This window comes from Ruegeria sp. BHSB196, assembly GCF_059613135.1.
Genome location: NZ_JBXWRY010000009.1, coordinates 56746 through 104180, shown reverse-complemented (window position 1 = coordinate 104180; position 47435 = coordinate 56746). Strand labels below are relative to the sequence as shown.

General features: G+C 64.3%; 44 protein-coding genes and 2 tRNA genes (1 of these 46 running past the window's edge). 25 read left to right on the top strand and 21 right to left on the bottom strand.

Annotated features, from left to right (window positions below; all coding sequences use genetic code 11):
• A partial coding sequence (locus tag AC2FNJ_RS07525; protein ID WP_496763600.1) for an FtsX-like permease family protein occupies nt 1-1394 on the top strand: 1394 nt, incomplete at its 5' end.
• Nucleotides 1384-2421: a lipocalin-like domain-containing protein gene (locus AC2FNJ_RS07520; RefSeq protein ID WP_496763599.1), complete on the top strand. Its 1038-nt coding sequence runs from the start codon at nt 1384-1386 to the stop codon at nt 2419-2421. The genes AC2FNJ_RS07525 and AC2FNJ_RS07520, both read left to right, overlap by 11 nt.
• A 12-nt stretch (nt 2422-2433) precedes the next feature.
• On the opposite strand, the gene AC2FNJ_RS07515 is transcribed toward AC2FNJ_RS07520, so the two are convergent.
• The 4 genes from AC2FNJ_RS07515 to AC2FNJ_RS07500 form a co-directional block, all read right to left on the bottom strand.
• The gene (locus AC2FNJ_RS07515) at nt 2434-2865 is read right to left on the bottom strand and encodes a universal stress protein (protein WP_496763598.1); all 432 of its coding nucleotides are present in this window, start codon (nt 2863-2865) and stop codon (nt 2434-2436) included.
• Nucleotides 2862-5471 (bottom strand): TRAP transporter permease, encoded by a 2610-nt coding sequence (locus AC2FNJ_RS07510; protein WP_496763597.1) that lies wholly within the window; start codon nt 5469-5471, stop codon nt 2862-2864. The genes AC2FNJ_RS07515 and AC2FNJ_RS07510 overlap by 4 nt, the downstream gene beginning before the upstream one ends.
• A gap of 97 nt (nt 5472-5568) precedes the next feature.
• Nucleotides 5569-6537 (bottom strand): TAXI family TRAP transporter solute-binding subunit, encoded by a 969-nt coding sequence (locus AC2FNJ_RS07505; RefSeq protein ID WP_496763596.1) that lies wholly within the window; start codon nt 6535-6537, stop codon nt 5569-5571.
• Nucleotides 6538-6912: 375 nt separating this feature from the next.
• Nucleotides 6913-6998 (bottom strand) — tRNA-Leu (locus tag AC2FNJ_RS07500).
• Nucleotides 6999-7145: 147 nt separating this feature from the next.
• Between AC2FNJ_RS07500 and AC2FNJ_RS07495 the strand changes: the two genes are divergently transcribed.
• Both AC2FNJ_RS07495 and AC2FNJ_RS07490 read left to right on the top strand, forming a co-directional pair.
• Nucleotides 7146-7724 (top strand): YqaA family protein, encoded by a 579-nt coding sequence (locus tag AC2FNJ_RS07495; RefSeq protein WP_496763595.1) that lies wholly within the window; start codon nt 7146-7148, stop codon nt 7722-7724.
• A complete protein-coding gene (locus AC2FNJ_RS07490) occupies nt 7724-8185 on the top strand; it encodes a disulfide bond formation protein B (protein ID WP_496763594.1) in 462 nt (153 codons plus the stop codon). The genes AC2FNJ_RS07495 and AC2FNJ_RS07490 overlap by 1 nt, the downstream gene beginning before the upstream one ends.
• A 9-nt stretch (nt 8186-8194) precedes the next feature.
• Here the strand turns inward: AC2FNJ_RS07490 and AC2FNJ_RS07485 are convergent, their stop codons facing one another.
• A complete protein-coding gene (locus AC2FNJ_RS07485; protein WP_496763593.1) occupies nt 8195-8779 on the bottom strand; it encodes an HNH endonuclease in 585 nt (194 codons plus the stop codon).
• A 216-nt stretch (nt 8780-8995) separates the two neighbouring features.
• On the opposite strand from AC2FNJ_RS07485, the gene AC2FNJ_RS07480 reads away from it, so the two are divergent.
• From AC2FNJ_RS07480 to AC2FNJ_RS07470, 3 genes are read left to right on the top strand one after another with little or no spacing between them, the layout of a single operon-like run.
• Nucleotides 8996-9586 (top strand): pseudouridine synthase, encoded by a 591-nt coding sequence (locus tag AC2FNJ_RS07480; RefSeq protein ID WP_496763592.1) that lies wholly within the window; start codon nt 8996-8998, stop codon nt 9584-9586.
• A gap of 32 nt (nt 9587-9618) precedes the next feature.
• On the top strand, nt 9619-10044 hold the full coding sequence (locus tag AC2FNJ_RS07475; RefSeq protein ID WP_496763591.1) for a VOC family protein: 426 nt from the start codon (nt 9619-9621) through the stop codon (nt 10042-10044).
• A 58-nt stretch (nt 10045-10102) separates the two neighbouring features.
• Complete coding sequence (locus AC2FNJ_RS07470) at nt 10103-10849, top strand: class I SAM-dependent methyltransferase (RefSeq protein WP_496763590.1); 747 nt, start codon at nt 10103-10105, stop codon at nt 10847-10849.
• A gap of 25 nt (nt 10850-10874) precedes the next feature.
• Here AC2FNJ_RS07470 and AC2FNJ_RS07465 read toward each other — a convergent pair whose 3' ends face one another.
• Together AC2FNJ_RS07465 and AC2FNJ_RS07460 are read right to left on the bottom strand one after the other, a co-directional pair.
• On the bottom strand, nt 10875-11540 hold the full coding sequence (locus tag AC2FNJ_RS07465; protein ID WP_496763589.1) for an alpha/beta hydrolase: 666 nt from the start codon (nt 11538-11540) through the stop codon (nt 10875-10877).
• Nucleotides 11537-12169, bottom strand: a complete 633-nt coding sequence (locus tag AC2FNJ_RS07460; RefSeq protein WP_496763588.1) for a DNA-3-methyladenine glycosylase family protein — start codon at nt 12167-12169, stop codon at nt 11537-11539. The genes AC2FNJ_RS07465 and AC2FNJ_RS07460 overlap by 4 nt, the downstream gene beginning before the upstream one ends.
• A gap of 104 nt (nt 12170-12273) precedes the next feature.
• On the opposite strand from AC2FNJ_RS07460, the gene AC2FNJ_RS07455 reads away from it, so the two are divergent.
• Nucleotides 12274-13500: an MFS transporter gene (locus AC2FNJ_RS07455; protein ID WP_496763604.1), complete on the top strand. Its 1227-nt coding sequence runs from the start codon at nt 12274-12276 to the stop codon at nt 13498-13500.
• A 2-nt stretch (nt 13501-13502) separates the two neighbouring features.
• On the opposite strand, the gene AC2FNJ_RS07450 is transcribed toward AC2FNJ_RS07455, so the two are convergent.
• From AC2FNJ_RS07450 to cysS, 4 genes are read right to left on the bottom strand one after another with little or no spacing between them, the layout of a single operon-like run.
• Nucleotides 13503-14279 carry a squalene/phytoene synthase family protein gene (locus AC2FNJ_RS07450; protein WP_496763587.1) on the bottom strand — a complete coding sequence of 259 codons (777 nt, stop codon included), beginning with the start codon at nt 14277-14279 and terminating at the stop codon, nt 13503-13505.
• Nucleotides 14276-14995, bottom strand: a complete 720-nt coding sequence (locus AC2FNJ_RS07445) for a class I SAM-dependent methyltransferase (protein ID WP_496763603.1) — start codon at nt 14993-14995, stop codon at nt 14276-14278. The genes AC2FNJ_RS07450 and AC2FNJ_RS07445 overlap by 4 nt, the downstream gene beginning before the upstream one ends.
• On the bottom strand, nt 14995-16623 hold the full coding sequence (gene cimA, locus AC2FNJ_RS07440) for a citramalate synthase (RefSeq protein ID WP_496763586.1): 1629 nt from the start codon (nt 16621-16623) through the stop codon (nt 14995-14997). The genes AC2FNJ_RS07445 and cimA overlap by 1 nt, the downstream gene beginning before the upstream one ends.
• A complete protein-coding gene (cysS, locus tag AC2FNJ_RS07435; RefSeq protein ID WP_496763585.1) occupies nt 16623-17993 on the bottom strand; it encodes a cysteine--tRNA ligase in 1371 nt (456 codons plus the stop codon). The genes cimA and cysS overlap by 1 nt, the downstream gene beginning before the upstream one ends.
• A gap of 214 nt (nt 17994-18207) precedes the next feature.
• Between cysS and AC2FNJ_RS07430 the strand changes: the two genes are divergently transcribed.
• The gene (locus AC2FNJ_RS07430) at nt 18208-18552 is read left to right on the top strand and encodes an MmcQ/YjbR family DNA-binding protein (protein WP_496763584.1); all 345 of its coding nucleotides are present in this window, start codon (nt 18208-18210) and stop codon (nt 18550-18552) included.
• Between the two features lie 59 nt (nt 18553-18611).
• Nucleotides 18612-19799 carry a pyridoxal phosphate-dependent aminotransferase gene (locus tag AC2FNJ_RS07425; RefSeq protein WP_496763583.1) on the top strand — a complete coding sequence of 396 codons (1188 nt, stop codon included), beginning with the start codon at nt 18612-18614 and terminating at the stop codon, nt 19797-19799.
• A 19-nt stretch (nt 19800-19818) separates the two neighbouring features.
• Here AC2FNJ_RS07425 and AC2FNJ_RS07420 read toward each other — a convergent pair whose 3' ends face one another.
• On the bottom strand, nt 19819-20337 hold the full coding sequence (locus tag AC2FNJ_RS07420; RefSeq protein WP_496763582.1) for an outer membrane protein: 519 nt from the start codon (nt 20335-20337) through the stop codon (nt 19819-19821).
• A 386-nt stretch (nt 20338-20723) separates the two neighbouring features.
• Between AC2FNJ_RS07420 and AC2FNJ_RS07415 the strand changes: the two genes are divergently transcribed.
• Complete coding sequence (locus tag AC2FNJ_RS07415; protein WP_496763581.1) at nt 20724-22268, top strand: trimethylamine methyltransferase family protein; 1545 nt, start codon at nt 20724-20726, stop codon at nt 22266-22268.
• A gap of 64 nt (nt 22269-22332) precedes the next feature.
• On the opposite strand, the gene AC2FNJ_RS07410 is transcribed toward AC2FNJ_RS07415, so the two are convergent.
• A complete protein-coding gene (locus AC2FNJ_RS07410) occupies nt 22333-22578 on the bottom strand; it encodes an EF-hand domain-containing protein (protein WP_496763580.1) in 246 nt (81 codons plus the stop codon).
• A gap of 548 nt (nt 22579-23126) precedes the next feature.
• Nucleotides 23127-26765: a vitamin B12-dependent ribonucleotide reductase gene (locus tag AC2FNJ_RS07405; RefSeq protein WP_496763579.1), complete on the bottom strand. Its 3639-nt coding sequence runs from the start codon at nt 26763-26765 to the stop codon at nt 23127-23129.
• A gap of 552 nt (nt 26766-27317) precedes the next feature.
• On the opposite strand from AC2FNJ_RS07405, the gene AC2FNJ_RS07400 reads away from it, so the two are divergent.
• Nucleotides 27318-27752: a hypothetical protein gene (locus AC2FNJ_RS07400; protein WP_496763578.1), complete on the top strand. Its 435-nt coding sequence runs from the start codon at nt 27318-27320 to the stop codon at nt 27750-27752.
• Nucleotides 27753-27760: 8 nt separating this feature from the next.
• Here the strand turns inward: AC2FNJ_RS07400 and AC2FNJ_RS07395 are convergent.
• From AC2FNJ_RS07395 to pdxH, 4 genes are all read right to left on the bottom strand, one after another.
• Nucleotides 27761-27837: transfer RNA gene (locus AC2FNJ_RS07395), tRNA-Pro, on the bottom strand.
• A 43-nt stretch (nt 27838-27880) separates the two neighbouring features.
• Nucleotides 27881-28348 (bottom strand): DUF192 domain-containing protein, encoded by a 468-nt coding sequence (locus AC2FNJ_RS07390; protein ID WP_496763577.1) that lies wholly within the window; start codon nt 28346-28348, stop codon nt 27881-27883.
• 8 nt (nt 28349-28356) lie between these two features.
• Nucleotides 28357-28884 carry a cold-shock protein gene (locus AC2FNJ_RS07385; RefSeq protein WP_496763576.1) on the bottom strand — a complete coding sequence of 176 codons (528 nt, stop codon included), beginning with the start codon at nt 28882-28884 and terminating at the stop codon, nt 28357-28359.
• A 121-nt stretch (nt 28885-29005) separates the two neighbouring features.
• Complete coding sequence (pdxH, locus tag AC2FNJ_RS07380; protein WP_496763575.1) at nt 29006-29611, bottom strand: pyridoxamine 5'-phosphate oxidase; 606 nt, start codon at nt 29609-29611, stop codon at nt 29006-29008.
• 135 nt (nt 29612-29746) lie between these two features.
• Here pdxH and fabI point away from each other — a divergent pair, with 135 nt between their 5' ends.
• The 5 genes from fabI to trpE all read left to right on the top strand — a co-directional run bounded on the left by fabI (nt 29747) and on the right by trpE (nt 35805).
• The gene (fabI, locus tag AC2FNJ_RS07375; protein WP_496763574.1) at nt 29747-30553 is read left to right on the top strand and encodes an enoyl-ACP reductase FabI; all 807 of its coding nucleotides are present in this window, start codon (nt 29747-29749) and stop codon (nt 30551-30553) included.
• Nucleotides 30554-30558: 5 nt separating this feature from the next.
• Nucleotides 30559-31068 carry a xanthine phosphoribosyltransferase gene (gene gpt, locus AC2FNJ_RS07370; RefSeq protein WP_496763573.1) on the top strand — a complete coding sequence of 170 codons (510 nt, stop codon included), beginning with the start codon at nt 30559-30561 and terminating at the stop codon, nt 31066-31068.
• 116 nt (nt 31069-31184) lie between these two features.
• Nucleotides 31185-32360, top strand: coding sequence for an aminotransferase (locus AC2FNJ_RS07365; RefSeq protein ID WP_496763572.1), 1176 nt, complete (start codon nt 31185-31187; stop codon nt 32358-32360).
• A gap of 79 nt (nt 32361-32439) precedes the next feature.
• Nucleotides 32440-34284 (top strand): peptidylprolyl isomerase, encoded by a 1845-nt coding sequence (locus AC2FNJ_RS07360; RefSeq protein ID WP_496763571.1) that lies wholly within the window; start codon nt 32440-32442, stop codon nt 34282-34284.
• Between the two features lie 9 nt (nt 34285-34293).
• Nucleotides 34294-35805 (top strand): anthranilate synthase component I, encoded by a 1512-nt coding sequence (trpE, locus tag AC2FNJ_RS07355; RefSeq protein WP_496763570.1) that lies wholly within the window; start codon nt 34294-34296, stop codon nt 35803-35805.
• A 56-nt stretch (nt 35806-35861) separates the two neighbouring features.
• Here the strand turns inward: trpE and AC2FNJ_RS07350 are convergent, their stop codons facing one another.
• Nucleotides 35862-37286 carry a divergent polysaccharide deacetylase family protein gene (locus tag AC2FNJ_RS07350; RefSeq protein ID WP_496763569.1) on the bottom strand — a complete coding sequence of 475 codons (1425 nt, stop codon included), beginning with the start codon at nt 37284-37286 and terminating at the stop codon, nt 35862-35864.
• Between the two features lie 191 nt (nt 37287-37477).
• On the opposite strand from AC2FNJ_RS07350, the gene AC2FNJ_RS07345 reads away from it, so the two are divergent.
• From AC2FNJ_RS07345 to lexA, 6 genes are all read left to right on the top strand, one after another.
• Nucleotides 37478-38059, top strand: coding sequence for an anthranilate synthase component II (locus AC2FNJ_RS07345; RefSeq protein ID WP_496763568.1), 582 nt, complete (start codon nt 37478-37480; stop codon nt 38057-38059).
• Nucleotides 38056-39075 (top strand): anthranilate phosphoribosyltransferase, encoded by a 1020-nt coding sequence (trpD, locus tag AC2FNJ_RS07340; protein WP_496763567.1) that lies wholly within the window; start codon nt 38056-38058, stop codon nt 39073-39075. Before AC2FNJ_RS07345 ends, trpD begins: the two co-directional genes overlap by 4 nt.
• Nucleotides 39072-39884, top strand: coding sequence for an indole-3-glycerol phosphate synthase TrpC (gene trpC, locus AC2FNJ_RS07335; RefSeq protein ID WP_496763566.1), 813 nt, complete (start codon nt 39072-39074; stop codon nt 39882-39884). The genes trpD and trpC overlap by 4 nt, the downstream gene beginning before the upstream one ends.
• A complete protein-coding gene (gene moaC, locus AC2FNJ_RS07330; RefSeq protein WP_496763565.1) occupies nt 39884-40357 on the top strand; it encodes a cyclic pyranopterin monophosphate synthase MoaC in 474 nt (157 codons plus the stop codon). The genes trpC and moaC overlap by 1 nt, the downstream gene beginning before the upstream one ends.
• Nucleotides 40354-41526: a molybdopterin molybdotransferase MoeA gene (locus AC2FNJ_RS07325; protein ID WP_496763564.1), complete on the top strand. Its 1173-nt coding sequence runs from the start codon at nt 40354-40356 to the stop codon at nt 41524-41526. Before moaC ends, AC2FNJ_RS07325 begins: the two co-directional genes overlap by 4 nt.
• 78 nt (nt 41527-41604) lie before the next feature.
• Entirely contained in the window at nt 41605-42303 is a 699-nt protein-coding gene (gene lexA, locus AC2FNJ_RS07320; RefSeq protein WP_496763563.1) for a transcriptional repressor LexA, read from the top strand.
• Here lexA and AC2FNJ_RS07315 read toward each other — a convergent pair.
• Nucleotides 42297-44348, bottom strand: a complete 2052-nt coding sequence (locus AC2FNJ_RS07315; RefSeq protein ID WP_496763562.1) for a ComEC/Rec2 family competence protein — start codon at nt 44346-44348, stop codon at nt 42297-42299. The two genes, lexA and AC2FNJ_RS07315, sit on opposite strands and share 7 nt — an antisense overlap.
• 77 nt (nt 44349-44425) lie before the next feature.
• On the opposite strand from AC2FNJ_RS07315, the gene gltX reads away from it, so the two are divergent.
• On the top strand, nt 44426-45826 hold the full coding sequence (gltX, locus tag AC2FNJ_RS07310; RefSeq protein ID WP_496763561.1) for a glutamate--tRNA ligase: 1401 nt from the start codon (nt 44426-44428) through the stop codon (nt 45824-45826).
• A gap of 120 nt (nt 45827-45946) precedes the next feature.
• Nucleotides 45947-47242, top strand: a complete 1296-nt coding sequence (locus AC2FNJ_RS07305) for a citrate synthase (RefSeq protein ID WP_496763560.1) — start codon at nt 45947-45949, stop codon at nt 47240-47242.
• Nucleotides 47243-47306: 64 nt separating this feature from the next.
• Here the strand turns inward: AC2FNJ_RS07305 and AC2FNJ_RS07300 are convergent, their stop codons facing one another.
• Nucleotides 47307-47435, bottom strand: partial view of a PA0069 family radical SAM protein gene (locus AC2FNJ_RS07300; protein ID WP_496763559.1) — the 3' end only. The gene runs 960 nt beyond the window's last position; the window shows 129 of its 1089 coding nt (coding positions 961-1089); the start codon falls outside the window, past its right edge; its stop codon occupies nt 47307-47309.

Here is a 47435-nt window from a genome sequence, read left to right as displayed (position 1 = left end):
CCCTTGTGGCTGGCAGTCAGGGCCTTTGGAAGCTTGCGCACATGCCGCTGCTGGCAGCCCCCGGCCTGCGGGCCTGGCAAGGCAGCGGTCGGTCTCACCGTATGGCGGCCCTCTCCGGGCTTGTCCTGATCGGTCTTGGCCTGGCATCCGTGGCCGCTTTCGATGGGTTGATCGCAGGATTTGTCATGCTGGCCGGTTTGCTGATGGGTGCGGCATTGCTGCTTCCGGCCATCCTGTCGCGCTTGCTTGGATTCTGCGGCCGGCGGGCGCGAACACCCCTCGCCCAATGGGTTTGGGCCGACATGCAGGCCCAGTTGCCGGGTCTGTCGCTTGCGCTGATGGCGCTGCTGCTGGCGCTGGCGGCCAATATCGGCGTGGGGACCATGGTGTCGAGTTTTCGCCTGACCTTCCTTGGTTGGCTGGATCAACGTCTGGCTTCCGAACTCTACGTGACGGCGCAGGACGATCGGCAGGGTCGCGCCATTGCGGCCTGGCTGGACCCGCAGGTGGATGCCGTCCTGCCCATTCGCTGGGTCGAGCTTCGGCACGAAACCGGACCTCTGTTTCTGTACGGTATCATCGATCACGCCACCTATCGCGACAGCTGGCCTCTGATCGCAGCCGCGCCAGGGGCGTGGGACCGTCTGGCGGCCGGGACCGGCATTTTGATCAACGAACAGCTGGCCCGGCGCGCCGATCTGTGGCCGGGAGATTCCGTGGCTTTGTCGCAGGATTGGAATTTCAATATCGTCGGCGTCTATTCGGACTATGGCAACCCCACCGGGCAGGCGATCGTTTCCGAGGCGCAGTTGGTGACACGGTTCCCCGATGTTCCGAACCGGCGTTTCGGCATCCGGGTTGCGCCGGATCAGGCCACGAGGCTGGCGCAGGAGATTCGTCAACGCTTTGATCTGCCCGAGGGTGCCGTGGTCCACCAAGCCGCGGTGAAGGCGCAATCCCGAACGATCTTTGAAAAGACCTTTGTGGTCACGGCGGCGCTGAATGCCCTGACTCTGGGCGTTGCCGCCATCGCGATCCTGACCAGCCTGTTGACCCTGTGGAGCCAACGCCTGCCGCAGCTTGCGCCGGTCTGGGCCCTGGGCCTTCCGCGGATGCGGCTGGCGCAGCTGGAAGTCCTGCGGAGCATGATTCTTGCCGGCTTCACCGCTATTCTGGCGCTTCCGCTTGGCCTGTTACTCGCCTGGATCCTTCTGGCCGTCATCAATGTCGAAGCGTTCGGATGGAGACTGCCGATGCATGTGTTCCCGTTGGACTGGCTGCAACTGGGCGCGCTGGCTCTGCTGGCGGGGGCCGTCGCTGCCGTGATCCCTGCCCTCCGGCTGTATCGGTTGCCGCCGTCGGATCTGCTCAGGGTGTTCGCGAATGAACGTTAAAGTCCTCATGTTTCTTCTCTTCCTTCCCGCCGCGGCACTGGCGCAGGGCTTTGCCGGACTCGGCACCGAGGCGGAGGGGTTCGACATCCCCAGACGCGGCTACGTGTTCGACTTTCCCGCGGATCATGGCCCGCACCCCGCGTTCCGCATCGAGTGGTGGTACGTCACCGCCACGCTGACCGGGAATGACGGCCGGGACTATGGAATTCAATGGACGCTGTTCCGATCCGCTCTCAAGCCCTGGGATCAGGACGGGTGGCAGAGCCCGCAGCTCTGGATGGGTCACGCTGCGATCACGACACCCGACAGTCACATGTTCGCCGAACGCCTGTCGCGCGGCGGCATCGGGCAGGCGGGCGTCACGGCCAGCCCGTTCGAGGCCTGGATCGACGACTGGAAAATGGCCGGGCCCGACATGGACAGACTGACGCTGAGTGCACGCGGAGCGGACTTCCATTACACCCTGGATCTACATGCGAATGGGCCATTGGTGTTTCATGGCGATCGGGGCTATTCGGTGAAATCCGCCGACGGGCAGGCCAGCTATTACTATTCCCAGCCGTCCTATTCCGTGACCGGTACGCTGTATCTGCCCCAAGGCGACGTTCGGGTTCAAGGCTCGGCCTGGCTGGACCGAGAGTGGTCCTCTCAACCGCTGTCCGAGGATCAGACGGGTTGGGACTGGTTTTCCCTGAGTTTCGACAGCGGTGACAGGCTGATGGCGTTTCGTCTGCGCGGCGCGCGCGGCGATTTCACCTCGGCCACGTGGATCGCACCGGATGGATCGGCCGATCCCCTGCCCCACGGCGCGCTTGTCGCCACTCCGCTGGGCGAGACCACGGTCGCAGACCGGCAGATTCCGACCCAATGGCGGCTGCAACTGCCTGCACGAGGGTTGGATGTCGAAGTGACGCCGCTCTATCCCGGTGCATGGATGGGAACCTCGTTCCCCTATTGGGAAGGACCGGTCTATGTGACCGGCAGCCATAGAGGCCGGGGATACCTTGAAATGACCGGCTACGAATGACGGGCAGACGGCTCAGCGCACCACATAGACCGATACGCTGGAATGCCGCACGACCCGGCCGGCATTCGGCCCCAGCAGGTAATCCTTGAGATCCGGCTTGTGGGCGCCGATCACGATCAGGTCGCTGCCCGCATTCTGCGCCGTTTTCAGGATTTCCTGATAGGCCGTGCCCGTGGCGACGACATGCCGGACAGAGGCATTCCGTTCCTGGTCGAGCGCGCCTTCGCACAGGGCGACCAGCTTGTCGTGGGCCTCCTGCACCGCCTTTTCGTGAAAGCCGGATTCAAAGAAGTTCGACACCCAGCTTTCGCCGAAATCCGGCAGGACCGTCACGACATCCAGTTGCGCGCCGTCCAGATCGGCCAGCCTTGCCGCCTGCTGCAACACCGGAAGATCGGTATCGCCATTGCTTATGTCCACGGCGCAGAGTACGGATTTGGTCATGCGAGGACTCCTTGTCTGGCGGCGCGGCCGCGTTGCAGGAAGGCGATCAGCCCAAGCAGGATCAGTGCCGGAATGAACATCAGCTCCTTTGGCGGCTGTCTGGCGGGCGCAAGAACGCTGTCGATGCGAACAGGCTCGTCGGCGTAGAAGTCGAAATTGTCCAGATCCGAGGAGACCGGCGTTCCGAACATCGGTTCGTCCAGCTTCACCAACCCGTCCTCTTCCAGAAGCATGAGGCCAAAAGCATCCACGCGCGCTTCGCCGCCCTCTTCATCGCCGACATTCAGGACCACGGTCGTTTCGGTCATCTCGCCCGTGTCGAAATCCGGACCGACGACGTTCAGACGCAGTTCTGAACCGGGCGCGGCATCGCCGACGGCCTGAACAAAGCCGGCCGGTTCGATGATCTCATAAGGCGGCGACACGCGGTTCATGAAGAAATCCGGCCGGAACAGCGCAAAGGCCACCAGGATCAGCGCCACGCTTTCGTAGATTCGGCTGCGTGTCAGGAAATAGCCCATGGTGCCGGCGGTGAAGATCAGGATCGCTACGGTCGCCGAGATGGCGACGATGATCCCCTGCAACCACGTCACGTCGATCAGCAGCAGATCGGTGTTGAAGATGAACACGAACGGTAGCGCGACGGTGCGCAGCGAGTAGAAAAAGGCCGTGAACCCGGTGCGAATGGCATCGCCGCCCGACACCGCCGCCGCGGCAAAACTCGCCAGCCCCACAGGGGGCGTGACATCTGCCATGATCCCGAAATAGAAGACGAACAGGTGCACCGCGATCAGCGGCACGATCAATCCGTCCTGAGCGCCAAGCTCGACGACCACGCCGGCCATCAGAGAGCTGACCACGATGTAATTCGCCGTCGTCGGCAGGCCCATGCCCAGGATCAGACTCAGCAGACCCACCATCACCAGCATCAGGATCAGGTTGCCGCCCGACAGGAACTCGACCAGATCGGCCATCACCTGCCCCACACCGGTCAGCGTCACCGTGCCCACGATCACGCCGGCCGTGGCCGTGGCAAGCGCGATGCCGATCATGTTGCGGGCGCCGTCGATCAGGCCCTGCCAAAGGTCGTGGACTCCGTCCATGAAGGTCACGACCATGTTGGTCTGACCGCGAAACAGCGCCTTGAGCGGTTTCTGGGTGACGAGGATCACGAACAACAGCGCCGTCGCCCAGAATGCGGACAGGCCCGGCGACTTCTGCTCGATCATCAGGAAATAGACCAGCACGATGATCGGCAGCAGATAGTGCAGACCCGCCCTGTAGATGTCCTTGATGACCGGCAGCGTGACCTCGGTCGCGTTGGGATCGTCCGGTTCCAGGTCCGGCACCTGCGCCGCCAGATAGACCAGGGCGACATAGATCACCCCGACGATCGCGCTCAGGATCAGGCCGGACTGCGTCGGCGCCCAGGAGGTGATGGCCTCGACCGGGAATTGCGAGCCATAGCACAGCCCCGCGAAGACCAGGAAGAACGACAGCATACCGACGATCGTGCGGGCCAGGTGCACTTCGCGGTCGCCCAGCGTGGGCATGTTCTGTTTCACCGCCTCAAGGTGCACGATGTACACCAGCGCGATGTAGGAAATCGCGGCGGGCAGGAAGGCGTGGGTGATCACCTCGACATAGGAAATGCCCACATATTCCACCATCAGGAAGGCAGCTGCGCCCATCACTGGCGGCATGATCTGGCCGTTGACGGAAGAGGCGACCTCGACCGAGCCGGCCTGTTCCGAGGTAAAGCCCACGCGCTTCATCAGCGGAATGGTGAACGTGCCGGTTGTCACGACGTTTGCGATCGAAGATCCGGAAATCAGGCCCGTCGCCGCCGAGCCTACGACCGCCGCCTTGGCCGGACCGCCGCGCAGGTGCCCGAGTGCGCCAAACGCCATCTTGATGAAGTAGTTTCCGGCGCCCGCCTTGTCGAGCAGCGCGCCGAACAGGACGAACAGAAACACGAACTTGGTGGAAACGCCAAGCGCGATGCCGAACACGCCCTCGGAGGTGATCCACATGTGGCTCATGGCCTTTTGCAGGCTCGCCCCCTTCCAGCGGATGACCTCGGGCACCCATTCGGAGGCACCGAAGAAGACATAGACCAGAAAGATCGTCGCGATGATCGCCATGGCCGGGCCAAGCGCGCGGCGCGCGGCCTCGAACAGCAGCAGCAGACCGACGAGAGCGAACCACTTGTCTGTATCGTCGGCCAGACCGCCCGCATCGACGATCTTTTGATAGAAGATGTACCCATACAGTGCGATTCCAGCGCCCACGACCCCCATGATCCAGTCCTGGATCGGGATGTGGTCGCGCGGGCTGGACTTCAGCGCGGGATATGCCGCATAGGCCAGGAAGATCGCAAAGGCCAGATGGATCTGGCGCGAATTGTTGACGACGCTGCCCGGCAGAATGACGTTGGACAGGGGCGACGCCAGCACCACCTGAAACACCGACCAGATCACGGCCACGATGGCCAGGAACAGCCCGACTGCGCCAACGGGATCGCGGGCGCCCGCATCCGTGGAGGCGACAAGTTCCTGAAGTTCTTCTTCGGATAGCGGACGGTTGCCCTGCGGATCGGAGGTCATCGTCATGTCTCCCCTGACAGCCGCCTTTGGCGGCGGCTTTTCGTTCTGACAATCGACGCGAGGCGCCGGTCCGGCGCCTCGCTCCGGTGATGGCGGATCAGTTCAGCCACCCCTTTTCTTTGTAGTACTTCTCTGCGCCCGGATGCAGCGGAGCCGAAAGCCCGTCCTTGATCATCTCTTCCGGGGTCAGGTTGGCAAAGGCCGGGTGCAGTTTCTTGAAGTCGTCGAAATTCTCGAACACCGAAGATACGAGGGTGTAAACCGCATCATCCGACACGTTGGCCGAGGTGACGAGCGTCGCGCCGACGCCAAAGGTCTGAACGTCGTCCGGGTTGCCGCGATAGGTGCCGCCCACGATGGTCGCCTTGCGGTAGAAGGTGTTTTCATCCACCAGCCGGTCGATGCCCGGCCCCTCGACGCTGACGAGAACCGAGTCGCAGGCCGTGGTCGCTTCCTGAATCGAACCCGAGGGGTGCCCGACGGTATAGACCATCGCGTCGATCTGGTTGTCGCAGAGCGCGGCGGACTGTTCGGCCGCTTTCAACTCGGTGGCCAGCTCAAAATCCTGCATGCCCCATTCCTTGGCGGCCATGACCACTTCCATGGTGCCACGCTGTCCCGAACCGGGATTGCCCACGTTCACACGTTTGCCCTTGAGATCGTCGAAGGTCTTGATGCCCGAATCCGCGCGGGCAACCACAGTGAACGGTTCGGGATGGATCGAGAACACGGCGCGCAGGTCTTCGAACTTGCCGGCATCCTGGAACTTGGACGACCCGTTGTAGGCGTGGAACTGCCAGTCGGACTGCGCCACGCCGAATTCCAGTTCGCCCTCGCGGATCGTGTTGATGTTGTAGACGGATCCGCCGGTCGACTCGACCGAGCAGCGTACGCCATGTTCCTTGCGACCCTTGTTCACCAGACGGCAGATTGCACCACCGGTCGGATAATAGACGCCGGTCACGCCGCCGGTGCCGATGGTGATGAACTCCTCGGCGAAGGCCGCCGGAGCCATCAAGGCCGCGGTGACAAGAGCGCCAAGGCTGAGTTTGCTGGCATTTTTCATCAGAGAACTCCCAAGTTTCTTGTTCTGTTTACGAGAGATGAGCGCGCGCTTCTCATCAGAATGAGCACGCAAGGTCAACGATGGACCACGCCTGTCGGCAGGCGCAAATTGTTGAATTTTCAGTCTCTCCCGATGGCCCCGAGGGTTTCACCCGGATCACGAAGTTGTCAAGAGCACAGCGCAGAACGATTGTTCCGCGGCCGCAAATGTGCTGCCGGATCCGGAAAATTCCCCGCAAAGCGCCAGGTTTCCGGTTCCGGATCTTGGCCGGATCATCCTCTGCACGGTCCATGAGACAGGCAAAGAAAGCCGCTCTGGGCCTGATCGCACGATCTGATTGGGAGCCTTACGCCGCAAGGATGCCGCCGGTGACTGTGGTGCCCAAGGTGAGACTCGAACTCACACGCCCGTGAAGGCGGGGGATTTTGAATCCCCTGCGTCTACCATTCCGCCACTTGGGCCACGATCTTTGGATTAGCGCCCGATTTCGGGAAGGTCCAGAGGCAAATGCCGATATCCCGGCCGCCTTTTCAAGCGACAGCGGTTGACGCTGTGCCATGCGCGTGATTTGCCATGCACCCAAGTCTGATCGCTGGATACCGCACACGATGCTGCAATCGCTCTATGACCGGACCATCCGTCTGGCCGAACATCCCCATGCCTTGTGGGCGCTGGCCATCGTCGCGTTCGTGGAAAGCTCGTTCTTTCCGATCCCTCCGGATGTACTGATGATCCCGATGATTCTGGCGCGGCCGTCCAGGGCGTGGCTGATCGCCACGGTCGCGCTGGTGTCTTCGGTTCTCGGCGGGCTTCTCGGCTATGCCATCGGTGCATTCTTCTACGACAGCATCGGTCAGCCCATCCTGCAATCCATGGGCAAGGACGCGGCGATGGAGGAATTCAACACGCGCTTCAACGATTTCGGGTTCTGGGCGGTGCTGACGGCCGGGGTGACGCCGTTTCCCTACAAGGTCATCACCATCATGTCCGGCTGGACCGGCATGCCGCTGGGCACCTTCATCGCTACCTCGATTCTGGCGCGTGCCCTGCGGTTCTACGTGGTTGCCGGTTTGCTTTGGGGATTTGGCGAGCCGATCCGCGAGTTCATCGAAAAGCGCCTTGGATTGATGTTCACCTTGTTCATCGTGCTTCTGATCGGAGGCTTCATGCTGGTACGGTATCTGTGATGTCGAGAAACAGCCTGATCCTCGTGGCCCTGCTCGGGTCCGCGGCCATGCTTCTGGGGGCCTGGGGCTTTCAGCATCTGGGCGGCATGGCCCCGTGCAAGCTGTGCATCTGGCAGCGGTACCCGCATGGCGCGGCGGTTTTGATCGGCCTTGCCGCGCTGGCCCTGCCCGCGTTGCGTCTCCTGCCTTGGGCCGGTGCACTCGCGGCACTGACGACGGCCGCCATTGGGCTGTATCATACAGGGGTCGAACGCGGTTGGTGGGAAGGGCCGGCCACCTGCTCGGCCGGAGATATCGGCGGGCTGACCGCGCAGGAATTGATGGATCAGATCATGACCGCGCCGCTGGTGCGCTGTGACGAGGTTCCGTGGGAGATGTTCGGATTGTCGATGGCGAGCTGGAACGCGGTGGTCTCGCTGGGACTTGCCTTTGTCTGGATCGCCGCGGCCCGCGCCCGGTAGCGTCGTGGGTCACGCCTCCAGTTCGGCATCCCAATAGAGAAAGTCCATCCAGCTGTCATGCAGGTGGTTGGGCGGGAACTTGCGGCCGATATTGCGCAGTTCTTCCGCATGGGGCTGCCGTGGCGGTTTGCGCAAGGTCATGCCGGCCTGGCGCAGCGACTTGGAGCCCTTGCGCAGATTGCAGGTGCTGCACGCGGCGACGACGTTCTGCCAACTGGTCACGCCGCCGGCCGCCCTCGGCACGACATGATCGAAGGTCAGGTCGCCGCGCGCTCCGCAATACTGGCAGCGGAATTCGTCCCTCAGAAACAAATTGAAGCGCGTGAAGGCCACGCGCTTCTGGGGTTTCACATAGTCCTTGAGCACAACGACCGATGGTATTCGGATGACGGTACTCGGGCTGCGGACGACCTCGTCATATTCGGCCACGATGTCCACCCTGTCCAGCCAGGCCGCCTTGATCGCTTCCTGCCAGGGCCAGAGCGACAGGGGATAGTAGGAGAGCGGCCGGTAATCCGCGTTCAGGACCAAGGCGGGATGGTGTTTCAGCGCGCCTGGCTCCCTGACAAATTCGGTCCTGAAATCTCCATCCATGAGAGAATCGCTCCTCGCTCCGTACTGCCCGTTCGTGACACCAGAGCGGGGAGCACCCGCCCCAGCCTTAGTATGACTATATATCGTGTCAAAACTCTGACAAGCCCCGAGTTTTGCACAACATGTCGCTGATCGGATACGGCGAATCCGTAACAGCGGCATGACAGTTATCCACAGGTTGCCACATCCGGGTGCGGCGGGCTATGCCATGCCCCCATGTCCTGGTTCCTTCGCTTCAACAAACCTTACGATGTCCTGCCCCAATTCACCGACCGAGGCGGCATGGCCAGCCCCAGAAAAACGCTGGCGGATTTCATCGACCTGCCCGGCGTATACCCCGCCGGACGGCTGGATCGCGACAGCGAAGGCTTGATGCTGCTGACCGACGACGGGGCGTTGCAGGCCCGGATCTCTGATCCGAAACACAAGATGGCCAAGACCTATTGGGTTCAGGTCGAGGGCATTCCCGACGCCAAGGCGCTGAACGCCCTGCGCACGGGTGTCACTTTGAAGGACGGACCCACAAAGCCGGCCAAGGCGCGTCGAATCGAAGAGCCCGAAGGACTGTGGCCGCGCACGCCGCCGATCCGGGTCCGAAAATCGATTCCGGATTGCTGGATCGAACTGACGCTTCGCGAGGGCCGAAACCGTCAGGTGCGGCGGATGACGGCGGCCGTGGGGCATCCAACATTGCGTCTGATCCGCTGCCGGATCGGCGACTGGACCCTGGACGGTCTCGCTCCGGGAAGCTGGGAAAGCCTGCCGCGCCCAAAGGCCGGTGGTTCGTTGCCGAAACGAGGGCGGTGACGCGATCCGCGCCGGTCTGCTAGAGTGCCGTCATGAACGATCTGCCCCCGGCCCCTGCCCCATCCGCCATCCTCGAGGCGGCGCTTTATGCCGACGATCTCGAGGCCGCCGAAGCGTTCTATGGCACGCTCCTGGGGCTGGACCGAATTCAACGCATCGAAGGGCGGCATGTTTTCTACAGGGTCGGTGCCTCGGTCCTCTTGATCTTCAATCCCGAGCGGACAGAATTGCCGCCAGTAAATCCGCGGCTTCCGGTTCCGCCGCACGGCGCGCGCGGACCGGGGCATGTGTGCTTCACCCTGGCACGGGAGCATTTCCAGGCGATGCGCGCCCGGTTGACTGCGGCAGGTGTCGAGATCGACACGGAATTCGACTGGCCCAATGGGGCCCGGTCGCTCTATGTGCGTGACCCGGCCGGAAACTCCGTGGAGTTCGCGGAAAGCTGGCTTTGGGATTGACTGCAAGCGTCCAGACCACCGGAGAACTGGCGATTGCCGCTGACAGAGACCGGACCCCATGCTACCAAGCACCATGGATGCCCTCTACGACAGGATCGGTCTCAACTACGCGCATTTGAGGCGACCAGACCCGCGCATCGCGGCCCGGATCGATACCGCCCTTGGCGACGCCCCGACCGTCCTGAATGTCGGAGCCGGGTCCGGTTCGTATGAACCGGCCGGACGGCGGATCACGGCGGTCGAACCATCGGCGGAAATGATCGAACAACGTCCGGCTTCGGACGCGACGGTCATCCAAGGCCACGCGGAAACCCTGCCCTTCGACGACAAGGTCTTTGACGCGGCCATGGCCGTTCTGACCATTCACCACTGGACAGACAAGGTCAGGGGCGTCCGCGAAATGCGCCGTGTGACCCGCGGCAACCTTGTATTCCTGACCTACGACCCCGCATTCCGGGAATTCTGGCTGTTGGACTATTTTCCAGGCCTCGCGGCGCTGGACGACGGCCAGATGCCAAGGATGACGGATTTCGAGACTTGGCTGGGGCCGGTCGAGATCTCCCCCGTGCCGATCCCGCATGATTGCACCGACGGGTTTCTTGCGGCCTACTGGCGACGTCCGGCAGCCTATCTCGACAAAAAGGTGCGCGCCGCGATTTCGTCCTTTTGGAAACTCGACGACATATCCGAGGGCCTCGGACGGCTGGATGCGGATCTGAGCAGCGGTGCCTGGGCGCGGCGGCATTCTGACCTGATGAACCGTGACGAGCTCGACTGCGGCTACCGGTTGGTCGTGGCGCGGTGACGGCGGCTGCTGACCGGTCCTCGGCTCAAAGGCTCAGCTTGTCGCGCATGAAAGCCAGCGCCACGCTCAGCCCGTCAGGCGCGATACCGTGGCCGGTGCCCTTCATGACATGGGCATAGACTTCCTTGAACCCGGCCTTCTGCAGCGCCTCGGCGGCTTCCGGCAGCGATTGCGGCGGCACGACATCGTCGGAATCGCCATGCACCAACAGGACGGGCATCCGGCTGACCACCTCATCCGCCAGCAGATCGGGCTCCAGCAAACGACCGGAAAAGGCGACGATCCCGGCAACCGGATCGGGGCGGCGCGGCGCGACATGCAGGCTCATCATCGTGCCCTGGCTGAACCCGAACAGAACCACCTGTTCGGGCAACAGATCCTCATCGACCATCAGCGCGTCGAGAAAGGCGTTGAGATCCTCGACCGCCCGCTCCATGCCCAGCCGGGCCTCTTCCTGCGACGAGCCGTCGATCCACGGAATCGGGAACCACTGAAAGCCAAAGGGCATTCCCGGTATGGTCTCGGGCGCATCGGGCGCGACGAACAGCGTGTCGGGCAGATGCTCGCCCAGCACGTCGGCCAGCCCCAGCAGATCGGCGCCATTCGCGCCGTAGCCGTGCACAAACACGACCGCCGAGCGCGTCGTCCCCGAAACCGGCCCCTTGCGGCCCGCATTCAATACCCGAGTCATCTGATCCCTTCCCTGTCCTTCGCAACGCGGTAATAGGCCCAGAGCACACGGGCCGCAACCGAGCGCCAGGGCGACCAAGCTTCGGCCATTTGCCGCAGTTCCCTGTCCGTTGGCCTGTCCGGCAGGTCGTAGAGGATCCGGGCCGCCTCCTGCAACGCCAGATCACCCGGCGCGATCACATCGGCCCGGCCCAGCGAGAACATGGCATAGATCTCGGCGGTCCAGACGCCGATCCCCGGCACTTCCGTCAGGATCGCGACGACTTCCTGATCCGGCATCGCACGCAGCGCCTTGTAGTCGATGCGCGCTGCGGCCAACGCCCGGGCATAGCGGATCTTTTGCCGGCTCAGCCCGACCTCCCTGAGATCGTCGTCTGAGGCCCACCTGATCTTGCGCGGTCCGGTCAGACCCGCCGCCCGCATCCGGTTCCAGATCGCATTGGCCGAGGCGACGCTCACCTGCTGGCTTACGATCGCGCTGAGAAGCTGTGCGAATCCGTCGGGGCGACGGCGCAGCGGCAAGGGACCGGTTCGGGTCATCGCATGGGCCATGCGCGGGCACTGGTCGGCCAACCACGCCGCCCCTTCTGCCACGCAATCCGGCGTTTCGATGATCCGGCCGACGCTCATGCGATACCTCCGACACTTGGGACGCTACGTCGGGCACGGTAGGGTGATGGGCGCCACATGCAACCCGCTTGTGCACCAGCGAATTCACCGGTACCCATGCGGCCATGACGCTGGTTGCCTCGGACCCGGACAACAGAACCGCCAAAAGGAACGTGATCGTCCTGGTTGGCGCACAGGCCATTCTGGGCGCGCAGATGCCGATGATCTTCACCATCGGCGGGCTGGCCGGGCAATCTCTGGCCAGCAACCCCTGCCTCGCCACTCTGCCCATTTCGCTGATCGTCCTGGGGTCGATGCTGGCGGCCACTCCGATTTCGGCCATAATGCAGCGATGGGGCCGGCGCGCCGGATTCTTCGTCGGCGCGGCGGCCGGGGCCTGCGGCGGTGTTGTCGGCGCCTACGGCTTGTATCTGGGCTCGTTTCCCGTCTTTCTGCTCGGCAGCCTGCTGACCGGCATCTACATGAGCGCGCACGGTTTTTACCGCTTTGCAGCTGCCGACACCGCGTCGGACGACTTCCGCCCCAAGGCGATCTCGCTGGTGATGGCCGGCGGACTGGCTGCGGCCATCATTGGGCCGCAGATCGTGAAACTGACTTCGCAAGCCTATGTCATTCCGTTTCTCGGCACATATTTTGCGGTCATCGCGGTCAATGTCTTCGGCTCGCTGCTGTTCCTCTTCCTGGACATTCCCACCCCACCGAAGCCAAGCGCGGAATCGCCGCGCGGCCGGAGCCGGTTGGAGCTGCTCAGGACACCGCGCATCGCCGTCGCCGTGATCTGCGCCATGGTCTCCTACGCCCTCATGAACCTTGTCATGACCTCGACGCCGCTGGCGGTCGTCGGATGCGGCTATACCGAGGGCAACGCGGCCGATGTTGTCAGCAGCCATGTCCTGGCGATGTATGTTCCCAGTTTCTTCACCGGCCATCTCATCGCCCGGTTCGGCGTCGAAAAGATCGTGGCCGCCGGATTGGCCATTCTGGCCGGAGCGGGTCTGGTGGCGTTGCAGGGCGTCGATCTGGACAATTTTTTCGTGGCGCTGATCCTGCTTGGCGTCGGCTGGAATTTCGGCTTCATCGGCGCGACCACGATGCTGGCCGGCGCGCATGAAGTTCACGAACGGGGGCGGATGCAGGGGCTGAACGACCTGCTGGTGTTCGGAGGCGTCACTCTGGCGTCGTTGGCCTCGGGCGGGCTGATGAACTGCTCGGGCGGCTCGCCGGTCGAGGGCTGGACGGCCGTCAACCTTGCGATGATCCCTCTGCTCACCCTCGCCGGTGGCGCGCTGCTGTGGCTGGTCCTGCGACCCGAGGATCCCGAAACCGCCTGAGCCTACCAGCGTCCGGTGGCCGCAACCCACATGAGCGAGGTCCGTCGCCGAAACTCGCTGAGGCCGAGCGTGCCTTGAGACACTCGTGACGGGTCGCCGACGGCCTGCTTCAGGATTGCTTCGGCCTGCCAACCGGCCAGCAAGGCCGGGCGCGCGACGACCGAAACCTTGCCGCGCCGCGCACGGGCCCGCCGCAACCGGCCCAGGGCCTCCCGCCCCAATGCGCGCACGCCGTCCGGCGTGCCGTCAAGCAAGGGGATCCGGCCGCGCGCCTGAAGTTCGGGAATGGCCCTGAACCAATTCGCCACACCCGAAGCAAAGGCGAAATCGCGCACCACGCCCTCATCTGCCGGCCCGAGACACCGGGCCATCACCCAGGTCAGCGTACCGGCGGTGCGGTCGATATAGGCTTCGAAATGCGCCACGTCCTCAAAGGAATCCCGGTAAATATCCCAACGCCTTACCGCGACATACTCATCCAGACTCACCGCCAGATCCGCGGGCAGGATCGCGGCGAGCGGGGACAGCACCTCGTGTCTGCGCGCGCCCTTGCCGTCGGCAATCTCCTGCAACGCATCCCGCCACCATTGCAGCCGCATTTCTGCGATCATCGGCTCCTGCGTGATCCAGGGCGCGCGCGAAACCTCCACGTTGAGGGCGTAGAGCGGGAAAAGAACGCGCCGTGCAGCGACCGGCGCGGCCATTGCGGCCATGAACCGGTCCGGATCGGCCCGTTGGACCAATGCGGCGCAAGCGTTGAGATCCTGGTCGAAGGTCATTTTGGCCGAACGAGACAAAGCGCATAGGCGATCTGATCGGACGCGGCCTTCCACAGCGCCACCTCGCGCGCGTTGTCTGCCAGCGTTTGCTGCAGCGTCTCCTCCGGGTTTTCCGCCCGCAGCTTCGCGATCCGCGCGCTCAATGGCTCATAATATGCGGCCCAGGGCGCGCCTACGATCAGGCGGTGATCGATGGCTTCGTAACCTGCCGCCTCGATCCGTGCCACGATGCCGTCCAGATCCGTCAGGTCCGGATAGTCCTGCCAGAATTCCACCGCCTCGGGGGCTTGGAGACCCGGCAAGCGGACGGGTTCCGAAAACGCCACCCATCCCCTCGGTTTCAAGGCCCCGCGCCAGGCGTTCAATCCCTCGGTCACGCCCAGGAAATAGATGGCGCCAGCGCACCAGATCAGGTCGTAAGGTCCGCCCGGAAGAGCCATGTCGCCTTCGACCACCTGGACGCGCGCACCGAACCTGTGGCACCGTTCCTGCGCCTGTGCGACGAATTGCGGCTGCATTTCAATTCCGGTCAGTCGCGCGCGCGGCAGCGCCTCGGCCAGCGTTTCCAGATCCGCGCCGGGGCCGCAGCCTGCGTCACAGACCTCCAGATCGCCCGAAAGCCCGGTCCTTTCCAGCGCCCAGAGCACGTCTTCCGGACAGCCCGGCCCCTCGCGGGGCAAATCGCGATGCAGGATGAAGAACGACTCCCAGTCCATCACGCCGCCGAATCCCGAGCCCCGCAATCGCGGACCAGCTTCCACTGGATGGCCTCCAGCAACGCCTCGAACGAGGCATCGACGATATTGGCGCTGACGCCCACGGTGGACCAGCGCCGCCCTTTTCCATCCTCGCTGTCGATGATGACCCGCGTGACCGCTTCGGTGCCGCCTTGCGTGATACGCACCTTGAAATCGACCAGATGCATGTCGTCCAGCACCTCGGAATACCGCCCCAGATCCTTGGCCAGCGCCTTGGCCAACGCGTTTACCGGGCCACGGTCGCTGCCGCTGTCGTCCAGGGATTCGCTGACCGACAGTTTCTTTTCGCCATCCACCTTCACCACGACCACCGCCTCGGACAGGCTGACCATCTTGTTGTACTTGTTCTTTCGCCGTTCGACCGTCACCTTGTACCGCTTGACTTCGAAGAATTCGGGCAGCTGACCCAACTCCTCGCGCGCCAGCAATTCAAACGAGGCCTGCGCGGTGTCATAGGAATACCCTTCGGCCTCACGCGCCTTGATGCGGTCGAGGATCCGCCCCAGCGCCGGGTCGCCGTCCCGGACCGTCAGCCCGGCTTCGGTCAGGCGCTTGCGCAGGTTCGACTGGCCAGCCTGATTGGACATGGGGATGATCCGGCTGTTGCCGACGGTCGCGGGGTCCACATGCTCGTATGTCGCGGGATCCTTGAGGATCGCGCTGGCATGCAACCCGGCCTTGTGCGCGAAGGCGGACGCGCCGACATAGGCCGCCTGTTTGGTCGGCACGCGGTTCAGAATGTCGTCCAGCATCCGGCTGATCCGGGTCAGATCGGCCAGCGCGGCCCGGCTCACCCCGGTTTCGAACCGCGAGGCATAAGGTTCCTTCAGCAGCAGTGTCGGGATCAGCGCGGTCAGGTTGGCGTTGCCGCAGCGCTCGCCCAGGCCATTGAGCGTACCCTGGATCTGCCGCGCCCCCGCATCCACGGCCGCCAGCGAGCAGGCCACCGCGTTTTCCGTGTCGTTGTGCGTGTGGATGCCCAGCCGGTCGCCGGGCAGACCGGCACCGATCACTTCGGACACGATTCGGCCCACTTCCGCCGGCAAGGCGCCGCCATTGGTGTCGCACAGCACCACCCAACGCGCGCCGGCCTCCAGCGCGGTGCGGCAGACGGCGATCGCATAGTCCGGGTTGTCCTTGTAGCCGTCGAAAAAATGCTCGGCATCGAACAGGGCCTCACGCCCCTTCCCCGCGACATGAGAGATCGAGGCGCGCACGTTCTCGACATTCTCATCCAGGGAAACCCCAAGCGCATGGGTCACGTGATAGTCATGCGTCTTGCCCACGAGGCAGACCGCTTGTGTCCCGGCATTCATCACCGCAGCCAGCACGTCGTCGTTTTCGGCAGAGCGGCCCGAGCGTTTGGTCATCCCGAACGCGGTCAGCCGCGCCTTGGTGACAGGGGCGGCGTCAAAGAACGCGCTGTCGGTCGGATTGGCCCCGGGCCAGCCGCCTTCGATGTAATCGACACCGAGTGCGTCCAACGCCTGCGCGATCCGGACCTTTTCGGCCGTCGAGAACTGCACGCCCTGCGTTTGCTGGCCGTCCCGCAAGGTGGTGTCGTAAAGGTACAGGCGCTCGGCCATCACACCATCTCCAGTTTCGCGGCGTCAAAGCCGGTTCCCGGTATCAGCTCGACGCCCGATTTGCTGATCCGCACTTCCAGACCGGCCGCGACATAGGCGGCCTTCAACCGGTCCACTTCCGAAAAATCCTTGTTTTCCATTGCCAGAGCACGGGCCGATGCCAACCGTTCGGCAAATGCGGACAGGTCGATTTCGCCCAAATCCGCCCAATGCCCGAGTTCCTCGGTCAGCAGCCCCAACATACGCGCCGAGGCCAGCAGGGTCGGCGCGTCGCCGTCGGAGGCCAGACGGTGGAGTTCGGCGATGGCGCCCGCGGTGTTCAGATCGTCGGCAAGCGCCTCGATGATCGCGGGCGCTGCGCTGGCGGCGGGTTCGATGCCCGCCGTCAGCGCCCGCCACTTGCGCAAGGTGGCCTCGGCCTCGCGCGCCTTCCGTTCGGTCCAGTCCATCGGCTTGCGATAGTGGGTCTGCAGGAAGACGAACCGGATCACCTCGCCCGGCACGCCCTGGTCCAGCAAGTCGCGCACGGTAAAGAAATTGCCCAGCGACTTGGACATCTTCCGGCCCTCGACCTGCAGCATTTCGTTGTGCATCCAGACGTTTGCGAACTTGCCCTCGGGATGCGCGCAGCAGCTCTGGGCGATCTCGTTCTCGTGGTGCGGGAACATGAGGTCGTTGCCGCCGCCGTGAATGTCGAAGCTTTCCCCCAGCAGTTCGAGGCTCATGGCCGAGCATTCGATGTGCCAGCCCGGGCGCCCCCGCCCCCATGGGCTGTCCCAGCCCGGAAGATCGGCGCCGGACGGTTTCCACAGAACGAAATCCATCGGGTTCTTCTTGTAGGGCGCCACTTCGACCCGCGCCCCGGCAATCATGTCCTCGACCGACCGGCCCGACAACGCGCCATAGTGCTCCTTCCACGAATCCACGGCAAACAGCACATGCCCCTCGGCCTCATAGGCATGTCCCTTTTCGATCAGCAGCGCGATCATGTCGATCATCTGCGCAATGTATTCGGTCGCGCGCGGCATGTGGTCGGGCTCGAGAATTCCCAGTTCGCCCATGTCCTCCAGAAACCACCGGGTGGTTTCGGCGGTGATCTCGTGGATCGGGCGTCCGGTCTCCTTGGCGCGCGCGTTGATCTTGTCGTCCACATCCGTGAAGTTGCGCACATAGGTCACGTGTTCGGCGCCATAGACATGGCGCAGCAAGCGATAGAGCACATCGAACACGACGACGGGCCGGGCATTTCCCATATGCGCCCGGTCATAGACGGTCGGCCCGCAGACATACATCCGGACGTTTTCGGGATCGAGCGGAACGAAGGTCTCTTTCGTCCGCGTCCGGGTGTTGTGCAGCTTGATCGTCGTCATCGTTTCGGTTCCTCAGACAGCATGGCTTGCGCGTTGGCGCGGGCTTAGCAACTTGTCTCGGCGATGAAAACGAAAGAAACCGGCCCGCGTGAAGGTTCAGCAGGAAATGCAGCAGGTAATGATGCAGGTCATCCGGTTCATGGCTCTGCCATACCACGGCGCCGGCGCCGCGCCAAGCCTTGAGTAAGGCGACCGCCCGAGTCAGACTGACCGCATGACCCGCGCTGCAGTGAATGACATATGCCGGACGTTGCCGGGCGCCGAAGTCTCCGATCCCTGGGGCGGCGGTCATGACGCATGGAAGATCGGCGGCAAGATGTTCGCCTGCATCGGCACCGCGAATACCGGCGTATCGGTCAAGACGCCGGATGGCGAAACCGCGCAGATGCTGATCGAGGCCGGAATAGGCACCAAGGCACCCTATTTCCATCGCAGCTGGATCCACCTGCCCTGGGGCACGGACCAGGATGAACTGCGCCATCGTCTCGTGACATCCTATGACATCGTGCGCGGATCGCTGACCAAAAAGGCGCAGGCGGCTCTGCCGCCGCGAAGCTGATTGACAATCCCGGCCCGCTCTGTCCCTCTCCACGCGGCAACGGGGAAAGGAGGACGAGCGTGGAACTGTCGCATCGCATCACACACCTGACGGGCGGTGGACCGGACGGGTGGGACGTCTTCTATCGTTCCCGGCGTATGATTGCCGAAGGCGTCGCCGTCACCGAACTGACGATCGGCGAACATGACATCCGGACGCACCCGTCGATCCTGAAGGTGATGAACGACTCGGCGGTGGGCGGGCATACAGGCTATGCCATGGTGCCGGGCACGGCACTGCTGCGCGACACGGTCGCGGCGCGGGTGCAGACCCGCACCGGCGTCCCCACCACCCGCGACAACGTGCTGATCACGCCGGGTGGCCAGGCCGCGCTCTTCGCCGCCCATGCCGCCGTCTGCAATCCCGGCGATGTCGCGCTCTACATCGATCCCTACTATGCCACCTATCCCGGTACGATCCGGGGCGTGGGCGGCGTGGCGAAAGCGGTGCAGGCACGGGCCGAGGACGGTTTCCAACCGCGCGCGGCCGATATCGATGCCGCGGCCGGGGGCGCGGTGTCCCTGCTCCTGAACTCGCCCAACAACCCGACCGGGGTCGTCTATGGGCGCGACACCCTGGAGGCGATCGCCGATGTCTGCCGCAAACGGGATCTGTGGCTGATCTCCGATGAGGTCTATGACACGCAGGTCTGGGACGGCACCCATATCTCGCCCCGCGCGCTACCGGACATGGCCGAGCGCACGTTGGTGGTGGGGTCGATGTCCAAATCCCATGCCATGACCGGATCGCGATGCGGATGGATCGTCGGACCGGCTTGGACCATCGAACATCTGATCAACCTGGCGACGCACACGACTTATGGCGTTCCGGGCTTCATTCAGGACGCCGCAAGCTATGCCCTGAGCGCCGGAACCGAACTCGAGGACGAAATCGCGGCTCCGTTCCTCCGTCGCCGGGCGCTGGCGCAGGAGATTCTTGCGCGGCAGAACGCGGTGACTCCGGTGCCCTCGCAGGGCGCGATGTATCTGATGCTCGACATTCGCGCGACAGGGATGAGCGGCGAACTGTTCGCAAATGCCCTGCTGGACGCGCATCACATCGCCGTCATGCCCGGAGAAAGCTTTGGTCGGGCGGCTGCCGGGCATGTCCGCGTCGCCATGACCATCGAGGACAACGCCTTTGCCCATGCCCTTGGAACGCTCTGTGATTTCGCCGCGGAACTGGCCGAGCGGCGCGCCGCAGAATAGTCCAGGCCCGGTCTGCGGATCAGAACCGGAATGTCGTTCTGAGGTTGAACGTGTTGGTGTCGAAACTGCCGGAAACGCCGTTCAGATCGTCGAAGTCGTGTCGCAGCGCCTCGCCGCTGATGACGAAACGGTCTGACAGAGGATAAGCGACTCCGATGCCGTAGACGGCGGCGTTTTCGCTGTTTCCCGAGGTGTGCGCCCGCGCCGCGCCCAGCACGACATAGCCCAGTGCGGGTCCGAAATCGTAGCCGCCGCGCAGTTTCAGACGGCTGATGTCGTCCAGCGAGCCCGCCCCGGCGCCGAGGTCGATGTTCACATAGTTGTATTCCAGTTCCGCGCCGAGCACGAAGTCGCCGAAATCATAGTCGTACCCGATATGCGGCCCGAAATTGATGTCGTCGCCCCCCGTCCCGCCGGGACCGCCGACATCGGTATAGCCAAAGCTGAAGCCGGCATATGGGCCAGTCCAGTCTTCGGCCCAGGCCGGCAGGCCCAGACACAGACTCACAACCGAGAGCGTTGCGATGAGGGCTTTCATGGTCCTCTCCCGTTACAAGCCGGCTCAACGCGCAGCGCGCAGGGCCGGCAAGCGGCAGCTTCTAGGATTGAACTGGCAACGGAACCCATGGGTGTCAATACAGTCAGAACGCGAAAACGATGCTTGGATTCACCATAGCAGAAGAATCGCTGACGCGGAGTAAAATCCTGTAAACCGACCATTTTTTGCGTCGCAAACAGAATAGATCACAGTGCCGGAACTTGCGTAAGCTTCGGCCAATGAGGAGGACCGGCATGCACGGTGATCTTTGGAAAATCTGCCTTGTGAGCCGCACGATCGGAGCGGACCGGGGGCGTGCTGCTCGCGGAAGGCCTTGAAATCAAAACGTTTTCAAGATCTTCTGCAACCTTCGGACGGAAATTCTCATGAACGATCAATCTCGCAGCTCCTCGCGCAACGGTGGCCGGGCAGCCCGGCGTGCGGCGCGGTCTTCGGCCCTGCCCGACCATCTGCGCGCCGTGCATCCGGGACAGGAAGGCGGATGGCTGAAGCCGCTGACCCAGGAGGGTATGGAGCGGATCCACCGCGCGGCGCTTGAGGCGCTGGAAAAAGTGGGTCTTGCCGACGCGCCGCAGAGCGGCATCGAGCATATGACCGGCGTGGGCTGTACGCTCGGCGACGATGGCCGGATCCGGTTCCCACGGGCGCTGGTCGAAGATACTCTGGCCCGCGCGAACCGGTCGGTGACGCTCTACAGCCGGGACGGCAAGACCGACCTGCTGCTGTCAGGCAACCGGGTGCATTACGGGACTGCGGGGGCCGCGGTTCACATGGTGGATGTGGAGGGCCGGTCATATCGCGACTCGACCGTGCAGGATCTGCATGACGCGGCGCGGATCTGCGAAAAGCTGGAAAACATCCATTTTGTACAACGTCCAATGGTCTGTCGTGACATTTTGGACAATCGCGAAATGGATCTGAACACGATCTATGCCTGCTGCTCGGGCACCTTCAAACATATCGGCACCTCGTTCACCGACCCCAACTATGTCGCTTCGGCGATGGAGATGCTGCACATGATCGCGGGGGGCGAGGACAAGTGGCGGGAACGGCCGTTCGTGTCGAACTCGAACTGCTTCGTGGTGCCGCCGATGAAATTCGCCACCGAAAGCTGCCTGGTGATGGAGGAATGCATCAAGGCGGGGATGCCGGTGCTGCTGCTGTCGGCAGGCATGGCCGGGGCCACCGCGCCCTCGACCGTGGCCGGGGCCATCGTGCAGGCGGTGGCCGAATGTCTGGCAGGGTTGGTTTACGTCAACGCCGTAAAGCCCGGCGCGTCCGCGATTTTCGGCACCTGGCCATTCGGTCTGGACCTGCGGACCGGCGCGATGACCGGCGGCTCGGGCGAGCAGGCCCTGCTGACATCTGGCTGCGCGCAGATGCACAAGTTCTACGACCTGCCCGGCGGCGCGGCGGCGGGGATCGCGGATTCCAAGCTGCCCGACATGCAGGCCGGGTGGGAGCAGATGTGTTCCAACGTGATGGCCGGTCTGTCGGGGCTCAACATGGTCTATGAGGCGGCGGGAATGCACGCCTCGCTGCTGGGATTCTGCCATGAATCCCTGATCCTGGGCGACGACCTGATCGGGCAGGCCCTGCGCTGCGTGCGCGGGATCGAAGTGACCGACGAGACCCTGGCACTGGACCAGATCGCCGAGGTCTGTCTGGGCGGCACCGGACACTATCTGGGCACCGGGCAGACGCTGGGCCGGATGCAGGCGGATTACGTCTATCCCAACCTCGGCGACCGCACCTCGCCCAAGGAGTGGGTGGAGCGGGGCAAGCCCGACCTGATCGAAAAGGCAATCGCGCGCAAGGACCAGATCCTTTCGGAACGCTCGCCGGCGCGCTTCGACGCGGCGCTGGACGCCGCGATCCGCAGCAAGTTCAACATTCACTTGTCCGCGTAACCCGCTGGTGGAAAATAACAATGGCGGCCGGATCGCGCCGGCCGCCACGGATGGGTTTGCGCCGTCAGCCGTCGGTCGCGGGCATCTGACCGGCCTGCTGCGCAGTGGCCACCTCATCCTGATCCAGGGCGCCGTCGCCGTTCGCGTCCATGATCGAAAACGCCTCGGCGCTGATTTCGGGGAAGACGGCCTGCACCTCGTCGATGCTCAGCAATCCATCCCCGTTCGCATCGACGCCGGATTGCGCAACGGCAAGCGCCGGAAGGGCAAGCGCCGCGGTGGCCAGCAGGGCCAGTTTGGTCGGTTTCATTGCGGTTTCTCCAATGCTCATGTGTTTCCTGTGGTCCGGACGCGATCAGGAACACCATTTTGCGATGCGTTGTCAGCGGGGGTGCCCTGCCTGCCGGATTTCCGGCCAAAGGCCGCGAGAATCGCGTAGAAAGCTGCGCGGCGCATTGCACAACCAAGGGCTGAGACCGCCCTTCGGCAAAACTCCTCCGCGCGCATGGGCACAAAACAGCGGATAATGGCCGCCCTGCCCGACTCGGGCAAAAGAAAAGGGGGCCGAAGCCCCCCGTTGAGTTTCGCCGTCCAGGCTCTTTTCATTGACCGCCCGGTGTTTTTTGCCTGCGGCCTGGACGTCGTCTGGGGCGAGCGCACCCGCCCCGTGAGAGAGTGGGAAGGACTGGTCTTCCGTCCCACCCTGTTGCCGGCGAAACATGGGCGTGTTCCACCGCGTGGGATGACGCATTTCAGGTAAGTCGAGGACTTGCCGTCATCCCAGGTTTCGTCGGGACCGGATCACCGAGGGAGACCCAGGCCCCTACGCACCGTTGCCGGTGCGATTTCTTGCGCGGGTCACGAGCAACCGCTCGTCGCCCCGCAGGTGTTGCACTTCATGCAGGTGCCGTTGCGCACCAGCGTGTAGTTGCCGCATTCGCCGCAGGGGTCGCCCTCGTATCCCTGCATCTTGGCCTTGGTCCGGGCATCCATGCCGGTGGCGGTCACGGTTTCCGAGACGATCACCGTTTCCGTCGCCTGCGCCTGGAACCCGGCGGCCGGTTCGGCCATGCCGTTCACCGCCGATCCGCCGCCGTTGAACACCACCAATTCCTGCGGCAGGCGCTTGCGCAGATAGCCGGTCGAACTGATTTGTTTCAGCACTTCCAAAGACTTGGACGCCGCGCTTTCGCTGACTTCGGCGATGTTCTGAACGCCTTCCTCCTCGCCCCGTCCCAGATCGTCGAAGGTTGCGCCTTCGGGTTTCACATGGGCCAGGTCGGTGCGGTCGAGATAGCTGACCGCAAGTTCGCGGAAGATGTAGTCGAGGATCGACGTGGCGTTCTTGATCGAATCGTTGCCCTGCACCATCCCCGCCGGTTCGAACTTGGTGAAGGTGAAGGCATCCACGAATTCCTCAAGCGGCACGCCGTATTGCAGCCCGACCGACACCGCGATGGCAAAGTTGTTCATCATCGCGCGGAAACCGGCGCCTTCCTTGTGCATGTCGATGAAGATCTCGCCCAGGGAGCCGTCTTCGAACTCGCCGGTGCGCAGATACACCTTGTGCCCGCCCACGATCGCCTTCTGGGTATAGCCCTTGCGGCGATGGGGCAGTTTTTCGCGGTGGCTGCGGATGATCTCCTTGACCACGACCTTTTCGATGACCTTTTCCGCCAGAGTGACGGCCTTTTCCTGGGCCGATCCGCTTTCCAGCACTTCGGCCGCCTCGTCGTCATCCTCGACCAGGGCCGCCGCCAGAGGCTGGCTGAGCTTGGAGCCGTCGCGGTAGAGCGCGTTGGCCTTGACGCCGAGGCTCCAGGACAGCTCATAGGCTTTCTGGCAATCCTCGATGGTCGCATCGTTGGGCATGTTGATCGTCTTGGAGATCGCGCCCGAGATGAAGCTTTGCGCCGCCGCCATCATGGTGATGTGGCTGTCCACGCTGAGGAACCGCTTGCCCTTCTTGCCGCAGGGATTGGCGCAGTCGAAGATCGGATAGTGTTCGGGTTTCAGATGCGGCGCGCCTTCGAGGGTCATGGTGCCGCAGACGTGATCGTTGGCCGCCTCTATATCCGCCCTGGTGAAGCCCAAGTGGCGCAGCATGTCGAAGGTCGGGTCGTTCAGCTTGGCCGCCGGGATGCCGAGCACGCCGGTGCAGAACTCTTCGCCCAGGGTCCACTGGTTGAAGACGAAGCGGATGTCGAAGGCGCTTTCCAGCGCGGCGTCGATCTTGGCCAGTTCGTTGGGGCCAAAGCCGTGACCGGTGAGCGAAGTGTGGTTGATCGCCGGGGCGTTGCCGATGGTGCCGTGGCCCACGGCGTAGGACACGATCTCCTCGATCTGGGCCGAGGAATAGCCCAGTTTTTCAAGCGCGGCGGGCACCGACCGGTTGATGATCTTGAAATAGCCGCCCCCGGCCAGTTTCTTGAACTTGACCAGCGCGAAGTCCGGTTCGATCCCGGTGGTGTCGCAATCCATCACCAGACCGATCGTGCCTGTGGGTGCGATCACCGTGGCCTGCGCGTTGCGGTAGCCGTGTTTTTCGCCAAGGCTCAGCGCCTCGTCCCAGGCGGACATGGCCAGTTCCACCAGGCGCTTGTCGGGGCAGTTGGCGTGGTCCAGCGGCACCGGCTTGACCGACAGGGCCTCGTAGCCTTCGGTCGCGCCCTGCGCGGCGCGGCGGTGGTTGCGGATGACCCGCAGCATGTGGTCGGCGTTGCGCGTGTAGCCGGCGAACGGACCCAACTCACCGGCAATCTCGGCCGAGGTGGCATAGGCGACGCCGGTCATGATCGCGGTCAGGGCGCCGCAGATCGCGCGGCCCTCGGGCGAGTCATAGCCATAGCCCATGTTCATCAGCAGCCCGCCGATGTTGGCGTAGCCCAGGCCCAGAGTGCGGAAATCGTAGCTGAGCTTGGCGATCTCCCTGGACGGGAACTGCGCCATCATCACCGAGATTTCCAGCGTCAGCGTCCAGAGCCGGGCGGCGTGCATGTAGTCGTCGGCCTGGAACACGCCATCCTTGAGGAAGGTCAGCAGGTTCATCGACGCCAGGTTGCAGGCGGTGTCGTCGAGGAACATGTACTCCGAGCACGGGTTCGAGCCGCGGATCGGGCCGTCCTGCGGGCAGGTATGCCACTCATTCACGGTGTCATGATACTGGATGCCCGGATCGGCGCAGGCCCAGGCGGCGTGGCCGATCTTTTCCCACAGATCGCGCGCCCGGACGGTCTTGGCCACCTTGCCGTCGGTGCGGTTGATCAGTTCCCAGTCGGCGTCCTTTTCGACAGCCTTGAGAAAGGCGTTGGTGACGCGGATCGAGTTGTTCGAGTTCTGGCCCGACACCGTGCTGTAGGCTTCGCTGTCCCAGTCGGTGTCATAGGTCGGAAACTCGATGCTGTCGTGACCCTGGCGGGCATAGTCGAGCACGCGCTTGATGTAGGTTTCCGGGATCGCGACCTTTTTGGCCTCGCGGATCGCCGATTTCAGCGCGTCGTTCTTCTTGGGGTCATAGGCGTCGTCCTGCGCGCCGTCCCATGTGCGGATGGCCTCGAAAATGCCGTTCAGCATCTTCTCGTGCATCTTCGATCCGGCGACGATCGAGGCCACCTTCTGCTCTTCGAGCACCTTCCATTCGATGAATTGCTCGATGTCCGGGTGATCGGCATCGACGATCACCATCTTCGCTGCCCGACGGGTTGTCCCGCCTGATTTGATCGCGCCAGCGGCGCGGTCGCCGATCTTGAGAAAGCCCATCAGCCCCGAGGACTTGCCGCCGCCCGACAACGCCTCGCCCTCAGCGCGCAGATGGCTGAAGTTGGTGCCCGTACCCGAGCCGTATTTGAACAGGCGCGCCTCGCGCACCCACAGGTCCATGATGCCGCCGTCATTCACCAGATCGTCGGCGACGGACTGGATGAAGCAGGCGTGCGGCTGCGGATGTTCATAGGCCGATTTCGACTTGGTCAGCTTGCCGGTCTTGTAGTCCACATAGTGGTGCCCCTGCGCCGGGCCGTCGATCCCGTAGGCCCAGTGGAGGCCGGTGTTGAACCACTGCGGCGAGTTCGGCGCGGCGCGCTGGGTCGCCAGCATGTAGCGCATCTCGTCGAAATAGGCGCGCGCATCGTCTTCGGTGGAAAAGTATCCGCCTTTCCAGCCCCAATAGGCCCAGGCACCCGCAAGACGGTCGAAGACCTGTTTGGACGAGGTTTCGCCGCTGAACTCGGCCCCGTCATCCGGGACGGAGCGCCAGAGAAACTCGGGCACGTCCTTTTCCTTGACCTTCTTCAGGCGCGACGGAACACCGGCCTTGCGGAAATACTTCTGTGCGATCACGTCGCTGGCGACCTGGCTCCATCCAGCGGGCACCTCGATTTCGTCGAGGCGGAAGACGATGGTGCCATCGGGATTGCGAATCTCGGAGGTCGCCGACACGAAGTCGAGATCCGCATATGCATCCTGCCCTGCCTTGGTGAATTTTCTTTCTATTTTCATGTCCGCCGCCCTAGCTTCAACCAACCTTTGCGTCGGCCCCTGTCGGCCGACCTTTCCCGGAGGGTTATGTCCCCGACCGGGGCCGGTCCGAAAAGACAAAGCCATCCCGGCGCTGCAAGACCGCAGCGTGTAGCCGACACTCGGCTGCACGAATCCTTGATGTGCTTTCCGTCCCTCGCTCGCTGCCTTTCCGGTCATTGACTACCAGATTTAGTGGCAACGCATCCGGCCCACACAATCTGGCGTATCGACCCATAGGAGGTCAACGGCAAATTTCCGATCAAGGCGAAACTTTTTTGTTGACCCGCGATCCGGGCACGCGGCCGCTTTGGGCGCGGGCGATTCCTCCACAGGTTGTTCAGGCGCGAAGCGCGACGGACCGGTGTCGCCGGGTGCGGTCATTTTTCAAGAATCCCGGCGGTGTTAGGCAAAAGACTTAAACGCGGACGCCGGTCACGACGGGTCGGCCAATCCGAGAATCATGGTCGCAACGGGGTCGCGTTTGCCCTAGTCTCAGACACAGCGACCGAAACAAACCGGAACCGGCAGGCCATGCGCGCATCTTTGATCCTTCCGCTCATGGCCCTGACCGTGGCCTGCGCACCACAGCCGGACGGGCCGGTGTCGCGCAGCGCGACCTTTCCGGAGTATCCCGAATCCCTGGTCAACGCCTTCGTCGCGGCCTGCGGCGACCCCGGAGAAACCGTGACGCGGCCGACCAGAACATCGGTGGAATGCCGTCAGCTGCTGCCGCCGGAAACGACCGCCTATCTGATCCTGACATATGACGGCTATCCGCAGGATCTGCCGGAAAGCGTCATGCGCATGACGATCGACGAGATTTCGGCCGGATATCAGGTGGACACGGATTTCTACCTGGACATCCCGAGAAAGGCCGGCGGCATCACGCGGGTGCCGATCGAAAGCGCACGGCTGGACCGCAAGGTGTCGCGGCTGTTGCGGGCCACCGGCGGTACGCCGATCTGAGGATTTCGTGGTCGGGGCGGCGAGATTCGAACTCACGACCCCCTGTACCCAAAACAGGTGCGCTACCAGACTGCGCCACGCCCCGAACCGACCGCTTTCCTAGCGGGGTGGTGGCGATTTGAAAAGCCCTAACAGGGCCAGATCGCCGGGCCGCCTGAAAATATTTCGTGCCGCAATTCCGTGCCGGGCGCGATTCCGTATTTGCGCGCCAACCCGCCGTTGACCTCGAGCACCGCATAGACGCCCTCGCCTCCGTCGATCGTGGTCTCGTCATGCGGAATGGCGTTTTCGTGGATGCGCGTGACTTTGCCTGTCCGGTCCACAAAGATCATGTCCAGCGGGATCAGCGTGTTCTTCATCCAGAACGTCGCCCGCCGCGGCGGGTCGAAGACGAAGAGCATCCCCGACCGCTGCGGCAGGGACTCGCGGAACATCAGCCCCTTGGACCGCTCCTGCGGCGTGATCGCGAGTTCGATGTTGAACCGGATCTGCGCCGTGTCGTTTCTGAGATCCACCACGTCCGCACGGCAGTCGGCCATGCCCTTGACGGCCGCGGCGGTCCAGATCAGGAACGCAAAAGCGAGAGCCGCCCGCATGCCGCAGATCAGTCGTTGAGCGCGGCCTCCCAGGCGAGAACCTGGGCAGCCATCCGACCACGCTTGCCGTCGATGACCCGCATCGCCAGCGCCTCGCCCGGTTGCAGATCGGCCAGGCCCGACCGGCGCAGCACCTCGATGTGCAGGAACACGTCCTCGTCCCGGCCGAACACGTTGGCAAAGCCAAAGCCCTTGCCCTTGTCGAACCACTTGACGCGGGCGGCCTCGAGCGGGGCCTTGGCGATGTCCTCGGGCGCCAGATCCGCGAAATCCGACAGCATCATGGCGTCGGTCCGCTCGGGCGGGGTGATGCTCACGACCTCGACGGCCTGCACGCCCCGGTCGGTCCGGTGCGTCATGATTTCGATGCCCGCGCCGTCAGCGACCGAGCTTTGTCCGAAGTTCCGCAGCACATTCACGTGCAGCAGAATGTCCGGCCCCCCTTCCTCGGACACGACAAAGCCATATCCCTTGGAGGGATCGAACCATTTAACGTGTCCTCGGACTCGGTGCATGCTGTTCAGATCTTCAGGCACTTGTTTCCCATCGTGGATTTTGTCCAGTCATATGGCTTTGGATGTGTAGGATATTGGGGCGCAAATTCAAGTTGAAAAACCCGTTTGTTTTCAGCGCCCTGTATTTCACGATACGCGAACGTCATGGATTCAGCCTCTGCACCTGCCACGCGGCATCCGGCGCCTCGCGGCGCCAGGCGAACCGGTCGTGCAGGCGAAATGCGCCATCGGCCCAGAACTCGATTTCGGATGGTATCAGCCGATATCCGCCCCAGAACGGAGGGCGCGGCGGATTGGTGCCGAACCTGGCGGTGACCTTGGCGACCTCGGCCATCAGGGCAGCCCTGCTGGACAGGGGTTGGGACTGACGCGACGCCCAAGCCCCCAGTCTGCTCTTCAAGGAGCGAGACGCATAATATTCGTCAGCCATCGGACCCTCTTCGCGGGAGATTCTGCCACGCACCCGAATCTGCCGCCGCAACGATTTCCAGTGTATCACAAAGGCCGCCTTGCCGGCACTTTCCAGTTCCCGCGCCTTGGTGCTTCCGTAATTGGTATAGAAAACAAAGGCATCCGCCTCGATCTCTTTCAGCAGGACCATGCGCACATTCGGCAGCCCACCGTCATCCACGGTGGACAGGGCGATCGCGTTCGGATCGTTTGGTTCGGTCTTTTCCGCTTCGCGCAGCCACCGCCCCGCAATATCAAACGGGTCGGCACCGGCGAAGATGCCATCGCGTTCGCTCATTTCCATCCCCTGGAACGACCTGTTTCCGACCCTACGTCGAGAAGTTCGGTCAGGCAATAGCGCGTGGCCTTGAAGCAATCAGGGCAATGACATAAACCACGTCCTCACAACGCGACGACAGGCGGAGAACCGAACATGTCAAATCAGTTGATGGCCGGCAAGCGCGGCCTCATCATGGGACTGGCCAATGACAAATCCATCGCGTGGGGCATCGCCCGCGCCTTGTCCGAGGCCGGGGCCGAGCTTGCCTTCTCCTACCAGGGCGATGCGCTGAAAAAGCGGGTCGATCCGCTGGCGGCCCAACTGGGCAGCGAAATCGTTCTTCCCTGCGATGTCAGCGAGGAGGAGTCCATCGACGCTCTCTTCGCCGCGTTGGCCGACAGGTGGGGGCGTCTGGATTTCGTGGTGCACGCCATCGGGTTTTCCGACAAGAACGAGCTGCGCGGACGTTACGTCGATACCAGCCGCGCCAATTTCAAGCTGACCATGGACGTGTCGGTCTATTCCTTCACCGCCGTGATGCAGCGCGCCGAAAAGATGATGACCGAAGGCGGCAGCGCCGTCACGCTGACCTATTACGGGGCCGAGCAGGTGATGCCGCATTACAATGTGATGGGGGTTGCCAAGGCCGCGCTGGAGGCGTCGGTGAAATACATGGCCGAGGATCTGGGCAAGGATGGCATCCGGGTCAACTCGATCTCGGCGGGGCCGATCAAGACCCTGGCCGCCAGCGGCATCGGCGATTTCCGCTACATCATGAAGTGGAACGAATACAACTCGCCGCTGCGCCGCAACGTCACCATCGACGATGTGGGCAAGTCGGCGCTGTACCTGCTGTCGGATCTCAGCAGCGGCGTGACCGGCGAGAACCTGCATGTGGACTCGGGCTATCACATCGTCGGCATGAAGGCCGTCGATGCGCCCGACGTGGAAAAGGGTTGACCCGGATGAGCGCCAAGGACCGCCTGCCCCACGAAAAGGGCTTTCACATCAGCTGGGATCAGATCCACCGGGACGCCCGGGCGCTGGCCTGGCGCCTGGACGGGCACGGGCCGGACGACGGCGCCTGGCGCGCCGTGGTCGCGATCACGCGGGGCGGCATGGCCCCGGCGATGATCGTGAGCCGTGAACTGGACATCCGCACCGTGGACACGATCAGCGTCCGGTCCTACCACCACCAGGCGCAGGGCGAGGCCGAGGTGCTGAAATCGCCCGATGCCGATCTGATGGGCGATGGCGAGGGCATTCTGATCATCGACGATCTGGTGGACAGCGGAAAGACGCTGGAACTGGTCCGCAGGATGTATCCCAAGGCACATTTCGCCACCGTCTACGCCAAACCCAAGGGCCGCCCGATGGTGGACACCTTCATCACCGAGGTGAGCCAGGACACCTGGATCTTCTTCCCCTGGGACATGGCGCTGCAATATGTCGAGCCCTATCGCGGCACGGATTGAGGCACTGCGCCTGTGCCCGGCCGCCCTTCGAGTCTGCCAATGACGGCGGCGGGTGCGGCCACGGCGTCGGGCGCCCAAATCGATCCGGCCCGTCCAGATTTTTCGGAACCTTGTTCATGAGCACCACGCGCACCGCCACCACCTTTGCCCCGCCCGTGATGGAAGCGCGCCGCTGGGTGCAGGGCGTGACCTTTCCGGCCGACCGCCCCCTGATCAATGTCAGCCAGGCCGCGCCGGTCGATCCGCCGCCCGAGGCGTTGCGCCGGGCCATGGCGGAGTTCGCGATCACCCAAGACAGCGCCCATCTATACGGTCCGGTCCTGGGCAACGACGATCTGCGCGCGGAACTGGCAGAGCAGATTTCGGCCCACTACGGCGGCGCGGTTTCCGCGGCGCAGGTCGCGATCACCAGCGGTTGCAATCAGGCCTTTGCCGCCGCGATGTCCGCGATCACCGGCGAAGGCGACGAGGTCATCCTACCGACACCGTGGTACTTCAATCACAAGATGTGGCTCGACATGGCCGGGGTGCGCGCGGTCGATCTGCGCACCGGCGACGATCTGTTGCCCGACCCGGAGGCGGCCCGCGTCCTGATCACCGGCAAGACCCGCGCGATCGCACTGGTGACGCCGAACAATCCCGGCGGCGTCGAATACCCCGCCGAGCTGGTGCGCGCGTTTTTCGAGCTTGCGAAAGAGCACGGTCTGAAACTGCTGGTCGATGAGACCTACCGCGATTTCGACAGCCGCAGCGACCCGCCGCATGATCTGTTCGGGGATGCGGATTGGGATGCGACTCTGGTGCATCTCTATTCGTTTTCCAAAGCCTACCGGCTGACCGGGCATCGGGTCGGCGCGCTGGCCACCAGCCCGGCCCTGCTGGCCGAGATCGAGAAGTTTCTCGATACCGTCGCGATCTGCCCCGGCCAGATCGGGCAGTTCGCCGCGCTTTGGGGCATGCGCAACCTGTCGCAATGGCTGGCTGGGGAACGGGCCGAGATCCTCGACCGCCGCGCCGCGATTGCCGAGGGAATGCCGGCGCTGGAGGCCAAGGGCTGGCGGCTTTTGGGGCTTGGGGCCTATTTCGCCTATCTGGAGCATCCGTTCGACATGCCCTCGGACGTGCTGGCGCAGCAGCTCGTGGCCGAGGCCGGGGTGCTGCTGCTGCCGGGCACCATGTTCATGCCCGAGCACGACGCCGACGGGCAACGGCAGGTGCGCATCGCCTTTGCCAATCTCGACCGCGCCGGAATCGGCCGGTTGTTCGCGCGGTTGCAGGCCGTCACCTTCTGAGCTTGCCCCCCGGTTGCGCGCGTCGTATTCAAGGCCGCAATGATCGGGCAGAAACGAGCCGAACAACCTGGGGAGCACCATGGCCGCGCGTATGAAGAGTTTCTCGAAGACCTTTGTCTGGATCCTCATGGGCCTGCTGATCCTGGGACTGGCGGGATTTGGCGCGGTCAACCTGACCGGCACGGTGCGCACGGTGGCGCAGGTCGGGGACGAGACCGTTTCGGTCGATGCCTATGCCCGCGAGTTGCAGCGCGAAATCCGCGCCATCGAGGCGCAGACCGGCCAGCCGATGCAGATGTCGCAGGCGCGCGACCTGGGCCTTGATCAGGTGGCGCTGGCGCGGCTGATCGCTCTGGCCGCCATCGACAACGAAGTGGCGCGGATGGGGATTTCCATCGGGGATGAAAATCTGCAGCGCGAAATCGTCCAGATCCCCGCCTTTCAGGGGCTGGACGGCACGTTCGACCGCGAAGCCTATCGCTTTCAGCTGGATCAGGTCGGGTTGACCGAAGCGGAGTTCGAAGCCGACATCCGCAAGGAAACCGCGCGGACGCTGGTTCAGGGGGCGATCATGGAAGGTGTCGTCATGCCCGACACCCTGGCAGATACTCTGGCGGATTACGTCGGCGCGCGGCGCAGCTTCACCGTCGCCACGCTGGGCGCGGAACAGCTGGAAACCCCGGTCGCGACGCCGACCGAAGAGCAGATCGCCGCCTTCTATGACGCCAACACCGACCGGTTCACCCTGCCCCGCACCAAGCGCCTGACCTATGCGCTGCTGTCTCCCGAGATGTTGCTGGACACGGTGGAACTGGACTCGGACACGGTGCGGCGCCTCTATGAGCAGCGGGAGGCCGAATTCAATCAGCCCGAGCGGCGGCTGGTCGAACGCCTGGTCTTTGCCGATGACGCCGCGGCCGAAAGTGCGATGGCACAGGTCGAGGTCGGCGGCACCACGTTCGAGGCGCTGGTTGCGGATCGCGGGCTGGACCTGCGCGACATCGATCTGGGCGACGTGACCGCCGAGGATCTGGGTGATGCGGCGGAGCCTGTCTTTGCCGCCGAAGTGGGCGAGGTGGTCGGTCCCCTGCCCTCGGACCTTGGCCCGGCCCTGTTCCGGATCAACGGCACGCTGGCCGAACAGATCACGACCTTCGAACAGGTCGAGGCGGAACTGCGCGACGAGCTGGCCGCCGAACGCGCCCGCCGCCTGATCGAGGCGCAGTCCGAGGATATCAACGATCTGCTGGCGGGCGGCGCGACCCTGGAGGAACTGGCCGCCGAGACCGAGATGGAACTGGGCCAGATCGACTGGACCGAGGACAGTTCGGACGGGGTGGCGGCCTATGACGGGTTCCGGACCGTGGCGCAAGCTGTGACCGCGGACGACTTCCCCGAGATCGCGTTTCTGGAGGACGGCTCGATCTTTGCCGTGCGTCTGGACGAGGAATTGCCGCCGCGGCCAGAACCTTTGGACAGCGCGCGCAACCGGGTGATAGCCGCCTGGGTTCAGGAGGAAACCGGCAAGGCGCTGGAAGCGCAGGCCAACCGCCTGATCACACAGCTGGCCACGGATGGCGATTTCGCCGCGACGGGGCTGCCGCATCGGGTGGAAAACGGGCTGACGCGCTCGGCCTATCTGGAGGGCGTGCCGGTGGACTTCATGGCGCAGGTCTTCGAGATGGAGCCGGGAGAATTGCGCGTGATCGCCGGGCCGGGCACCGCGCTGATCGTGCGGCTGGACGAGATCCTGCCGCCGGCGGAAACCGAAGAGCTGACGCAGATGCGCGCGGCCCTGGGCGAGCAGTTGAACCAGGCGTTGGCGCAGAACATCTTTGACATCTATGTGCGTGACGCCCAGACCCGCGCCCGCCCGACGCTGGATCAGCGGGCGTTGACCGCCGTACAGTCCAGTTTCCAGTAAGAGACCGTCATGGCCCTGACCCCGGATTTCGACAGGTTCGCCCGCGCCTATGAGGCAGGCGAGAACCAGATCGTCTATGCCCGTCTGGCCGCCGATCTGGATACGCCGGTGTCGCTCATGCTCAAGCTCACCGGTGCCCAGAAAGACGCCTTCATGCTGGAATCGGTGACCGGCGGCGAAGTGCGGGGGCGGTATTCGATCATCGGCATGAAGCCCGACCTGATCTGGCGCTGCCACGGGGAGCGCTCAGCGCTGAACCGCTCGGCGCGGTTCGATGCGGAGGCGTTCGAGGCGCAGGACGGCAATCCGATGGAGAACCTCAGGGCGCTGCTGGCGGAAAGCCGGATCGCCCTGCCCGACGATCTGCCGCAGGCGGCGGCGGGGCTGTTCGGGTATCTGGGATATGACATGGTACGGCTGGTCGAGCACCTGCCCGACGTGAATCCCGACCCTTTGGGCCTGCCGGATGCGATCATGCTGCGCCCCTCGGTGGTGGCGGTGCTGGACGGAGTCAAGGGCGAGGTCACGGTGGTCTCGCCCGCCTGGGTCAGCGACGGGCAGAGTGCCAAGGCGGCCTATGCGCAGGCCGCCGAACGGGTGATGGATGCGGTGCGCGATCTGGAGCGTGCCATGCCCGCCGAAACCCGCGACCTGGGCGAGGCGCACGAGGTCGCGCCGCCGGTGTCGAACTTCACCAAATCGGGCTATATGGCGGCGGTCGAGAAGGCCCGGGAGTACATCCGCGCCGGCGACATTTTTCAGGTCGTCCCGGCGCAGCGCTGGACGCAGGACTTTCCGCTGCCGCCCTTTGCGCTCTATCGGAGTCTGCGGCGCACGAACCCGTCCCCCTTCATGTTCTATTTCAACTTCGGCGGATTCCAGGTCGTGGGCGCCAGCCCGGAAATCCTGGTGCGCGTCTTTGGCAAGGAAGTTACCATTCGCCCGATTGCGGGTACACGGCCCCGCGGCGCGACGCCCGAGGAGGACCGCGCGCTCGAGGCGGATCTGCTGGCTGACGAAAAGGAACTGGCGGAACACCTGATGCTGCTGGATCTGGGCCGGAACGACACCGGTCGGGTGGCCAGGATCGGCACGGTGCGGCCGACCGAGAAGTTCATCATCGAACGCTACAGCCACGTGATGCATATCGTGTCGAACGTGGTGGGCGAACTTGCCGAGGACAAGGACGCGCTGGATGCGTTCTTTGCCGGGATGCCGGCGGGCACGGTTTCGGGGGCGCCCAAGGTCCGGGCGATGGAGATCATCGACGAGTTGGAACCGGAAAAGCGCGGCATCTATGGCGGCGGTGTCGGGTATTTCAGCGCGGGCGGTGACATGGACATGTGCATTGCGCTGCGGACCGCCATCGTGAAGGATCGAAAGCTCTACATCCAGGCGGGCGGTGGCGTCGTCTTTGACAGCGATCCCGAGGCGGAATACATGGAGACCGTGCACAAATCCAACGCCATTCGCCGCGCAGCGGCGGACGCGGCCCGGTTCACCGGCAACGGCAACCGCTGAACTCCGCCACGCCGTTTAGAATATGGCGCGACCGGTGGTCGGTCCGTCGCTGGAAGTCATCCCCCGACGCCGTTGGTCAGGACCGCCGAGATCGGCGCAAGGGCGACACGGCTGGCGCGGTCCTGCAGGCCCCACAGCAGCAGGGCCGAGATCGTGTCGGGCCGCACCCGGCCCAGCATCACCACCGCGCCCTCCTGCCCCGCGCGGAATGCGGCCTGATCCAGAAAACGCCGCATCACCTTGGGCTCCTGCCCCGCGCCGTCGAAATCCCGGAACACCACGGCCGACGGCACGCCGTTGCGCGCCGCGAGTTTCTGCGCGGTGTTCAGCCCGTTGTTCTGGGTGACGAGGCCGCGGCCGGTGCCCCCGGCAATGGCGGCCACCTGGTCCGCAAGCGCCCGGTTGCCCTGAATGCCCGTCGTGGTGCCTTCGAGAATGCCGACGGTTTCGGGAATGGTTTCGAGCCATACGGACAGCGAGACCTCGGCATCCTGGGGCGTCGCCTCGGGCGGCAGGTCAGTGAGGGCCAGAACCTCGAACCCGGCCTCGCGGTAGCGCGCGACCTTTTCCGCCGCGTCCGGGTCCGTCGGACTGACGGCGAAGCTGAGCGGATAGGGAAATTCCGCAAGCGCCTCGGCGCCGAAAGAGCCGGCATCGTCGATCAGGACGATGGCCATCAGCGGGCGGCCTTCGGGGTTTTCGAATTCGGCGGCGTATTGCTGGATCGGCGGCAACTCCGGTTCCGGCTTGGGTTGCGATACGGCGGTGGGCGGCACTTCGTCGTCGCGGTCCGTCAGGGGCAGGATCCGGGTTCCGACGCTCGGCCCGGACGGTGAGGTGGCGATGCCGCCGATCTGAGGCAGCGTCGCGATCCTGGGACGGTCGCCCGACTCCGAGGCGCGCCGTCCGAGCGTCTGCTCCGGCACGGTGCGCGGCGTGTCCGATTTGCGCTGGGCGGCGGCGACATTGGGTTCGGGCGCGGAACCGTCGTCAACGTCATCCTCCGCCGCTTTCGGGGCGGACGCCGTCGCCGGCCTGTCATCCACGTCGATGGGCTGCACGTCGTTCCGGGGCGACACCGGCAAGGCCGCGGGCTGCGCCGGAACCGCGGGGGCCGACGGGGCGGCGGGCTCGACCTCTATGGCGACATCCGTGGTCACGTCCGGGGTTTCGACATCCTGTGCCGCGGTTGCGATTTCGGGCCGCGGAATCGACCTTTTGTCGGTGTCTTCCAGTTCGGTGACGGTGTCGTTGCCGACATCCCCGCTTTCGGGCGCTTGCGGTGCCAGTTCGACCAGATCGGAATCCGGGCCGGGGTTTTCCAGCGGGGCGTCCGTAGCCACCTGAACCGCGGGCGCGGGCGCCGGCGCCTCGGTCTTGACTTCGGGATTGCGGGCCAGCGGTGTCGTCAGCGACAGGTACGCCCCGGCACCGACCAGAACGGCCACACCTGCCATCAATCCACCCAGAAATCCGCGCATCGCTGCTTGCCCCGTTTGTTTTCGCCGATCACGACAGGACCGTCTTGTGCGGCTTTGGCCCACGCTGGCGCAAGTGGTCGGTGCGCCCTTGACGCTGCCGCGCAAGCCTGAGCATGTATGTCCCCGACACTATACCGTGGCCCGGGACCGCACCGCCAGTCCCAATTGCCCAAGACGAGACAAGAGCCCCGATGCTGCTGCTGATCGACAACTACGACTCGTTCACCTACAACCTCGTCCACTATCTGGGCGAGTTGGGCGCCGAAATGGTCGTGCGCCGCAACGATGCGCTGGACGTGCAGGAAGCGATGGCGATGAAACCGGCCGCCATCCTGCTGAGCCCCGGCCCCTGCGACCCGGATCAGGCCGGCATCTGCCTGGCGCTGACCGCCGCCGCCGCCGAGACGCGCACACCGCTGATGGGCGTGTGCCTGGGGCATCAGACCATCGGTCAGGCCTTTGGCGGCAAGGTGGTGCGCTGCCACGAGATCGTGCATGGCAAGATGGGCAGGATGCATCACACCGGCAAAGGCGTGTTCGCCGGCCTGCCCTCGCCCTTCGCGGCGACCCGGTATCATTCGCTGGTGGTCGAGCGGGAGAGCCTGCCGGCCTGTATCGACATCACCGCAGAGCTGGAGGACGGCACGATCATGGGTCTCCAGCATCGCGACCTGCCGATCCACGGGGTGCAGTTTCACCCGGAATCGATCGCGTCCGAGCATGGTCATGCCCTGCTCCGGAATTTCCTCAATGAAATGAAAGTCCCTGCATGAGCGACGCGCTGAAACCGTTGATCGGGGCGGCGGCCGACCGGCCGCTGACCCGCGCCGAGGCCGAGGCCGCCTTTTCCATCCTGTTCGAGGGCGAAGCGACGCCCAGCCAGATCGGCGGGCTGCTGATGGCGATGCGGACACGAGGGGAAACCGTGGACGAATTCGCCGCCGCCGCGGCGGTCATGCGTGCCAAGTGCCATGCGGTCACGGCGCCGGACGGCGCGATCGACATCGTCGGCACCGGCGGTGACGGCAAGGGGACGCTCAACATCTCGACCGCAACCGCCTTTGTGGTGGCGGGCGCGGGCGTCACCGTCGCCAAGCACGGCAACCGCAATCTCAGCTCGAAATCCGGGGCTGCGGATGCGTTGGGACAGCTTGGCATCAACGTGATGGTCGGCCCCAAGGTGGTCGAGAGGGCCCTGAACGAGGTGGGGATCGGTTTCATGATGGCGCCGATGCACCATCCGGCGATCGCGCATGTGATGCCGACCCGGCAGGAGCTGGGCACGCGCACGATCTTCAACATTCTCGGCCCGCTCACCAACCCGGCGGGAGTCCGGCACCAACTGACCGGCGCCTTCAGCCGCGATCTGATCCGGCCGATGGCGGAAACGCTTGGCGTTCTGGGCGCAGAGCGCGCCTGGCTGGTGCACGGATCGGACGGCACCGATGAGTTGACGATCACCGGGCCCAGCTGGGTGGCCGCATGGGAGGACGGCCAGGTGAAGGAGGTCGAACTGCACCCCGAGGACGCCGGGCTGCCGGTGCATCCGTTCGAGGAGATCCTGGGCGGGACGCCCGAAGACAACGCGGTAGCGTTCCGGGCGCTTCTGGACGGCGCGCCGTCGGCTTATCGCGATGCGGTTCTGTTGAACGCGGCCGCGGCCCTGGTGGTGGCCGAACGGGCGAACGACCTGCGCGAAGGCGTTGCCATTGCTGCGGAAAGCATCGACAGTGGCCGGGCCAGGGACAAGGTGGCCGCACTGGCCCGGATCACACAGGAAGGCGCATGACGGAAACGATACTCGACAAGATCAAGACCTACAAACTCGAAGAAATAGCGGCGGACAAGGCGAAAAAACCACTTGAATCCCTGGAGACCGAGGCGCGCGAGGCCGATCCCCCGCGCGGTTTCGCCGACGCGCTGACGGCCGCGACGCGCGGCGGCTACGGCCTGATCGCGGAAATCAAGAAGGCCAGCCCGTCCAAGGGATTGATCCGCGAAGATTTCGACCCGCCGGCACTGGCGCAAGCCTATGCGGCGGGCGGCGCGACCTGCCTGTCGGTGCTGACCGACACCCCCAGCTTTCAGGGCGCCAAGGCGTATCTGACCGCCGCGCGCGCCGCCTGCGACCTGCCGGTGTTGCGCAAGGATTTCATGTACGATCCCTATCAGGTGGTCGAGGCCCGTGCGCTCGGCGCGGATTGCATCCTGATCATCATGGCTTCGGTCGATGACGCGCAGGCCGCCGAATTGGAACAGACGGCGCTGGATTGGGGCATGGACGTGCTGATCGAGGTGCATGACGAGGACGAACTGGAACGGGCCACCAAGCTGCAAAGCCGGCTGATCGGTATAAACAACCGCAATCTCAAGACCTTCGAGACAAGTCTTGACACGACACGACGCCTGTCCAAGCTGGTTCCGGCCGACCGGCTGATCGTCTGCGAGAGCGGCTTGAACACGCCCGAGGATCTGGCCGATATCGCCCGCTACGGCGCGCGCTGTTTCCTGATCGGCGAAAGCCTCATGCGGCAGGACGATGTCGCGGCGGCAACGCGGGCGTTGCTGGCCAATCCGCTGGTGCCGGGGGCGATGTGATGGCGTTGTCGCACTTCGATCCCAAGGGCAACGCGCATATGGTCGATGTCTCGGACAAGGCGGTGACGGATCGCATCGCCGTGGCCGAGGGATACATCAGGATGGCGCGGGAAACCTTTGATATCATTGCCGAAGGTCGCGCCAGGAAAGGCGATGTGCTGGGGGTCGCACGGCTGGCCGGAATCATGGGCGCCAAGAAGACACCGGACCTGATCCCGCTCTGCCATCCGTTGCCAGTTGCCAAGGTGGCGGTCGAACTGACCCTGGACCCGGATCTGCCGGGTGTCCGGATCGAGGCGACGGTCAAGACTACCGGCCAGACCGGCGTCGAGATGGAGGCGCTGACCGCCGTTTCCACCGCCGCGCTGACGGTCTATGACATGACCAAGGCGGTGGACAAGGCCATGGAAATCGGCGGTCTCCGTCTGTTGCTGAAAGATGGCGGTAAATCAGGACGTTACGAGGCGACATGATCTCGGTCCAGGATGCGCGCGCGCTGCTTTTCGATCTGGTCGGCCCGCTGCCCGCCGAAACAGTGGCGCTGGGCGACGCGGCGGGGCGCGTGTTGGCCCGCCCGGTGACGGCGACGCGCGATCAGCCTCCGTTTGCCGCATCGTCGATGGACGGCTACGCCGTCAAGGCTGCCGAGGTCGAACTGCACGCCATGTTCCAGGTCATCGGCGAGGCCGCCGCGGGGCACCGGTTCACCGGTTCCGTCGGTGCCGGACAGGCGGTGCGGATCTTCACCGGCGCCCCGGTACCCGAAGGCGCGGATTTCATTGTGATTCAAGAGGATGTGGAACGCCATGGCGACGTGATCACCATCGTGGACGATCCCGGCCGGAAATCCAACATCCGCCCTGCGGGCGTCGATTTCCGCAAGGGGACCGAGATTTCCGCGCCACGGCGGCTGCGGGCCGAGGATGTCGCCTTGATGGCCGCGATGAACATTTCGCAGGTTCCGGTCGCGCGCAAACCCGTCATCGCATTGATCTCGACCGGCGATGAACTTGTGATGCCCGGGCAAGACCCCGGCCCCGATCAGATCATCGCGTCCAACACGTTCGGGCTCAAGGCGCTGCTCGAAGGGATCGGGGCGCATGTCCGCCTCCTGCCGATTGCCCGCGACACGGTGTCATCGCTGGAAACCGCGTTCGGGCTGGCGGCGGGTTCCGATCTGGTCGTCACGATCGGCGGCGCTTCGGTGGGCGATCACGACCTGGTCGCCGAAGCGGCGGAAGGGCTGGGGATGGAGCGCGCGTTCTACAAGATCCGGATGCGCCCCGGAAAGCCGCTGATGGCGGGGCGGATCGGCGCCACGCCGATGGTCGGGCTGCCGGGCAACCCGGTATCGGCCATGGTCTGCGGGTATCTGTTTCTGGCGCCGATGGTGCGGCGCATGCTGGGCCTTGCGGATACCGTGCCGCCGTTTCGCCGTGCGCGCCTGGCCGCCCCGCTCTCGAAGAACGGGCCGCGTGAGCACTATATGCGCGCCATGCTGGAAGAAAACGGCATCCGGGCCTGCGATGATCAGGACAGCTCGCTCTTGAGCGTTCTGGCCCGCGCCGATGCCCTTCTGGTGCGCCCGCCGGACGACCCGCCACGGGACGCGGGAGACGAGGTTTCCTATCTGCCTCTGTAGCCTCGGCGCAAATCCGTTGACACAAAACGTGAACATGCGTAGAACAAAAGCAAACACATGAGCGGCGAGGTATGAGCGATGTTGACCAAGAAACAGCTGGATTTGCTGGAATTCATCCACAAACGGGTGCAGGCCGACGGGGTGCCGCCCAGTTTCGACGAAATGAAGACCGCATTGGATCTGCGGTCGAAATCCGGCATTCACCGGCTCATCACCGCGCTGGAAGAGCGCGGGTTCATCCGGCGTCTTGCGCATCGCGCCCGCGCCATCGAGATCGTGAAGCTGCCCGAAAGCCTGGGCGGCGAGCCGACGGCGCAGTTCAAACCGCGGGTGATCGACGGCGACCGCCCGGACGCGCCGCGGCCGGCCAACGTCGAACCGGTGGCGGTGCATGCGATCGAACTGCCGGTCATGGGCCGGATCGCCGCCGGTGTCCCGATCGAGGCGATCAGCCATGTCTCGCATCATGTCGCGGTACCGGGTCCGATGGTCTCAGGCAAGGGCGAGCATTATGCGCTTGAGGTGCGGGGCGATTCGATGATCGACGCCGGCATCAACGACGGCGACGTGGTGGTGATCCGCGAAACCTCGGTCGCGGACAATGGCGATATCGTGGTGGCGCTGGTCGAGGATCAGGAAGCCACGCTCAAACGGTTCTTCCGCCGCGGCGGCTCGATCGCGCTGGAGGCGGCCAATCCCGCCTATGAAACCCGGGTTCTGCCGGCGGACAGGGTCAAGGTGCAGGGCCGGCTGGTGGGGCTGATCCGCAGTTACTGACGCCGCGCCCCGGGTCTGTCAGGCTCGGCTGATGGCGACCAAAGCCGCGCGCCGGACGCGGCGGCGCTGGTCAGGATCTTGTCCCCGTCGATGGCCAGGCTGCCGGTTGCGCGCAGCATCACGGGGTCAAAGACCTGACAGGCGCCGGACAGTGTCAGCGGCACCTGCGAAATCACGATCTGATCGCCGCGGCAGGTCTGCAGGGTTCGGGCGGCCTTCTTGCCGGTGACATGAACCAGTTCCTTGTCGTTCCAGCGGATCAGGCGCAGCCCGTCCTGATCCTGGGGCCAACGCGCCGCCGCTTCCGGCTGAGCGGCTCCGTCGCCGTCATTCTCAAGCCAGACGGAGGCGACGAAACCGCCGCCGCGCGCCTTGCTGAGCGCCCTGCCCTCGTCGGTCATCACGCCCACCAGCGCTCCGGTATCCGCCACCAGAATCTCCGGGCGCTGGCGTTGTCCCCAGAGCGACAGCGCCGCCGCCACGATCGCCACGCCGGCCCAGCGGGCCTGTCCGCGCCACAGAAGCAGCCAGAGCCCGCCCATGGCCAGAGCGGGCAACACATAAGCTGGTGGGCTTGCCACGAAGCCGCGCGCGCCGTCCAACGCCGAGACCCAATCGGCGACCGCCAGAATCCAGCGTAGCCCGAGGCCCATGAGCCAGAGACCGATGCCGTCGAGTCCAAGCGGCGCCAACAAGGCCGCCAGGACCGCCGCCGGGATCACCAGGGTGCCCATGACAGGCACCGACAGCAGGTTCGCCGGCAGCCCGTAATGGGCCAGCGCGTTGAAATGCGCCGCCGCGACAGGCGCGGTGGCCAGCCCGGCAACGGCCGATGACACGACCAAGGCCGCGACCGCGCGAAACCGCCCCCGCATGACCCCAGCTTCCATGTCGCGCAAAGCGCCGAAAGCGGCCACCAGCGCTGCGGTGGCCGCAAAGGACATCTGGAAACCGGGGCTGAGCAGGGCGTGCGGTTCCAGCACCAGAACGATCATCGCCGCAACCGCCACTGCCCGCAGCGAAATGGCCCGCCGATCCACCAGCACCGCGCAGAGCATCACCGCGACCATGATGAAGGCCCGCTCGGTCGCAACGCTGCCGCCGGACAGTGCGAGATAGGCCGCGCCCGCCATCAGGGCGCAAACCGCCGCGATCTTGCGCACCGGCAGGCGCAGGGCCAGCGGCGGGACGAGCGACAGGGCGATCCGGCAGGCGGCATAGACGAAGCCGGTCAGCAGGCCCATGTGCAGACCCGATATGGCCAGCAGATGCGCGAGGTTGGACGTGCGCAGATCTTCCAGCGTGTCCTGACCGACGCCGCTGCGGTCTCCGGTGGTCACGGCGGCGGCAAACCCGCCAACCTCACCCGGCAGGGCCGCGCGGATATGGTCCGAGATCGCCATGCGCAGCGATTGCAGGTGCAGCCCCTGTCGGGACTCCGCCGGCGGCGAGACGGTCAGAACCGGCGCGCGCGTATAGCCCACGGCCCCCAGTTTCAGAAACCAGGAATGGCGGCGGAAGTCGAAGCCGCCCGGTTCGACCGGCCCCTGCGGCGGCGACAGGTGCCCGGTGGTCATGATCACCTGGCCCGGCGCCAGCGGAACGGTGTCGCCGTGAACGGAAATTCGGATGCGCGCGGGCCGCTCCCCCTCAGGCACGCCGGAAAGGCGCACCGCGTCGAGCGTAACCCGCAGCGCATCCGAAGCAGACCGGTCCATCGCCACGACCCTCCCCTCGATGGGGCCGTAGTAGCGCCATTGCAGAACCGGCTCTGCCACGCGGTGCGCCTGCGCCCCGGCAAGGGCGAACCCGGTTGCCGCAAGCGCCAGCGCCCATGCCAGAGGCGACCATGCCGCCGTCATCCGTTGCCCGGCGAACAGGGCTGCGCAGGCGATCAGGACGATTGCCGCATAGTGGAACGGCCCCGGTTCCCATCTCAGCCCGAAATAGGTACCGATCCCCACGCCCAGACAGACGGGCGACCAGGGAAACAGGTATCCGCGCTGCGCCAGCAAGGCCGCCTCGACCCGAGCCAGAATGCGCATGGTTGCTCCTGTCCGCCGGGCTCGTTAGACACACGCAACCTAAGTCCGAAGCTATTACCAAAAGGTAAACACCCGCCATGTCCGAACAGGTCGTCACGCGATTCGCCCCCTCGCCCACCGGTTTCCTGCATATCGGCGGCGCCCGCACGGCGCTGTTCAACTGGCTCTATGCGCGCGGGCGCGGCGGCAAGTTCCTGCTGCGGATCGAGGATACCGATCGCGAACGCTCCACGCCCGAAGCGACCGACGCGATTCTGCAGGGGCTGGACTGGCTGGGGCTGGACCACGACGGAGAAGTCATAAGCCAGTTCGCCCGGGCGCAGCGTCATGCCGAGGTCGCGCATCAACTGCTGGCCGAAGGCAAGGCGTACAAGTGTTTTTCAACCCAGGACGAGATCGCCGCCTTTCGCGAACAGGCGCGGGCCGAAGGCCGATCGACGCTGTTTCGCAGCCCGTGGCGCGATGCCGACCCAGCAACACACCCGGACGCGCCCCATGTCATCCGCATCAAGGCGCCGCAAAGCGGGACCACCGTGATCCGCGACCGAGTTCAGGGCGACGTCACCATCCGCAACGATCAGCTGGATGACATGGTTCTGCTGCGCTCGGACGGGACGCCGGTCTATATGCTGGCAGTGGTTGTGGACGATCATGACATGGGTGTGACCCACGTGGTCCGGGGCGACGACCACCTCAACAACGCCGCGCGGCAGATGATGATCTATGAGGCGATGGGCTGGGACGTGCCGGTCTGGGCGCATATTCCGCTGATTCACGGGCCGGACGGCAAGAAGCTGAGCAAACGTCACGGAGCGCTCGGGGCGCAGGAGTATCAGGCGATGGGGTACCCGGCAGCCGGGATGCGCAACTACCTGGCGCGGCTGGGCTGGAGTCACGGAGACGACGAATTCTTCACCGATGCCCAAGCGTTGGAGTGGTTCGATCTGGACGGAATCGGCAAGAGTCCTGCCAGGTTCGATCTGAAAAAGCTGGAAAACCTGTGCGGCCAGCACATTGCCGTGACCGACGATGCTGCGCTGCGGCAAGAAATCGAGGCGTATCTGGCGGCAGCGAAACTGAATCCTCTGACCCCGACACAATCCGGTGATCTGGAACGTGCGATGTATTGCCTCAAGGATCGGGCGCGAACCTTTCCGGAACTGCTTGAAAAAGCGCATTTTGTTCTGACTTCGCGACCCATTGAGCCGGACGAGAAGGCGGCCAGGGCGCTGGATTCAGTATCCGATGGTATACTGAACGAATTGACGCCGCAGCTGCAAAATGCTAGCTGGACGCGAAACGGGCTGGAGGATACCCTGAACGCGTTCGCCGAAACACGTGGGGTAAAGTTCGGTAAGCTTGCGGGTCCGCTGAGGGCCGCATTGGCTGGTCGAGCAGTGACACCTTCGGTTTTTGACATGATGCTTGTGCTGGGGCGAGAAGAGACTTTGGCACGGCTTTCCGACGCAGTGACCTGACGCCCGGACCTCTTCGGGCAACGCTGCGATGCTTTGACGCCGGACTGCGCGCACGTGTGCAGCCGTTGCCCGCTGGAACGGACACTCTCCGCTCCGCGCAAGAATGAGGAAGGGACAAAAATGACGGATAGCCAGAAAACAGCCACCTTGACTGTGCATGGTGAAAGCTATGAGCTGCCGGTCTTTTCTCCGACCGCCGGTCCGGACGTGATCGACATCCGCAAGCTCTACAGCCAGGCGGGCGTGTTCACCTACGATCCGGGATACACCTCGACCGCCAGCTGCGACAGCACCATCACCTATATCGACGGCGAAAAGGGCGAGTTGCTGCACCGGGGATATCCCATCGACCAACTGGCCGAGAAATCGCATTTCCTGGAAGTGTGTTTCTTGCTGCTCTACGGCTATCTGCCCAAGGCGGACGAACTGGAGAAGTTCGAGACGACGATCACCCGCCACACCATGATCCACGAGCAGATGCACTATTTCTTCCGTGGGTTCCGCCGCGATGCGCATCCGATGGCCACCATGGTGGGTGTCGTCGGCGCCATGTCGGCCTTTTATCACGACTCGACCGACATCAGCGACGAACGGCAGCGCGAGATCGCGAGCCACCGTCTGATCGCCAAGATGCCGACCATCGCCGCGATGGCCTACAAGTACTCGATCGGGCAACCGTTCATCTATCCGCGCAACGATCTCGATTACGCCTCGAACTTCCTCTACATGTGCTTTGCGGTTCCGGCCGAGGATTACGTGGTCAACCCGATCCTGAGCCGGGCCATGGACCGGATCCTGACCCTGCACGCGGATCACGAGCAGAACGCCTCGACCTCGACGGTGCGGCTGGCGTCGTCTTCGGGGGCCAACCCGTTCGCCTGCATCGCCGCCGGCATCGCCTGCCTTTGGGGTCCGGCACATGGCGGCGCCAACCAGGCCTGCCTGGAAATGCTGAAGGAGATCGGCACGGTCGATCGCATTCCCGAATACATCGAACGCGCCAAGGACCACAACGACCCGTTCCGGCTGATGGGTTTCGGCCACCGGGTCTACAAGAACTTCGACCCGCGCGCCAAGGTCATGAAACAGTCCGCGGACGAGGTGCTGGAACTGCTGGGAATCGAGGACAATCCCAAGCTGCAGGTCGCCAAGGCGCTGGAGAAACAAGCCCTGGAAGATCCGTACTTCATTGAAAAGAAGCTGTTCCCGAACGTGGACTTCTATTCCGGCATCATCCTCGAAGCGATGGGTTTCCCGACCTCGATGTTCACCCCGATCTTCGCGCTGTCGCGTACCGTGGGCTGGGTGAGCCAGTGGAAAGAGATGATCGCCGATCCGCAGAACAAGATCGGCCGCCCGCGTCAGCTGTACCTGGGCGAGACCCAACGCGACTACGTCGATATCGAGAAACGCTGATTGGCCGAACGCCGATGCAAACGCCCCCGCCGACGGTGGGGGCGTTTTCGATTCGGTTTTCGTTTCAAAACAGTGAAAGCTGATCGCCCGCCTGCGGCGGCACGCGGAACAGATCGCAGCGCAGGGGCGGGGTTTCGATGGCAAGCCCCAGCCGTCGTACCGCCGCCCGGAAACGCGCCGCGATCATCTCGGC

What these genes read in the sequence shown, in the direction of transcription:
- fabI (WP_496763574.1), top strand. Translation starts at nt 29,747, where the DNA reads ATGTCAAATCAGTTGATGGCCGGCAAGCGCGGCCTCATCATGGGACTG.
- AC2FNJ_RS07475 (WP_496763591.1), top strand. Translation starts at nt 9,619, where the DNA reads ATGAACGATCTGCCCCCGGCCCCTGCCCCATCCGCCATCCTCGAGGCG.
- gpt (WP_496763573.1), top strand. Translation starts at nt 30,559, where the DNA reads ATGAGCGCCAAGGACCGCCTGCCCCACGAAAAGGGCTTTCACATCAGC.
- AC2FNJ_RS07315 (WP_496763562.1), bottom strand. Translation starts at nt 44,348, where the DNA reads ATGCGCATTCTGGCTCGGGTCGAGGCGGCCTTGCTGGCGCAGCGCGGA.
- trpC (WP_496763566.1), top strand. Translation starts at nt 39,072, where the DNA reads ATGACGGAAACGATACTCGACAAGATCAAGACCTACAAACTCGAAGAA.
- AC2FNJ_RS07450 (WP_496763587.1), bottom strand. Translation starts at nt 14,279, where the DNA reads ATGACCTTCGACCAGGATCTCAACGCTTGCGCCGCATTGGTCCAACGG.
- AC2FNJ_RS07345 (WP_496763568.1), top strand. Translation starts at nt 37,478, where the DNA reads ATGCTGCTGCTGATCGACAACTACGACTCGTTCACCTACAACCTCGTC.
- AC2FNJ_RS07510 (WP_496763597.1), bottom strand. Translation starts at nt 5,471, where the DNA reads ATGACCTCCGATCCGCAGGGCAACCGTCCGCTATCCGAAGAAGAACTT.
- AC2FNJ_RS07485 (WP_496763593.1), bottom strand. Translation starts at nt 8,779, where the DNA reads ATGGATGGAGATTTCAGGACCGAATTTGTCAGGGAGCCAGGCGCGCTG.
- AC2FNJ_RS07495 (WP_496763595.1), top strand. Translation starts at nt 7,146, where the DNA reads ATGCTGCAATCGCTCTATGACCGGACCATCCGTCTGGCCGAACATCCC.
- AC2FNJ_RS07390 (WP_496763577.1), bottom strand. Translation starts at nt 28,348, where the DNA reads ATGCGGGCGGCTCTCGCTTTTGCGTTCCTGATCTGGACCGCCGCGGCC.
- AC2FNJ_RS07465 (WP_496763589.1), bottom strand. Translation starts at nt 11,540, where the DNA reads ATGACTCGGGTATTGAATGCGGGCCGCAAGGGGCCGGTTTCGGGGACG.
- AC2FNJ_RS07305 (WP_496763560.1), top strand. Translation starts at nt 45,947, where the DNA reads ATGACGGATAGCCAGAAAACAGCCACCTTGACTGTGCATGGTGAAAGC.
- AC2FNJ_RS07515 (WP_496763598.1), bottom strand. Translation starts at nt 2,865, where the DNA reads ATGACCAAATCCGTACTCTGCGCCGTGGACATAAGCAATGGCGATACC.
- AC2FNJ_RS07360 (WP_496763571.1), top strand. Translation starts at nt 32,440, where the DNA reads ATGGCCGCGCGTATGAAGAGTTTCTCGAAGACCTTTGTCTGGATCCTC.
- AC2FNJ_RS07520 (WP_496763599.1), top strand. Translation starts at nt 1,384, where the DNA reads ATGAACGTTAAAGTCCTCATGTTTCTTCTCTTCCTTCCCGCCGCGGCA.
- AC2FNJ_RS07505 (WP_496763596.1), bottom strand. Translation starts at nt 6,537, where the DNA reads ATGAAAAATGCCAGCAAACTCAGCCTTGGCGCTCTTGTCACCGCGGCC.
- trpE (WP_496763570.1), top strand. Translation starts at nt 34,294, where the DNA reads ATGGCCCTGACCCCGGATTTCGACAGGTTCGCCCGCGCCTATGAGGCA.
- cimA (WP_496763586.1), bottom strand. Translation starts at nt 16,623, where the DNA reads ATGGCCGAGCGCCTGTACCTTTACGACACCACCTTGCGGGACGGCCAG.
- AC2FNJ_RS07460 (WP_496763588.1), bottom strand. Translation starts at nt 12,169, where the DNA reads ATGAGCGTCGGCCGGATCATCGAAACGCCGGATTGCGTGGCAGAAGGG.
- AC2FNJ_RS07455 (WP_496763604.1), top strand. Translation starts at nt 12,274, where the DNA reads ATGACGCTGGTTGCCTCGGACCCGGACAACAGAACCGCCAAAAGGAAC.
- AC2FNJ_RS07430 (WP_496763584.1), top strand. Translation starts at nt 18,208, where the DNA reads ATGACCCGCGCTGCAGTGAATGACATATGCCGGACGTTGCCGGGCGCC.
- AC2FNJ_RS07365 (WP_496763572.1), top strand. Translation starts at nt 31,185, where the DNA reads ATGAGCACCACGCGCACCGCCACCACCTTTGCCCCGCCCGTGATGGAA.
- cysS (WP_496763585.1), bottom strand. Translation starts at nt 17,993, where the DNA reads ATGACGACGATCAAGCTGCACAACACCCGGACGCGGACGAAAGAGACC.
- AC2FNJ_RS07410 (WP_496763580.1), bottom strand. Translation starts at nt 22,578, where the DNA reads ATGAAACCGACCAAACTGGCCCTGCTGGCCACCGCGGCGCTTGCCCTT.
- lexA (WP_496763563.1), top strand. Translation starts at nt 41,605, where the DNA reads ATGTTGACCAAGAAACAGCTGGATTTGCTGGAATTCATCCACAAACGG.
- AC2FNJ_RS07405 (WP_496763579.1), bottom strand. Translation starts at nt 26,765, where the DNA reads ATGAAAATAGAAAGAAAATTCACCAAGGCAGGGCAGGATGCATATGCG.
- AC2FNJ_RS07350 (WP_496763569.1), bottom strand. Translation starts at nt 37,286, where the DNA reads ATGCGCGGATTTCTGGGTGGATTGATGGCAGGTGTGGCCGTTCTGGTC.
- AC2FNJ_RS07445 (WP_496763603.1), bottom strand. Translation starts at nt 14,995, where the DNA reads ATGGACTGGGAGTCGTTCTTCATCCTGCATCGCGATTTGCCCCGCGAG.
- AC2FNJ_RS07470 (WP_496763590.1), top strand. Translation starts at nt 10,103, where the DNA reads ATGCTACCAAGCACCATGGATGCCCTCTACGACAGGATCGGTCTCAAC.
- moaC (WP_496763565.1), top strand. Translation starts at nt 39,884, where the DNA reads ATGGCGTTGTCGCACTTCGATCCCAAGGGCAACGCGCATATGGTCGAT.
- AC2FNJ_RS07400 (WP_496763578.1), top strand. Translation starts at nt 27,318, where the DNA reads ATGCGCGCATCTTTGATCCTTCCGCTCATGGCCCTGACCGTGGCCTGC.
- AC2FNJ_RS07415 (WP_496763581.1), top strand. Translation starts at nt 20,724, where the DNA reads ATGAACGATCAATCTCGCAGCTCCTCGCGCAACGGTGGCCGGGCAGCC.
- pdxH (WP_496763575.1), bottom strand. Translation starts at nt 29,611, where the DNA reads ATGAGCGAACGCGATGGCATCTTCGCCGGTGCCGACCCGTTTGATATT.
- trpD (WP_496763567.1), top strand. Translation starts at nt 38,056, where the DNA reads ATGAGCGACGCGCTGAAACCGTTGATCGGGGCGGCGGCCGACCGGCCG.
- AC2FNJ_RS07490 (WP_496763594.1), top strand. Translation starts at nt 7,724, where the DNA reads ATGTCGAGAAACAGCCTGATCCTCGTGGCCCTGCTCGGGTCCGCGGCC.
- AC2FNJ_RS07480 (WP_496763592.1), top strand. Translation starts at nt 8,996, where the DNA reads ATGTCCTGGTTCCTTCGCTTCAACAAACCTTACGATGTCCTGCCCCAA.
- AC2FNJ_RS07325 (WP_496763564.1), top strand. Translation starts at nt 40,354, where the DNA reads ATGATCTCGGTCCAGGATGCGCGCGCGCTGCTTTTCGATCTGGTCGGC.
- gltX (WP_496763561.1), top strand. Translation starts at nt 44,426, where the DNA reads ATGTCCGAACAGGTCGTCACGCGATTCGCCCCCTCGCCCACCGGTTTC.
- AC2FNJ_RS07420 (WP_496763582.1), bottom strand. Translation starts at nt 20,337, where the DNA reads ATGAAAGCCCTCATCGCAACGCTCTCGGTTGTGAGTCTGTGTCTGGGC.